Raw genomic sequence first — 55000 nt, 5'->3', positions numbered from 1 at the left:
CGGCCTGCGCGTTTTCAACTCCATTGGTCACTACGGCCTGGCGATCTCCCGTGCGGCGTTCGTTGGCGGGCGCAGTCCTTATCCGTACCTGAAGGCTTTCGGTTGCGACCTGTTTCTCTCCACCCATGCCGAAGACGTACGCGCCGCGCTGGATGCCGGTTTCGCGGCGGCGACCATTCTGTCCGGCGGCGCCAGTCGTGCGGCCAGCGACGAATTGCGCATCGCCTTCGACGGTGATGCGGTGCTGTTTTCCGACGAGTCGGAGCGCGTCTATCAATCCGGTGGCCTCGAAGCCTTCCAGGCCAAGGAGCGTGAATCCGCTCGCGAACCGTTGCGCGGCGGGCCGTTCAAGGGCTTTCTCGCGGCGCTCAATCTGTTGCAGCGCGAGTTCTCCGATGAGGAGTGCCCGATCCGCACCGCACTGGTCACCGCGCGTTCGGCTCCGGCCCATGAGCGGGTGATCCGCACCTTGCGCGAGTGGGACATTCGTCTGGACGAGTCGCTGTTCCTCGGCGGCCTGACCAAATCGGCGTTCCTCGAAGCCTTCGCCGCCGACGTGTTTTTCGACGATCAGGCCGGCCACTGCGAGCTGGCCCGGGAAGTGGTGGCGACCGGTCACGTGCCCCACGGCATCAGCAACGAACCGGCGGTCTAAAGCCCTCGTGGTTCAAGACGTTGCGTCGCACGTCGTACTCGCCAAGGCACTGCTAAGCTGAATCAAATCTCCGCCATGTTGGCACGCGAGGAGGTCATATGATTCGTTCGATGCTGTATGCCACTGACCTCGGTCTGTACGCACCGTTAGTGATGCAGCATGCCCTGGCGATGGCGCGAACGTTCAATGCCGATCTGTACGTGGTGCACGCGGTGGAGCCCATGGGGCTGTTTGCCGAATCGGTGTTGCAGAGCTATCTCGACGAACAGGCATTGAACGAATTTCACAGTCAGGGTCTGAAAACGGTCATTGCCAATATCGAGCAGCGGGTGCTCGACAGTTTTCGCGAAGAACTGGGGGACGAGGGCGAGCAGGACCTGCAGCGGATACGCGCAGTACGGGTGCTGCAGGGCGATCCGTCACAGGTGATTCTCGATCAGGTGCAGAAACTCTCTGTCGATTTGCTGATCGTAGGAAGTCACAGCCACGGGGTCGGGGCGGAAACACCTTTGGGGCGAACGGCGGCCCGGCTGCTGCAATTGTCCAAGGTGCCGGTTTATCTGGTGCCGCTGGTGGAGCGTCGGCGTCGGGAGGATCGCTGAAGCAGGAATAATGGCACTTTGATAAAAAAGTTCTAGATTTATTCTTCAAACCATTAATATAGTTATATACCGTCGCTGATGCCCGTGGCGTCTACCTGCTTTGAGGGATTCATATGAAGCTTCAACAATTGCGCTACATCTGGGAAGTGGCGCACCACGACCTCAACGTTTCCGCTACAGCCCAAAGCCTCTACACCTCGCAACCGGGCATCAGTAAACAAATCCGTCTGCTGGAAGACGAACTGGGCGTCGAAGTGTTCGCCCGCAGCGGCAAGCACCTGACCCGTGTCACGCCAGCCGGCGAGCGCATCATCACCACTGCCGGTGAAATTCTGCGCAAGGTCGAAAGCATCAAGCAGATCGCCCAGGAATTCTCCAACGAGAAGAAGGGCACCCTGTCGATCGCCACCACTCACACCCAGGCACGCTATGCGCTGCCGCCGGTGATCAGCAATTTCATCAAGCAATACCCGGACGTGGCGCTGCACATGCACCAGGGCTCGCCGATGCAGATCGCCGAGATGGCCGCTGACGGCACCGTCGATTTCGCCATTGCCACCGAAGCGCTGGAGCTGTTCGGCGATCTGGTGATGATGCCGTGCTATCGGTGGAACCGTTGCGTGGTCGTGCCTCAGGGCCACCCGCTGACCAAACTGCCGAAGCTGACCCTTGAAGCGCTGGCCGAATACCCGATCGTGACTTACGTGTTCGGTTTCACCGGCCGTTCGAAACTCGACGAAGCCTTCAGCCATCGCGGCCTGACGCCAAAAGTGGTGTTCACTGCTGCCGACGCCGACGTGATCAAAACCTACGTACGTCTGGGCCTGGGTGTTGGCATCGTGGCGAAAATGGCGGTCGACACCAAACTGGATAACGATCTGGTGGTGCTCGATGCCAGCGAACTGTTCGAGTCCAGCGTGACCAAGATCGGTTTCCGCCGCGGCACCTTCCTGCGCGGCTTCATGTGCGACTTCATCGAGAAGTTCGCGCCGCACCTGACCCGCGAAGTCATGGCCAAGGCCATTCAGTGCCACAACAAGCAGGAACTGGAAGAGCTTTTCGATGGTGTCGAACTGCCCGTCCACTAAGTCCCCGTCTACAGCACCTCGGTGACAGCAAACTGTTGCCGGGTGCCCGCCACCAGAATCTCCACCTCGTCACCCTCGAACTTGCCCAGCAGGCTTTTGCCCAGCGGCGAGCGCGGGGTGATGACGGTAATCGGCTGACCCACCACATCGACTTTCAGACCCGCCGCATCCGGCGCCAGAAACAGCCATTGCTCGCGACCCTTTTCGTCTTCCAGACCGAGCAGGGCGCCGATCTCAATCCCGCGTTGATCGTCATACGCGCGCAGCGTCAGGTTCTGGCACAGCGCCAGTGACTGACGAATTTCCTCGACCCGTTTCGCCTGGCCCGCCGCCAGATACGACGCCTCGAGGCCCAGAGTGTCGTACTTGTTTTCGGCGATGTTCTCTTCGTGGGTTGCGGTTTCGTAAGCGGTTTGCGCCGCGCGTTCGGCGATGTCGAGATCGACGCGCAGCTTGTCGAGAATCAGTTGGTGAACCGTCTGTTTATTCATGATCAATCGCAGAATTGCAGGACGTTGGCGCGGCTCTTTTCGCTGGGGGCCGTCTGATCCTGTTGCAGCCAGAACTGGCATTTGGGGTTCGACAGATTACGTGTGCTGCCACGGGCCTGGTCCAGGCGTGCCTGCTGTTCGTTCTTGCGCAGGTTTTCTTCGTACTGTTCGAACAGGCGGTTTTGTGGCTCAGGTTCTGGCTGCGGCTGGGCGGCTACCGGAGGCTTGCTCAGTTGTTGCACCGCTTCCGCCACCGGCTGCAATTGACGGCTGAACAACAGCGAGGCGAGCCAGCAAGTAAGTGCAATGGCCAGGAAACCCAGCCACAGACCCAGGGCAATGCTGCCAGTCAATTGCAGCGCGCTAAGCTGAACAGGTAACGGGCGACGCGGGTTGGGACGATAGGGCATGGCTGCCTCCTGGCGGATGTATGCGGGCGAGCAGCGATTGTCGCACGAAGATTAATTGCCGTCGGCTCTTCTGCGCGAAGACATTTATGCGGACAATCGGCGCTTTTGCCAACGGGAGCCTTGAATGCCGCCACTGAACACCCGCTGGGACATTTTTTGTACGGTCGTCGATAACTACGGCGACATCGGCGTGACCTGGCGTCTGGCCCGGCAACTGGTCAGCGAGCAGGCAATGACGGTGCGATTGTGGGTCGATGACCTGCGCGCTTTCGAACGCATTTGCCCGGAAATCGACATCGGCCTCGATCAGCAATGGCAGCAGGGCGTCGAAGTCCGGCACTGGCCGGCTGAGTGGCAGGAATCAGCAGCGGCCGACGTGGTGATCGCGGCTTTTGCCTGCCAGTTGCCGAGCATTTACATGGACGCCATGGCCGCACGGGAACAGTCGCCGTTGTGGATGAACCTCGACTATCTCAGCGCTGAAGACTGGGTGGTTGGCTGCCACGGTCTGCCGTCGGTGAAGTACAAGTCGGTGCAGAAGTACTTTTTCTTTCCGGGATTTCAGCCGGGGACCGGCGGCTTGCTGCGTGAGAGCGGTTTACTGGAGCGGCGTCAGCAGTTTCAACAGAATCCCGAGGCGCAGCGACAATTCCTGCACGCTCTGGGAATAGCTCCTGCGCCCGGTGCGCAGCTGATTTCGCTGTTTGCCTACGAGAATGCCGGACTCGCCAGTTGGCTGGATGTGCTCGCGGCGGACGCTACGCCTATCCATCTGCTGGTGCCGGAAGGACGGATTCTCGGCGATGTCGCCCGTTGGCTCGGAGTCGAGTCGCTGCCGGTCGGGGCAATGCACGTTCGTCAGTCGCTGACCTTGCAGGTGCTGCCGTTCGTCCGTCAGGATCAATACGATCAATTGCTCTGGTGCTGCGATTTCAATGCGGTGCGCGGCGAGGACTCGTTCGTTCGGGCGCAGTGGGCGGGGCGGCCGATGCTGTGGCACATCTATCAGCAGGACGAAGACATCCACCTCGACAAGCTCGATGCCTTCCTTACGCTTTACACAAAACGCCTTTCGCCCGCTGCCGCCGAGGCGATGAACGGTCTCTGGCGCGCTTGGAGTGCCGGCCAGCCTATCGGCGACCACTGGCTTGAGGCCCGTAAACACTGGCCCGAACTGCAGGAAAATGCCCGCGCGTGGTGTCTGGAACAAGCCTTGCAGGCCGATCTTGCGACGGCGCTGGTACAGTTTTACCGAAATTGGATATGATACGCGGCCTAGATTTTTGTAAATCCCATCCAAATTCGGATATTCGCAATGAAAACTGGTAAAGAACTCAAACCCGGTACCGTGATCCGTATCGACAACGATCCTTGGCTGGTTCAGAAAGCTGAATTCACCAAGTCGGGCCGTAACAGCGCGATCATGAAGACCAAGCTGAAGAACCTGCTGACCGGTTACAAGACCGAAACCGTTTACGGTGCGGACGACAAGCTGGACGACGTGATCCTGGACCGCAAAGAAGCGACCCTGTCCTTCATCAGCGGTGACTCCTACACGTTCATGGACACCACCGACTACACCATGTACGAGCTGAACGCCGAAGACATCGAAAGCGTTCTGCCATTCGTGGAAGAAGGCATGACCGACGTTTGCGAAGCCGTATTCTTCGAAGGCCGTCTGGTTTCCGTAGAGCTGCCGACCACCATCGTGCGTCAGGTTGACTACACCGAAGGTTCCGCTCGCGGCGACACTTCCGGCAAGGTGATGAAGCCTGCCAAACTGAAGAACGGTACCGAGCTGTCGGTTGCTGACTTCATCGAAATCGGCGACATGATCGAGATCGATACCCGCGAAGGCGGTTCCTACAAAGGCCGTGCCAAATAAGCACTGCTTTTTGCGGAAAGAAAAAGCCCGACCATTGAGTCGGGCTTTTTTGTGCCTGATGAAAATTACTTCTTCAGGTGCTGCTTCAGTTCTTCCGAGGCCTGCAGCATCGCCGAGCGCACCGCCGGCACCTGGCTGACCACGTTGAGCAAACCGTAGTCGTGGATCATGCCGTTGTAGCGCACCGAGGTCACCGGTACGCCGGCTTCGTCGAGTTTGCGGGCATAGGCTTCACCTTCGTCACGCAGCACGTCGGCCCCCGCAGTCTGGACCAGCGCAGGCGGCAGACCTTTCAATTGCGCAGTGGTTGCCCGCAAAGGCGAGGCGTAGACCTCGTTCCGCTGGTTGGCGTCGGTGGTGTAGTTGTCCCAGAACCACTTCATCATGTTGCGAGTGAGGAAGTGCCCCTCGGCGTACTGGTTATACGAACCGGTATCGAAATTGGCATCGGTCACCGGCCACAGCAGCACCTGGAATTTGATCGCTGGCGTGCCTTTGTCTTTGGCCATCAGGGCGACGACTGCCGCCATGTTGCCGCCGACGCTGTTGCCCGCCACCGCCAGACGCTTGCCGTCGACGTTGATTTCTTTGCCGTGTTCGGCCACCCACTTGGTGGCGGCGTAAGCCTGGTTGATCGCCACCGGGTAATGCGCTTCCGGCGAAGGGGTGTAATTGACGAACACCGCCGCCGCCCCCGAGCCGACCACCAGATCCCGCACCAGGCGTTCGTGGGTCGGGAAATCTCCCAGCACCCAGCCGCCGCCGTGGAAGAACATGAACACCGGCAGCTCGCCCTTGACCCCGGCCGGCCGGACGATGGTCAGGCTCAACGGTTGGCCATCGACCTGGATGGTTTTCTCGCTGACGTCCGCTTTGGGTAGCGTCAGTTTGACCCCGGACTGCGCGCCCGTCAGCACGGCGCGGGCATCCTTGGGCGTCATCTGTTCCATCGGTTTGCCGGTGCCGGCATTCAGCACATCAAGGAACGCCTGGGTGTTGTGTTCAACCTCCCCGGCGAATGCGCTGTGGATGGACAGGGCGAGAAGAGTACCGGTCAAGACTTTGCTGAAAGTGTTCATGTTCATTTCCTGTACGGGCCTGAGTGTCAGTGATTACACGGTGACGTGCAGACGCACATCGACGTTGCCGCGAGTGGCGTTGGAGTACGGGCAGACCTGGTGAGCCGCGTCGACCAGGCTTTGTGCGTCAGCCTGTTCCAGGCCCGGCAGACTGATGTGCAGGTCGATGTCCAGACCGAAACCGCCAGGGATCTGGCCGATGCCGACGTGAGCGGTGATCGAGGCGTCGTCCGGGATTTTGCGTTTGGTCTGACTGGCGACGAATTTCAGGGCGCCGATAAAGCAGGCCGAGTAGCCGGCGGCGAACAGTTGCTCAGGGTTGGTGGCTGCGCCGCCAGCACCGCCGAGTTCTTTCGGAGTGGCGAGTTTGACGTCGAGGATGTTGTCGCTGGAAATCGCACGACCGTCACGGCCGCCAGTGGAGGTTGCGATTGCGGTGTAGAGAGTTTGCATGGTGTGAGCCTCAGTAAGTGTGGTTTGTTGCGCTAATTATTTGCGCGCTAACTAGGTGCGAAGTAAATGTACTGCGCGAATATTTAGTGCGCAAGATAAATTTTTGAAGAAAGCACGAATTAGCGCTTGGATTGGGAAGTGACGTGATCTCAAGCTTTTGATATTTAAGGATTTTTTGAATGTAAAACGAGATGAAAAATTTTTCGGTGATAAGCGGGGAAGGGGCGATACGCCTGCAGGCGCAAGGCTGCGCCCACAGGAAAGGACGATCTTAAGCGAGGCTGTCCTGCAAATGACCACGCAAGGCCTGCAACTCGGCTTGCAGGTTTTGCAGGCGCTCCAGCGTGAAGCCACTGGCCCCCAGGATGCATTGTGGAACGGTCCGGGCCTTGTCTTTCAAGGCGCGTCCCTGGGCAGTCAGTTCAACGATCACCACACGCTCATCCTCACGACTGCGGGTCCGGCTGAGCAAACCTTCACCTTCCAGCCGCTTGAGCAGTGGGGTCAGCGAGCCCGGATCGGTCAGCAGGCGCGTGCTGATTTCTCCGACGGTCAAACCATCCTTCTCCCACAGCACCATCATCGCCAGGTATTGCGGATACGTCAGGCCAAGCGCTTGCAACAGCGGCTTGTAGACCTTGGTCATCATCAGCGAAGTGGAATGCAGGGCGAAGCAGGCCTGATTGTCGAGCAGCAGGTCTTCGCAGTGATCGGAGGTGTTGCGGTCGGTGGTCATGTCAGTGCCTTGAACGGTGATGCAGATGAATCTAGCGCTCGAATCTTTAATGCGCCAGACAATTGTGCCCGGTGGCGAATCGGTCAGTGCCGGCCCAGCTCACGTTGCAGGGCCAGATCCCACGGCGGCACGGGGCTGAACCGGGTTTTGAGGTATTCCAGCAGCAGGCGGCTGCGGGAGCTGGCCTGTTGCTCCAGTCGCAAAGCATAGATGCCGGTGCTCTCCGGTTTTGGCAGGCCGTTTTCACAGAACAGCGGCAGCAACTCGCCGCGCAACAGGTATTCGCTGGCCAGCCAGGTCGGTAGATGCGCGATCCCGAGTCCCGCCAGCGCGCCGCACACCAGCGCCTCGGCGTTGTTGGCGCTCATGCGCACCCGCGCCGGGCGGTGCAGTTGCATCTGCCCGTTCTGTTCGAAGCGCCAGGCGAAGGGCGGGGCGAGGCCGTCCCAATCGAGGCCGTCATGCTCGCTCAATTGCGCGGGTTCGCTCGGCACACCGCGGCGCTTGAGATAGCCGGGGCTCGCGCAGGCGATGCGCACCATGCTCGCTAACGGTGTAGCGACCAACCGGGTGTCAGCCATTTGCCCGGCGCGCAACACCAGATCGACCTTGCCCAGGTTTGAACCGTCCATGTCGACGAAGCTGTCGATCAGATGCAGTTGCACATCCAGCCCCGGGTACAGCACCAGAAAATCGGCAATCACCGGCGCCAGATGCCGACGCCCGAACGCTGCTGGCGCATCCACCCGAATCAGTCCCTCCGGCGCGCTGCTCAGGGACACCGCTTCAGCCCGGGCAAGTTGCAACTCCGCCACAATCCGCCGCGCCCGTTCGGCAAACGCCAGACCTGCCGGCGTGGCGCGCACCGCGTGAGTGCTGCGGATGAACAACTGGCTGCCGACCGCGCTTTCCAGACTGTCGATACGCCGGGCAACGGCGGAGGGCGTCAGCGGATGCCGGCGCGAAGCCGCAGAAAAGCTGCCGCTCTCGAGTACATCGAGAAACAGCCCCAGTTGTTCGGTCAATTGATTGGGATTCATGAATCAGCTCAGTGCCTATGCGGATTTAGCACAGCCATTGTGCGTTGCTGTGCGTTTCCGTGCCAGCGCCGACTGCGTAGGATGAGTCGACTGACGTTTGAGGAATTCTGCTGTGATCGAGTTTTTGCTGTACCTGTTGTTTGGCGCCGCCCTCGGTACTCTGGGTGGGATCTTCGGTATTGGTGGCGGGCTTATCGCCATTCCGCTGCTGGGCGTGTGGTTTGGGCTCGATCAGCAGATCGCCCAAGGCACGGCGCTGGTGATGGTGGTGCCGAACGTGATGCTGGCGCTGTGGCGTTATCACCAGCGTAACCGCATCGAACTCCGCCATGCGTTGCCGCTGGCGGTGATGGGATTCTGTTTCGCGTGGATCGGCTCGATCTGGGCCGTGGGCATCGACGCGCAGACCATGCGCATCGGGTTTGTCGCGTTCCTTGTGGCGCTGTCGGCTTACAACCTGGTGCGCATGTTTGGCGCGCGCCCGGCGGCGACTTCCGAGATGCGCTATTCATGGCCGTGGCTGGGCGTGCTCGGCGCGGCGTCAGGCGCCATGGGTGGTTTGTTTGGTGTCGGCGGGGCGGTGGTGGCGACGCCGGTACTGACCAGTCTGTTCGGCACCACTCAGGTGGTCGCTCAGGGGCTTTCGCTGGCGCTGGCATTGCCGAGCACCGGCGTCACGCTGGTGACGTACGCGGTGCACCACGAAGTGGACTGGATGATCGGCCTGCCGCTGGCCATCGGCGGTCTGGCCAGCATCAGCTGGGGCGTGAAAGTGGCCCACGCGATGCCGGAAAAACTCCTGCGCGGTCTGTTCTGCGGGTTCCTGGTGCTGTGTGCGGTGATGCTCGCCTTTAAAGTTTGAAGCCTTCGACGATGTGCTCGGCCAGGCATTCGGTGATCGGCGAGGGGTTGTTGAGGTTGCGGATCAGCATGATGCTGGCCTCGGGCAGCAGCGGCAGATTTTCGGCATCTCCAAGAATCCGCATGTCGGGGGTAATCAGGCTTTCCAGCTGCGCGGTGATCGCCAGACCCGCGCTCACCACTGCCATCAGCGCCGACAGGCTGGTGCTGTTGTAGGCGATCCGGTATTCGCGGCCCATCGCGTCCAGCGCATTGCAGGCCCACAGGCGGCAGAAGCAATCACTGTTGAACATCGCCAGTGGTAGCGGCGTCTGCTCGTGGGCGCTGAAATTCTGCGCCTCGGCCCACACGAAGCGCTCCTTGCGCAGCAACTGGCCAATCTCGTTGCCCGGCTCGCGGGTGACGATCGACAGATCCAAGTCGGTGCGCTGCAGCAATTGTTTGGTCGACTCGCAATGCACTTCGATCTGGATCAGCGGATAGAACTGCGCAAAACGCGACAGAATCCCCGGCAGAAAGCGCATCACGTAATCGTCCGGCGTGCCGATCCGCACTGTGCCGACCATGTGTGGCTCGCGCAGGGTGTTGAACACTTCGCTGTGCAGTTTCAGGATGCGCCGCGCATAGCCAAGCAACACCTGGCCTTCAGCGGTCAGGCGCACCTGACGCCCGTCGCGCTCGAACAACTGCCGCTGCAATACGTCCTCTTCCAGACGCTTCATCTGCATGCTCACGGCCGATTGGGTGCGGTTGACCATTTCGCCGGCGCGGGTAAAACCGCCCTGATCGGCAATTGCGACAAAGGTGCGCAGGACATCGGTATCGATACTGGGATATGCCGACAATTGATGAATCTCCGTGATGCATGCCATCAGAAACATTCGTTGGATTGATCGTAGCTCTGGCGGGAGACTTGAGCCATCCCAAAAAGGAGGCAACACGATGAAAGGTCAAAGAGAGTACGCAGGCGAAGAAAAATTTTCCGGCCATATCGTTTCCGATCTGTTGCACAAGTTTAGCCGGTGGTACGAATTGCACCGTGAGCGCGAGCTGCTCGCCAGCCTGAGCGACGAAGCGCTCAAGGACATCGGGGTCAGCCGTGCCGATGTCGAACACGAGTCGGTGCGGCCGTTCTGGGACGATCCGATGCATAAATGATGAGGCCATCGCTACACAAACCACTTTCAGGTGAGGTAGGTTGCGAGCAGACATGGAGGTACACATGCCCGCGACACTGTCCTTTTCCCTTAAACAGGCTCGACGTCTGGCACTGGCTGCCCAAGGGTTTCACGGGCGCCAGCTGCCGGCTGTCAAGGCCATGCACCTCAACCGGCTGATCGAACGCCTCGGTCTGTTGCAGATCGACTCCGTCAACGCCGTGGTGCGCTCGCACTACCTGCCGCTGTTTTCCCGTCTTGGTTCCTACTCTGCTGACTTGCTCGACCAGGCTGCCTGGAGTTCGGGGCGACGTCGTTCGCTGTTCGAATACTGGGGCCATGAAGCGTCGCTGCTGCCGTTGTCGATGTACCCGTTGATGGGCTGGCGCATGCAGCGGGCCAGGCGCGGTGAGGATATTTATCAGCAACTGGCGCGGTTTGGTCGCGAGCAACAGGACACCATTCGCCGGGTACTGGCGTCGGTCGAGGAGCAGGGCGCACTGGGCGCCGGCAGTCTGTCGACCCGCGAGGAAAAGGCCGGGCCGTGGTGGGACTGGAGCGCGGAAAAGCACGCACTGGAATGGCTGTTTGCCGCTGGCGAAGTCACCGTCGCCGGACGCCGTGGTTTCGAGCGATTGTATGACTTGCCGGAACGGGTGATTCCGGCTTCCGTGCTGCAACAGCCATTGCCCGATGAGGCTGAGTCGCAGCGCGGTTTGCTGCTGCATGCAGCGCAGGCGCTCGGTGTCGGCACGGAAAAAGACTTGCGTGATTACTTCCGCCTGAATCCTTCCGATGCCCGCCCGCGTCTGGCCGAACTGGTCGAGGACGGACAACTGCTGACTTGCGAAGTCGCCGGATGGCGGCAGATCGCTTATTGCCTGCCCGAGCCAAAAGTCCCACGCAAGGTCGAGGCCAGTGCATTGCTGTCGCCGTTTGACTCACTGATCTGGGAGCGTAGTCGGACCGAGCGGCTGTTCGATTTTCGCTATCGGCTGGAGATTTATACGCCGCAGGACAAGCGGGTCTACGGCTATTACGTGTTGCCGTTCCTGCACAACGAACGGATTGCCGCGCGAGTTGATCTGCGCGCCGAACGGGCGGCGGGGCGGTTGGCGGTGCATGCGGTGCACGAGGAAGAAACGGGGCTGGACGAGGCGGGGATGCTGGCCCTGGCGCTGAACCTGCGGCGCATGGCGGACTGGTTGGGGCTCGCGCGGGTGCAGCTCAATTGTCAGCGGGAAAGTGCCGGTCGGCTCCGGATGGCTATGGTTCAGATCGGCTGCGACTGAACCGGCCTCATCGCTGGCAAGCCAGCTCCCACAGTGGCCGAGTCGTTAATTAAATGTACGACTTCGATACTGTGGGAGCCGGGCTTGCCCGCGATGAGGCCAACTCAGACGCTAAAGATATCGAACCTTAGCGACGAACCTGCTTCAGGGTTTCGGCGATCAGAAACGCCAGTTCCAGCGACTGATCGGCATTCATCCGCGGATCGCAGTGGGTGTGATAGCGATCCGACAAACCATCTTCAGTGATCGGCCGCGCGCCACCGATGCACTCGGTGACGTTCTGCCCGGTCATCTCGATGTGGATGCCGCCGGCGTAGCTGCCTTCCGCTTCATGAACTTGGAAGAACTGCTTCACCTCACCAAGAATCTGCGCGAAGTCGCGAGTCTTGTAACCGCTGCTGGCCTTGATGGTGTTGCCGTGCATCGGGTCGGAGCTCCACAGCACCTGCTTGCCTTCACGCTGCACCGCACGGATCAGCGCCGGCAGGTGATCGCCGACCTTGTTCGCGCCCATCCGCGCGATCAGGTTCAGACGACCCGGATCGTTGTCCGGGTTGAGCACGTCGATCAGGCGGATCAGGTCGTCGGGGTTCATGCTCGGGCCGACTTTGACCCCGATCGGGTTGTTCACCCCGCGCAGGAATTCGACGTGGGCGCCGTCGAGCTGACGGGTGCGGTCGCCGATCCACAGCATATGCGCCGAGCAATCGTAGTAATCGTTGGTCAGGCTGTCGCGGCGTACGAAGGCTTCTTCGTAGTTCAGCAGCAGCGCTTCGTGGGCGGTGAAGAAACTGGTCTCGCGCAGTTGCGGCGAGCTGTCCATGCCGCAGGCGCGCATGAAGGCCAGGGTTTCATCGATGCGGTCGGCCAGATGGCTGTACTTTTCGGCCAGCGCGGAATTGGCGATGAAGTCCAGGTTCCACTTGTGCACCTGATGCAGGTCGGCAAAACCGCCTTGGGCGAAGGCGCGCAGCAGGTTGAGGGTGGCGGTGGACTGGTGATAGGACTGCAGCAGACGCTCCGGGTCCGGTACGCGGCTGGCGGCGTCGAAACCGATGCCGTTGACGATGTCGCCCCGGTAGGCCGGCAGGGTCACGCCGTCGATGGTCTCGTCGTTGGCCGAGCGCGGCTTGGCGAACTGGCCGGCCATGCGCCCGACCTTGACCACCGGGCAACCGGCGGCGAAGGTCATGACGATTGCCATTTGCAGCAGCACTTTGAAGGTGTCGCGAATCTTCGCGGCGGAGAACTCGGCGAAGCTTTCGGCGCAGTCGCCGCCCTGCAGCAGGAACGCCCGGCCCTGGGTGACTTCGGCAAACTGACGGCGCAGCTCGCGCGCTTCGCCGGCAAACACCAGCGGCGGATAGCTGGCCAGCGTCTGCTCGACCTGGCGCAGATGCGCGGCGTCGGGGTATTGGGGTTGTTGCTGGATCGGCAGGGCGCGCCAGCTGTCAGGGCTCCAGGGTTGGCTCATCACGGTCTCTAAGGTTCTACGCACGGACGGCCATGTTAGCAGCAATTAGTGCGTGACCTGCTCCCGCCGCTTCGCCGACAATCGCCGCTTTGCCACGGCACCGCAGCGGTGCCATCGCGTCACCGCGCCCGGTGACCACCAGGAGACGAAATGACTGAGGAGCGCGTCGAGCTGTTGCTCGCCGAGGTACAGGATGAGTTCGGCGTGATTCGCGTGCTGGAAGTGGCCGACTACCGCTTTCTGGAGTTCGGCGATGCCATCGAGCAAAGCTGCGTGTTCACCGCCGACCCGAGCTGGCTGGAGTACGACTACACCCGGGCGATGCTGATCGGCGCGTTGTGCCATGAGCAGCCGGAGAGCGCGCTGTTCCTCGGCCTGGGCGCGGGCACGCTGACCCAGGCCTGCCTCAAGTTCCTGCCGCTGGAAGACGTCGAAGCCATCGAGCTGCGCCCGGACGTGCCGCGTCTGGCCATCGAATACCTCGGGCTGGATGACGATCCACGGCTGTACATCCGCGTCGGCGATGCCCTCGAACTGCTGCCGACCGCTGAACCGGCGGATCTGATCTTCGTTGATCTGTACACCGATGTCGGCCCCGGCGCCGGGCACCTTGCGTGGAATTTTCTCGGGGACTGTCAGAAACGTCTGAATCCCGGTGGCTGGCTGGTGATCAACCAATGGGCCACCGACGACGGCAAACCGTTGGGCGCGGCGCTGTTGCGCGGGCTCTATCACCGGCATTACTGGGAGCTGCCGGTGAAGGAGGGCAATGTGATTCTGATCGTGCCGGCAGATCTCGATCAGGCGCTGGACATGCAGGCGCTGACGGCACGAGCTGAAGCGCTGGCGCCGAAGCTGGGCTACTCGTTGCAGTCGTTGATCAACTGCATCCGTCCGGCAACCTGATCTTCAAAGGCCTTTGAAAACGCCGGGCCTGCGCTCCACCAGCGAGCGCACACCTTCCTTGGCATCTTCGGTGGCCAGCAACTTCTTCACCAGCGGCGGCAAGCTCTTAGCCGCCGAGGTTTCGCCTTCATAGCGTGCCTGACGCGCCGACATGAGCGTCGCCTGCACGCCCAGCGGCGCCTGCCGGGCAATCCGTTCGGCCAGTTCGATGGCGCGCGGCAGCAGATCCTCGCTGGCCATGACCTCTTGCACCAGACCCAGGCGCAACGCATCGTGGGCATCGAATTCGTCGCCGGTCAGCAGCCAGCGCATCGCGTTGCCCCAACCGGCGATCTGATGAAAGCGTAACGTCGCGCCGCCGAACGGAAAGATCCCGCGCTGCACTTCCATCTGCGCGAAGCGGGTGTTGCTCGCGCACAGGTTGATGTCGGCGGCGAGCATCAGCTCGATGCCGATGGTCAGGCAATAACCCTGCGCGGCAACAATCACCGGTTTGCTGACCCGTGGCCCGACGAACACGCCCCATGGATCGCAGCCGCCGGGCGGCACTTGCCAGCCTTGAGCGAGAGCGGAACTGGCATTCACCAGATCAAGCCCGGCGGTGAAATGCTCGCCATGCCCGAACACCACCGCCACCCGTGCGTCGCTGTCGGCCTCGAATTCGCCGTAGGCCAGGGCCAGGTCGTTGAGCAGGTCGAGGTCGAAGGCATTGCGCTTGGCGACGCGGTCCAGACCGATCAAATGCACGTGGCCGTGACGCGCACGGCTCACGCGGCCGGGGCAGGGCTGATTCATGGGTGTTTCCTCGCAGGGGAAGAAAGGGTGCAGCGACCAGATGCCGCACATCGGTGAATCGTTTAAGCGCCATCGCCCGCAGGGCCGGGGTGTTTGAAAAATAGACCTTTGCCCGATTATCCGCAAAACCCCATTACACAGCGGTGACAACTGTATTTCTCCGATAAAAAAAGCTCCCTTTTTGGGCAAATTCCGGTATAGTGCGCGCCGGCCTTTAACCGGGCCGCGTTTAGGTAGCGCAATTCCCCGAAGTCAGCTTCGGCTGCACGTCCGCACTGCGGGCTCTTCCTTGACGATTCTTTTTCATTCATTCGTTTTCGCAAATCCCCGCCGACAAAGCTGCCAGGGCGACTCTTGAGTCTCAACACGGCATGTGCAGCTTTGGAGCATGGGTCTTTGCGGATGCACTTAGAGGCAGACCCATGACCCAGGAAATCGGCGGCTTCGCCGCTCTTGAACTTCATCCCAATATTGTCGCTGCAGTAGTCGCTACCGGCTATGAAGAGCCTTCGGCCATTCAGCAGCAGTCGATCCCGATCATCCTCGCCGGTCACGATATGATTGGTCAGGCGCAAACCGGTACCGGTAAAACCGCTGCCTTTGCCCTGCCTATCCTGCACCGCATCGATCCGTCCAAGCGCGAGCCGCAAGCTCTGATCCTGGCCCCAACTCGTGAGTTGGCGCTACAAGTTGCAACCGCTTTCGAAACCTACGCCAAGCAAATGCCGGGCGTAACTGTTGTGGCTGTCTACGGCGGCGCGCCGATGGGCCCACAATTGAAAGCAATCCGTAATGGCGCACAGATCGTTGTCGCCACTCCGGGCCGTCTGTGCGACCACCTGCGTCGCGACGAAAAAGTGCTGCAGACCGTGAACCACCTGGTTCTCGACGAAGCAGACGAAATGCTCAAACTGGGCTTCATGGACGACCTCGAAGTGATCTTCAAGGCCATGCCGGAAACTCGTCAGACCGTATTGTTCTCGGCGACCCTGCCGCAATCGATCCGTGCCATCGCCGAGCGTCACCTGCGCGATCCAAAGCACGTGAAGATCCAGAGCAAGACCCAGACCGTTACCGCGATCGAACAGGCTCACCTGTTGGTTCACGCTGACCAGAAGACCTCTGCCGTTCTCAGCTTGCTGGAAGTGGAAGATTTCGACGCTCTGATCATGTTCGTGCGCACCAAGCAAGCGACCCTGGATCTGGCCAGCGCCCTCGACGCCAAAGGCTACAAAGCCGCCGCGTTGAACGGCGACATCGCCCAGAACCAGCGTGAGCGCGTGATCGACTCGCTGAAAGATGGCCGTCTGGACATCGTTGTAGCGACCGACGTTGCCGCCCGTGGTCTGGACGTTCCGCGCATCACCCACGTGTTCAACGTGGACATGCCGTACGATCCGGAATCCTACGTGCACCGTATCGGCCGTACCGGCCGCGCCGGTCGCGAAGGCCGCGCGCTGCTGCTGGTGACGCCACGTGAGCGCCGCATGCTGCAGGTAATCGAGCGTGTAACCGGTCAGAAAGTTGCCGAAGTGCGTCTGCCGGACGCCCAGGCCGTTCTTGATGCCCGCATCAAGAAGCTGACCAACAGCCTGTCGCCGCTGGTGGCTGACGCCGAATCGACTCACGGTGATCTGCTGGATCGCCTGACCGCCGACATCGGTTGCACCCCACGCGCCCTGGCTGCCGCACTGCTGCGCAAGGCCACCAATGGTCAGGCGCTGAACCTGGCAGCGATCGAGAAGGAACGTCCACTGGTGCCGAACAGCGCGCCACGTGGCGACCGTCCTGAGCGTTCCGGTGATCGTCCGGACCGTGGTGACCGCGAGCGTCGTGCTCCGATGCCACTGGGCGAAGGCCGTGCCCGTTGCCGTACCGCGCTGGGCGCGCGTGACGGTATCGCGGCGAAAAACCTGCTGGGCGCCATCCTCAACGAAGGTGGTCTGGCACGTGAAGCCATCGGTCGCATCCAGGTGCGTGACAGCTTCAGCCTCGTCGAGCTGCCGGAAGATGGTCTGGACAAACTCCTGACCAAGCTGAAGGACACTCGCGTTGCCGGTAAGCAGTTGAAGCTGCGTCGCTACCGCGAAGATTGATCCGCCTCTGGGCTGATTGATCGAACATAAAAAATCCCCGACTGGTTCGGGGATTTTTTATGCCTGCGATTTGGGCATCAGCCGAAGCGGTAGATGTCCATGCCCAGTGCGCCCATGGTGAAACCTTGATGGGCAATGCTGAAATCACCGCCGGCACCTCGGGCGAAGTACAGCGGCAACAGGTGCTCGTCGCTTGGATGGTTGCGTACTGCGTTCGGTGCCTGCTGACGGTAATCGTGCAGGGCGGCTTCGTCGTTGGCGGCCAGCTTGTCGACTATCCAGTCACGGAAGTCCCGCGCCCACGGTTCGACGCTCTCCGGGCCGGCGTGCCAGTCCAGTTCTCGCAGGTTGTGGGTGATGCTGCCGGAGCCGATCAACAGAATGCCCTGTTCGCGCAGCCTGGCCAGCGCCTGGCCGACGCGGTTCTGTAGCGCCGGACCGCCACGACTCGGTAGGGAAACCTGCACCACCGGGATGTCAGCCTGCGGGTACATCAGCGACAGCGGCACCCACACACCGTGATCGAACGGTCGTTGTGGATCGAGGCGTGCCGGCAGGTCGTTGGCGGTCAGCAGATCGGCAACCCTACGGGCGAGTTGCGGATCGCCCGGGGCCGGATACTGCACTTCAAACAGCGCGCGGGGGAAACCGCCGAAGTCGTGCCAGGTTTCCGGTTGCGGATGGCCGCTGACCAGCAGCTCATGGCTTTCCCAGTGGGCGGATACGATGACGATGGCTTTCGGGCGTGGCAGTTCGGCCGCCAACCGCGCCAGGGCCGGGCCGCTGGCGCCGGGCTCAAGTGCCAGCATGGGCGAGCCATGGGAGATAAACAGGCTGGGAAACATGGAAAGGTTCCTGAGCGTTAAGATGGTTCATCTTCAGTCAGTTCATTGATCTAATTCCAATATAAGTTTTAACGCCTTTTGATCGAATTCTTTGGAGGATGCATGCAGCCGGAGTTTTGGCACAAGAAGTGGGAATCGAACCAGATCGGCTTTCACCAGCCGGAGGTGAACCCTTATTTGCAGCGGCACTGGCCCGATCTGGCCATCCCGGCGCAGGCGCGTGTGCTGGTGCCGTTGTGTGGGAAAAGCCTGGATCTGCTGTGGCTTGCCGGGCGTGGGCATCGGGTGCTCGGCGTCGAGCTGTCGGAGAAGGCCGTGGAAGACTTCTTCCGTGAGCAGCAATTGCAGCCGCAGATCAGTGAAGAGGGCAGCTTCAAGGTTTATCGGGCCGGCGCGATCGAGTTGTGGTGCGGGGATTTCTTCGCCTTGTCTGCGAACGATGTGGCCGATTGCACGGCGTTGTATGACCGTGCGGCGCTGATCGCCTTTCCGGCGCCAATGCGTGAGCGCTATGCGGCGCATTTGTTGAGCATCCTGCCGACGGGGCTGCGTGGTTTGCTGATCACGCTGGATTACGATCAGGCTCGGATGTCCGGGCCGCCGTTTGCGGTGACAGATGCCGAGGTGCAGCAGCTGCTCGGTGGCGACTGGGCGGTGCAGGCGCTGGAAGAACAGGACGTACTGAGCGAAAGCGGGAAGTTCCTGCAGGCGGGTGTGACACGGCTGGAAGAGCGGGTGTACCGCCTGACTCCTCAGTAACAGAACAACAAAAAAGGCCCGCATCGCTGCGGGCCTTTCTGTTGGAGCGGGGCTGATCAGCCGCGACGACGCAGGGCGTCGATACGATCTTCCAGCGGCGGGTGGCTCATGAACATGCGAGCAAACCCCTGTTTGATACCGCCGTTGATGCCGAAGGCATTCAGGGTGTCAGGCATGTGCACCGGCAGGCCCTGTTCGGCGCGCAAGCGTTGCAAGGCGTTGATCATCGCCCCCGTACCGGCCAGGCGGGCGCCGGCATCATCGGCACGGAACTCGCGTTTGCGCGAGAACCACATCACGATTGCGCTGGCCAGAATGCCCAATACCAGTTCGGCGAAAATGGTCGCGATGTAATAGGCCATGCCCTGGCCTTCTTCGTTCTTGAAAATCACCTTGTCGACGAAGTTGCCGATGATCCGCGCGAAGAACATCACGAAGGTGTTCACCACGCCCTGTATCAGCGCCAGGGTGACCATGTCGCCGTTGGCCACGTGGCCGATCTCGTGGGCCAGCACGGCCCGCACTTCATCTTCCTTGAAACGCTCGAGCAAGCCCTGGCTGACCGCGACCAGTGCGTCGTTCTTGTTCCAGCCGGTGGCGAAGGCGTTCGCTTCATAGGCCGGGAAAATACCGACTTCGGGCATCTTGATCCCGGCTTCCCGGGACAGTTGCTCGACGGTTTGCAGCAGCCACTGCTCGTGACGAGTACGTGGCTGGGTGATGATCTGGGTGCTGGTGCTCATTTTCGCCATCCACTTGGAGATGAACAGCGAGAACAGGGAACCGGCAAAACCAAAGACTGCACAGAAAACCAGCAGCTGACTGAGGTTGAGATCAACCCCGTTGGCCGCCATGAACCCGTTGAAGCCGAAAAGGCTCAGGGTGATGCTGGCTATCAGCACGACCGCCAGGTTAGTGGCCAAAAACAGCAGGATGCGCATCATGGTTGTAGAAGTCTCCTCAAGCTAAAGATGTAGCGTACTGCGGGGTATATAAGGTGCGGCACCTGGCGATTCAACCGAGTGACTATTTCAAACTGTGTCCTACACCGGATTCGTCGGACATGGGATATTTCCCACTGCCGAATCCGCTATGGATGACAGGCACGCGGCACCCGGTCTCATTGCGTCAGGCACGCATGATTCGTATGACTCGCAAGTGTAGAAGGTGCTGGAGGAGGGGAGCAGCAGAAGTGTTGCTGAATCAGACAGTGCGCAACGTTCGGGCCGTTGCGCACTGAGCGCCGGTTACTGGCGGTACGACTTGAGGAAGTTGCCAATGCGACCGATGGCCATGTCCAGGTCATCGACCCGCGGCAGCGTGACCACGCGGAAGTGGTCAGGCCACGGCCAGTTGAACGCCGTGCCTTGCACCACCAGCAGCTTCTCGGAGAGCAGCAGGTCGAGCACGAATTTCTCGTCGTTGTGGATCGGACAGACTTTCGGGTCGATCTTCGGGAACGCGTACAGCGCACCCATCGGCTTCACGCAGCTCACGCCGGGAATGTCGTTGAGCAGTTCCCAGGTACGGTTGCGTTGTTCCAGCAACCGGCCTTGCGGCAGAACCAGATCGTTGATGCTCTGATAGCCACCCAGGGCGGTCTGGATCGCATGCTGGCTCGGCACGTTGGCGCACAGGCGCATGTTGGCCAGCATGTCGATGCCTTCGATGTAGCTGTGGGCGTTGTGTTTCGGCCCGGAAATGGCGATCCAGCCGGAGCGGAAACCGGCCACGCGATACGACTTGGACAGACCGTTGAAGGTCAGGCACAGCAGGTCCGGGGCCAGCGAAGCGGTGCAGATGTGCACGGCGTCGTCGTAGAGGATCTTGTCGTAGATTTCGTCGGAGAACACCACCAGGTTGTGCTGACGGGCCAGTTCCAGCATGCCCAGCAGTACTTCCTTCGAATACACCGCGCCGGTCGGGTTGTTCGGGTTGATGATCACCATCGCCTTGGTGTTCGGGGTGATCTTGGCCTTGATGTCGGCCAGGTCCGGGAACCAGTCGGCACCCTCGTCGCACAGGTAATGCACCGCGTTACCGCCGGCCAGGCTCACGGCAGCGGTCCACAGCGGGTAGTCCGGCGCCGGCACCAGCACTTCGTCGCCGTTGTTGAGCAGCGCCTGCAGCGACATCACGATCAGCTCGGACACGCCGTTGCCCAGGTAGATGTCTTCGATGCCGACACCTTCGACCTGCTTCTGCTGGTAGTACTGCATCACCGCCTTGCGCGCGCTGAACAGGCCTTTGGAATCGCTGTAGCCCTGGGCGGTCGGCAGGTTGCGGATCACATCCTGGAGAATTTCGTCCGGCGCTTCGAAACCAAAGGGTGCCGGGTTGCCGATGTTCAGCTTGAGGATGCGATGGCCTTCCTCTTCCAGTCGTTTGGCGTGCTTGAGCACCGGGCCGCGAATGTCGTAGCAGACGTTGGCGAGCTTGTTCGATTTGCTGAACTGCATGGCGATGTGATCCCGAAAATGAACGATCCAGGCGGCGGGTGGACAACCGTGCTGGGAATCCTGCGTCTTCACACAGGCAAGTGTCTCGAGCGGCGGTTTCCAACAATCCGTTTGAATGCGCAGGAACCCGCTGCCAGACTGGCGTGTGACGAGGCGCAATCATACGTGCCGCCCGATCCGTGGAAAAGGTACAGATCGGGCTTTTTCAGCCGCTGAGGTGTGATGATGGAAAAGATTGAAAAGACCCTGGAAGAATGGCGGGCGATGCTCGACCCTGAGCAATACAACGTGTGTCGTCTCAGTGCCACCGAGCGACCGTTCTCCGGTAAATACAACGCCACCAAGACTGACGGTGTCTATCACTGCGTCTGCTGCAACGAGCCGTTGTTTGATTCCAGGACCAAATTCGATTCCGGTTGCGGCTGGCCAAGTTTCTACGCGCCGATCGGCGACAGCGCCATGACCGAAATCCGTGACACCAGCCACGGCATGATCCGCACCGAAGTGAAATGCGCCAAATGCGATGCGCACCTGGGCCACGTCTTCCCTGACGGCCCGCCGCCGACCGGCTTGCGTTATTGCATCAACTCGGTGTGCCTGGACCTGGTGCCGCGCGAGTAACCGATATGGGCGATCCACGGGTCGCCTTTCGAACAATTAAATTGCACACAATTCAATTGCTCGCTATTTTTGCCGTCTATCCATTTCTCAAGAGTGCGCACCATGAGCGATAACCTGCTGAATATTCCGTGCACCACCATCAAGGGCGAGCAAAAGACCCTCGCCGATTTCGCCGGCAAGGCGGTGCTGGTGGTCAATACCGCCAGCAAATGCGGTTTCACGCCGCAGTACAAAGGCCTTGAGGAGCTGTGGCAGACCTACAAGGATCAGGGCCTGGTGGTGCTGGGCTTCCCGTGCAACCAGTTCGGCAAGCAGGAACCGGGCAACGAGGGCGCCATCAGCGAGTTCTGCGAGCTGAATTACGGTGTCAGCTTCCCGCTGTTCAAGAAGATCGAAGTCAATGGGACCGGTGCGCACCCGCTGTTTGTGCAATTGAAGAAACGCGCGCCGGGCGTGCTGGGCTCCCAGGGCATCAAGTGGAATTTCACCAAGTTCCTGATCGGCAAGGACGGCCAGTTGGTCAAGCGCTTCGCCCCGGCCACCAAGCCGCAGGATCTGAGCCGCGAGATCGAAGCGCTGCTCAAATGAACAGCCTGTCCGCCGATTCGCTGAAGCTCGACAGTCAGCTGTGCTTCAAGTTGTATGCCGCGTCGCGGGCGGTGATCCGTGGCTACAAGCCGATGCTCGATCAGCTCGGCCTGACTTACCCGCAATATCTGGCGATGCTGGTGCTGTGGGAATGGCAGCAAGTCGCACCGGAGCAACCAACGGTCAAGGCGCTGGGTGAGCGGCTGGCGCTGGACTCCGGGACGCTGACGCCGCTGCTCAAGCGTCTGGAGCAACTTGAGCTGGTCCAGCGTCAGCGCTCGGCCCGGGACGAGCGTGAGGTCCATCTGAGCCTCACGCTGCAAGGGCAGGCGCTGCGTGAACAGGTCGGGCCTTTGAAGGAGCGGCTGTTGTGCGACAGCGGGGTGGACCTTGACCGGCTCAACGAGCTGCGTGAGGGACTCGATCACCTGCTGGGCCAGATCAAAGCGTTGTCGTAGTCGGTATCCACTGATCCAGCAGCGCCGCCAGTTCTTCACGGCGAAACGGCTTGGCCAGATAATCGCTCATGCCCGCCGCCCGGCAACGCTCGCGCTCTTCGGCCATCGCGTTTGCGGTCAGGGCGACAATCGGCAAGTGCGGCCAGCGACCGCTCTGACGAATCTGGCGGCTGGCTTCATAGCCGTCCATCACCGGCATGTTGCAGTCCATCAGCACCAGATCGAACTCGTCGTGTTCCAGCTGATCCAGCGCTTCTACACCATGGGCTGCGACCACGACATCACAGCCGAGCTTGCCCAGCATGCCTTTGGCCACCAGTTGATTGACCGGGTTGTCCTCCACCAGCAGCACCCGACCGCGCCGCTGAGACGAGACGCTCTCAAGGCGAGCGCGGTCGTTGGTGGTGAGGTCCGGCAACAGCGTTCGGCGCAGATTCTGATACAGCGCGTTGCGGGCCAGCGGTCGCGCCTGCTGCTGCAGCGGGGCGAGGGCGGCGGCTTCTTCACCCGGCAGGAAGCTGCCATAAGCGGTCACCAGCAGAATCGGTGCCGTCATCGCCGGGCGCAGGCCGAACAGGCATTCGGGGCAATCGGTGATGATGACGTCGGGGGAGAGGCCGAGCAGCGGGTCGTCCAGGGTTCGCTGCTCATAGGTCAGCCCCCAGACCGGCAGCAGGCTTTCCAGCAGTTCCGCCAGGCCGCTGACCGCGTTGGTGATCGCGAGCACTTTGCCGTGCAACGCTGGTGGAATCACCGCGCGGGTGTGGCAGGGCAGCGGCAGTTCGGCGCAGAACTGACTGCCGAAACCCACTTCGGAGCTTATGGTCAGGCGCCCCTGCATGGCTTCGCACAGGTTGTAGGTCAGCGCCAGCCCGAGCCCGGTGCCGCCGTATTGGCGGGTGATGCCGGCGCCCGCCTGGGTAAACGGCTGGAAAATCTTCACCTGCGCTTCCTGAGCGATGCCGATACCGGTGTCGCAGACTTCGATGCGTACCCCTTCCTTCCAGGTGGACAATCGCACATCGACGCGGCCGAAGCGGGTGAATTTCAGCGCATTGGACAGAAGATTGCTGACGATCTGCCTGACCCGGGTAGGATCGCCGAGCACCAGCGCCGGGAAGTAAGGATCGATCAGGCAGGTCAGCTCGACACTCGGTGCGGCGTTCTGTGACAGCAGGTTGGCGGTGTCTTCGATCAGTGAGCCGAGATCGAAGGGAATGTGTTCCAGCTCAAGTTGCCCTGCATCGAATTTGGACAGGTCGAGAATGTCGTTGAGCAATTCCACCAAAACCTTGCCCGAGTCGTGGGCGATGGACAGTTGCTGCTGCTGTTCGGCGTTGAGCGGGCCATCGAGCGAGAGAGCGATCATCCCCAGCAGGCCGTTGAGCGGAGTACGGATCTCGTGGCTCATGTTGGCGAGAAATGCCGAGCGTGCCTCGGCCATGTCCAGCGCCGTGCTGCGAGCCACTTCCAGCTCCTGGTTGGACTGGCTGAGTCGTGCATTGATCGCCTTGAGCTCTGCGGTACGCGCCGACACGATGTCTTCGAGTTGCGCGAGGTAGTCAGTGAGGCGGTTTTCCGCATTGCGTCGCTGCTGGATTTCCGTGGCGATGTTCTCGAACTGCTGGTTGGCGACCTTGACCAGCACGCCGATCTCGTCATTGGCATGCCCGGCTGGACATTCCAGGGTGGTCGGCTCGGCACTGCGCGGGTCGCGACCGCTGAGTTCGCGGATTACCCGTACCAGCGGTTTGGTCAGCATCACGTAGAACAGCGCGAGCAGAATTCCGGTGAGAATCAGGCTGCGGGCGAAGCCGTTGAGCAACGTGACCTCGGCACGGCGCAGGAAGCGGCTGCCGAACGCGTAGGTGTCGACTTCCAGTTTCAGGGTGCCGAGGGATTCGTTGGGCAAGTGATCGAGATAGAGGCGGTCTTCAAACTGACGTTTGGCGCCGAACAGGAAGTCGCTGATCATCCGGTAGCCGCTTTGCAGCTCCGGCCGTTTGACGTTGGCCAGCACCGTCTGATTGTTGTCGGTCAGTTGCGCCGAGATGATCGCTGGCGAGCGCAGCAGGCCCAGGGTCAGTTCTTGCGCCAGTTCGGCGTCGATGTTGTAGGCGATGCGCGAGGCCGGGTTATGGCTGATTTCCAGCAACGACAGGATTTCACGGTTGATGGACGCGTCTTCACTGGCATAATCGATGCCGATTTGCAGCAGGCTGAGCAGCGTGCCCAGAATGAACCCGACCAGCACGGTAAGCCGGGCCTGTTTGTACGACAGCCGGTGGGTGAATTTGATATCCATGGGGTGTTGAACCACTTCCGTTTCCCTTCGCTGCTCAAGCATAGTCGATCATGCACGGATTCCGGGGTTCCCGAAGCGCCTTGTAACAAGGCCCGGGACAGGTTTCGAACGCTGTCTGTCGTCGCTGCACCGCCATCATTACTGTGAACGAGCCCGAGGAGAAGACGTGGATTCCCGATTGAATGCTTTTCTTGAGCGCGCCGAGTCGGTTCTGGCGCGGATCGAACCACTGCTGCCGGCTCCACGCCCGGTCATCGACTGGGGCACCTGCCTCGCCGCGCGCTGGCAACGTGACGGTCGCAGCGGTTATCTGCTGCCGCTGGAAGTCAGCCTCGACATGCGCCTGTCGGACCTGATCGGCGTCGACCGGCAGCTGGAGCAACTGGGCCGCAACACTCAGCAATTTCTCGACGGCATGCCGGCCAACCATGCGCTGCTGTGGGGGTCGCGCGGTACCGGTAAATCGTCGCTGGTGCGCGCGTTGCTGGCTGAACACGCCAAGGCCGGTTTGCGTCTGATCGAAATCGAGCGTGATCACCTGGCGGACCTGCCACGGGTGGTGGAGCAGATCGCCAAGCTGCCGCAACGTTTTGTGCTGTTCTGCGATGACCTGTCGTTCGAGTCCGGCGAAGGCGACTACCGCGTGCTGAAAAGTGTGCTGGACGGCTCGCTCGAACAGGCGCCGGACAACGTGTTGTTGTACGCCACCTCCAACCGCCGCCATCTGGTGCCGGAGAAGGAAAGCGACAACGAAAACTGGAAGCGCGTCGATGGCGAACTGCATCCGAGCGAAGCGGTGGAAGACAAGATCGCGCTGTCGGATCGCTTCGGCCTGTGGCTGTCGTTCTATCCGTTTACCCAGGAACATTTCCTCAACGTCGTCGAGCACTGGATCGGCCAGTTGGCCGCCAAGGCCGGCCTGAGCTGGGAACGCGACGAACAACTGGACATCCTCGCCGTGCGCTGGGCAACCGGCCGCGGCAACCGCAACGGACGTTGCGCGTACCAATTCGCCCGTTATTGGGTGGGACTGAAATTGTTGGAGCACAAGGCATGATCGATTTGCAGCAGAGCGGCCAGGGTCTCGAAGGCTATGGCATGTTGGCCGCGCAACTGGAGTCGCTGCTGGCGGACGAGCGCGATTTCATCGCCAACGCCGCGCAGTTTTCGGCGTTCCTGTTCAACCAGCTCGATGACCTGAACTGGGCCGGTTTCTACCTCAATCGCAACGAAGAGCTGGTGCTCGGCCCGTTCCAGGGCCAGATCGCCTGCGTGCGTATTCCGTTCGGTCGGGGCGTTTGCGGCGCGGCGGCTGCCAGCCTGCAGACGCAGCGGGTCGAAGACGTTCATGCGTTCCCCGGCCATATCGCCTGCGACAGCGCGTCGAACAGCGAACTGGTGGTTCCGTTGGTCAAGGACGGTCGCCTGATCGGTGTGCTCGACCTCGACAGCCCGAAGCTCGCGCGTTTTGGTACCGACGATCAGGCCGGGATCGAACAGCTGGCGGCGATCTTCCTGCGTCTGACCGATTGCTGATCACGTCGTCAGGCCTGCCTTGAGCAGCACGGCCGCCGGGTCCACGGCATCGATCTGCCGTGGATCGAGAAAACGCGTGGCGTATTGCAGATACACGCCATCGCGAATGAACAGCTCGAACAGCTCGGCATCGATGTGTGCGTCGCGGCACATGGTGGCCATGATCCCCAGTGCTTCGCTCAGGGACTTGGCCTTTTTGTACGGGCGATCGGCGGCGGTCAGCGCTTCGAAGATGTCGGCAATCGCCATCATGCGCGCCGGCAGGCTCATGTCTTCGCGCTTCAGGCGCTTGGGATAACCGGTGCCGTCCATTTTTTCGTGATGCCCGCCGGCGATTTCCGCGACGCTGTTCAGATGCCCGGGGAAGGGCAGGTGACTGAGCATCAGGATCGTCTGCACCATGTGGTGGTTGATGATGTAGCGTTCTTCGCGGGTCAGCGTGCCCCGGGGGATGCAGAGGTTGTACAGCTCGCCGCGATTGTATTTGTAGGGCGGCACATCGAGTTTGAAACCCCACGGATTGTCTTCCGGGATCAGCTCGCTCTCGGCGCGCTCCAGCAGATGTTCGGGCTTGTCCGCCAGCAGCGGTTCGGTGACCGGCAGGGTCGGTGCCGGGGTGCGTGCCTGACGCCGGTTCTCCTCCCATGACAGGCCCAATCGATCATCCAGCGTGCGCGTCCAGGTGCGTTGCGCGATGTCTTGCAGACGTTGCAGGTCACCCTCGAGCATGGTTTCACTGCCCAGATTGCAGCGGGCGACGAACGCAAAATCATCATCCAGTGCCGTCAGGGTGGCCTCGCGCAGACCGGCCAGTTGCTGTTCTTCACCACCCAACGCCAGGGCTTGCCAATAGTTGATCCAGGCATCGCGCTTGAGGACTTCGAAGCGGGTGCGGATTTCGTGAAGGCGATCGTTCAGGGTCTCCAGCTTGGTGGCTTTGTCGACCACGTATTCCGGGGTCGTGACCTTGCCGCAGTCGTGCAGCCATGCAGCGATGTGCAAGGCCTCCCATTCGTCTTCGCTCGGCTGGTAATCGCTGAAGGCCGGGGCCTGACTGGCTGCAGCGGCACGGGCGAGCATCAGGGTCAGTTCCGGCACGCGCTGGCAATGCCCGCCGGTATAAGGACTCTTGGCATCAATGGCGCCGGCCAGCAGTTGAATGAACGCATCCAGCAGTTGTTTCTGTCTGGCTTGCAGGCGTTGACTCTCGATACTCACCGCGGCCGCCCCGGACACCGCTTGCAGAAAGGCGATGCGATCTGGCCGGAGTTTTTCCAGGTCACTCGGCGTGCCGCCATCGTCGATCAGCAGCACCAGCAGGCCGACGGTTTCGTTGTGCCGGTTATGCAGACGGATTCCAACCAAATGCACCCTCGGTGAACCCATGGCCAGCAGCACTTTCTGCAGGTCGGTGGCCTGTTCGAAACCCAGGTTGCTCACGACCGTGTCGGCGTTGGCCAGTTGCCGGAACCATTCGGGGCTTTGCGAGGCATCAAGACTGCGGCTTTGCAGATCGAATGCCGCCAACGGTTGAGACGAGTCTGCGACCACCAGGCCGTAGGGCTCCATGCGATTGCCATCGTTCTCACGCAGATAAATCAGCCCCGCCTGGGCCTGGGCGATCTGCACTGTCTCGAACAGTACCCGTTCCAGCAGCGGGTCGAAGCGGGTTTCGGCGGTCAGGCTGTCAGTGATGCGAAAGAAGCTGGCCAGGGTGTCTTTCATGCGAGCCATCGACAGGCTCAACTGGTCAATCTCCAGCACCAGCGATCGGCGGGTCACCGGGAAGTTGAAGTCGAAGCTGCGAATTGCATCGGCTTCCTTGACCAAGGCATGCAAGGGCGTCACCAGAACCCGCGAGATCAGCCAGCCCAACGGCAGACATAGCAGCAAGGTAGCCAGCGTGATGAGCGCTCCTTGCCAGCGCAGGCGATAGGCGTCGACCAGCAGTTCGTCTTCGGGCACCAGTAAAGCCATCTGCAAACCTTTCGGCCCGCCTTCCTGCAGCTGGCTGCGGGCGACGATCCATTGTCGGCCATCCACTTCGAGCCGATTGCCCTGGTGCCCGGACAACAAGGTGTGCAAGGCGGGGCTCAAATCGGCGGCCTTGGCCAGGCGCGCCGTGCGGTCATCGACGATCAGCCGGCGGCTGTCGGGGTAAGCCACGGCGTTGCCGTCGGCGTCGAACAGGACGATTTCCGTGGCCGGTGTCACCACGTGTTTGATCAGGGTCGCGGAGAGTGCATCAAGGGTCAGGTCGGCGCCGATCACGGCGTCTTCACCGCTGCGTCGGGCCAGCGTCGTGCCAACGTTGTGGGTGGAGAAAAAGACGTAGGGTTCGGTGGTGATCTGTTCGGCCTGCTGCCGTGCGTTGATGTACCACGCCCGGCTGCGAGGATCATAAGGTTCGTCGGGGTGGTCCTGTCGGCCGACCGGGGACAGTGCCTGGTCGAAGAACAGTGATTGTGAATGTGTCTGACCGCTGGCGTCATGTTCGATGCTCCAGACTTGAAACGCTGCTGCGTCCGGTGCCTTTAGCAGGGTTTTCAGCGCTGGCGTGCGCAAGGGGCGGACCATGAAAAAGTCGCCGTTTTCATAACCCAGGTAGAGCGAGGCCAGATCCGGATTGTCCATCAGGGACTGACTGAACGGCTTGAGCAGCGGCATGCGCGATTCAAGGCTGGGAGATCCGGCGGCGGGGGTCTCTGCCAGCAGGCTCAGCAGGTGCCGGATCGGTGCATAAGTGGCCTGCAGGTCGAGACGTACATCCTGTTCGATCCGGCTGAACAGCTTTTCACTACTCGACAGAATGATGTGTGTGGTCTGGTGGTAGTTGAACAAACCCAGCACCACTCCGGTGAGCAACAGCAGAAAGGTGAACATGACGCTGATGTGCACATGCAGCGGAAACCGGCGTTGTTCCGGGCGCAGTGGGCTGGGCATTGCAGACTCTCCGTGTAGGTTAAGCACACTGCTCAGCCTCCAAGCATAGTTAAGCCCCGGCCATTTTGCTTTTGGCGATCCGAGCCAGTTGCTGTTCCAGTGCCTGCTCCAATTCCAGGATGGCGAGGTGGCTGGCCTGGCAATGACGCTCGATTTCTTCCCACGGCAGTGCTTGCAGGCAGGCCTGCTCAAGCGCATCACAGCAGTTGATCAGGCGCGAGGCCTGGGCAATGCGTGCGGCGCCTTTGATCTTGTGTGCGATGACGGCCAGCGCGGAGGGATCCCGGGTGAGGCACAGGGCCTGCAACTCCTCCCGATCAAGGCGACTGCTGTTGAGCAGTTCTGCCAGCAATCGGTGGGTTTGAGAGGGGTTGTCACCGGTCAGCAGCGTCAGCCCCTGCAGGTTGAAAGCCGGAGCGGCGAACACCGGCTGAATGCTCTTGATCCATTGGCTCAGGCTGTTGAGGCTCAGGGGTTTGAACAGACATTCGTTCATGCCTGCCTGCTTGCAGCGCAGGATCTCTTCGGGCTGGGCATTGGCGGTGAACCCCAGCACCGTGCAAGCCGGGCGGCGGGTCAGCTTTTCGTGCTGACGAATCGCGCGGGTCAGCTCGTAGCCGTTCATGACGGGCATGTTGCAATCGGCAATGACCAGATCGAACTCCCCGCTCTTCCATTCATCCAGCCCGCGCAGGCCATCTTCCGCGATACAGAATCGATGGCCGAGGTATTCCAGTTGCTGGCACATCAGCAGTCGATTGGCCGGATGGTCATCGACCACCAGAACCGTTAACGGGATGAGGGATGGCTGAATCTGTGATTCATCTTCAGCTCTCGCCACTTGTGCAGGCAGAATGGTCACCGGTAGCGATACCCGAACCTGGGTGCCAATTCCGGGCAGGCTGCTCAATCGCAGTTTTCCACCCATCATTTCGCACAGGTTGCGGCTGATGACCAGCCCGAGCCCTGCGCCGCTGACGGCCCGTTGCCCATCGTTGCCGGCCTGGGCAAAAGGTTCGAACAACCGCAACTGATCCTGCGTCGTGATCCCGATGCCGCTGTCCTGTACGGTCAGCTGCACCATCGAACCTTCGGGGTCATCCGTGGGAAGAACATCCAGCGTGATTCTGACCTGCCCCGCGTCGGTGAACTTGATGGCATTGCTGATCAGATTCGACAGCACCTGTTTGAAGCGCAGAGGGTCGAGTTGCACATCGACATTCAGCTCAGGGGGAGAGACGGACACAGTCAGTGAAAGCTGTTTTTGTCGGGCGAGCCCTTCGAAGATTCTGACCACCGAACCCACTGTGTCGATCAGGTTGATTCGCTCGGGTTTCAGACTCAGTCGCCCGGATTCAATGCGCGCAATGTCCAGTATGTCGCCGATCAGGCCCAGCAAGTCCCTGGCCGAATGGTAGGCTGTTTCGATGCCGGAGCGATCCGGGTGTGCCTGATCCATGCGCTTGAGTGTCAACTCGAGCATGCCGATCACTGCGTTCATCGGCGTGCGGATCTCATGACTCATCGTTGCCAGAAACGTACTCTTGGCCCGGTTGGCATCGTCTGCCCGTTCCTTGGCTGCGCGAAGTTCATCGAGCAGTTCGCGGCGCTCACTGATGTCGATCCAGCCGCCGATGATTCCCCGGACGTCGCCACTGGAGTCTCGGTAGGGCAGAATCCAGTGATAGATCGTCAGTCGTCGGTTGCCGATGTGCAGCGGCCGGTCAAGCACAAGCGGTTTGCCTTCGGCCACTACCCGCTGATAGTCGGCCTGATACGCCTGTGCCTCGAAAGCGTTGTTCAGCGCACCCTGCATGACATCTTTGCCGATGACGTCTTCGCGCCGGGCATTGAACGCCTGGAGATAACTGTCATTGCAGCTTTGCAGCAGGCCCTGTCGGTCACGCACGTAGATTGGGTGGGGCGTCCCGTTGACCAGTGAACTCATGAATTCCAGTTGGTCGTTCAAGGCCCGTTCCGCCGATTTACGCTGTTTGATCTGGCGGCGCATGTAGGCATTCCAGAGCAGCGACAGCAGCAACAGCAGGCAGGCGCCGCCGATCAGCTGATAAAAGAAACGCCGGTACTGATGCCAGGTGCCTTGCGAAATGTTTGAGTAGCCCCGCCAGCGACCATTGATAATGCCCAGTTCTTCGGGTGTGATGCTCATCAGCGTCTTGTTGATGATCGAGTTCAGTTCTGTGTTGTCCCGGGCTGTCGCCAGAGAAAAAGCCGCCTGACGTGTGCCGATGGTGGTGGTGATCTGCAGGGGATGTTCGAAGGTTCGTGATGCAATGAAGTAGTTTGCGATGACCAGCGAGTTCACTGCGCCTTCGACCTGACCTTCATCGAGCAGCGCCACAGCACTGTAAGTATCCGGCGTCTCGATCAGCTGAATGCGGGGAAACTCGGTGCGCAGGTACTCGATCATCGGATTGCCTTGAGCGATCGCCAGACGTTTGCGTTTCAGTTGCCCCAGGTGCGTAGGGCTGTCGGCGGCCTTTCGGGTTAGCAACACGTATGAATTTTCCAGATAGGGACGGCTGAATTGCAGGGTTTCCTCACGCTGGGCGGTCGGCAGCAAAGCTGCGATCAGGTCAGCCTGGTGGTGTTCGACCTGCTTGATCATTTCGGCATCGCTGCGGCTGCGGCGGATTTCGAAGCGCAGTCCGGTGCGCAAGCGAATGAGTTCAAGCAAGTCGGCGCTGATGCCGCGAAAATTGCCGTCACTGTCAAAGAATGTCAGGGGCGCGAAAGCCTCGTTGACCAGTACGCTCACCACCGGATGATTTTTCAGCCACTGCTCTTCGCGTCTGGTCAATTGCAGCTTCTGGTCGGTCAAAAGTGTGTCGCTGCCCACGCTCCAGCGTTTGGCGATATTTTCGCGCTCGCTGCCCGGTACGGCCTTGAGCGCCGTATTGATGATAGCGAGCAGCTGTGGATTGTTGCGATGTACGGCGAAGCTGAAGCCGTGGGCCTCATGCTTGCCGAAACTGGCCATGCGAATATTGTTCAGGTAACCCTTGTTGATCATGTAATGGGTGGAAATGGTGTCGCCGAGAAACACGTCCGCCTGATCGAACGCTACGGCGTTGATTGCGTTCTGGTAGGACGGATAAGAGGTGATGAGGGCTTTGGGATACATCGCCTTGACATCATCCAGCGGGAGGTAGTGATACAGCATGCTCAGCCGCAGTCCTGCCAGGCCTTCGGTCAACGTGCGGGTTTCGCCCTCGCGTGTGACGAGGACCGGTTGATCGATGGCGTAAGGCCTGGACAGTACTATATTGGCGTTTTCTGCTTCGAATCCGTTGGCAGTACCGAGCATGTCGATGTGGCCGTCCATCAATGCCTTGATGGCGGCCTCCCGCGAGGCGAAACGTTTGACCCTGATCGGCAGACCGGTTGCCTGACCAATCAGTGAAGCGTAATCCGCCGTGAAGCCTTCGTAGTCTTGTCCGCTGGGCGTCATGTCGAACGGAGGGTAATCCGGAGCTGAAGTCCCCAGAACCAACTCATTGCGAGCGTGCAGCCACGCCACTTGCGATGGATCGAACAAGGCCTGCACCGTTGGTTCGACCGAACGACCGAGCAGGGTGAGGTCTTTCGAGGTGGGTGATGCGGCTGTTGCAGAGATGCAGAAACCCAGACATGCACTCAATGCAATCAGGAGACTCACTAAACGGCTGGACATGTTGGCTCTCACACGAGTGCGTTACGTTTGGCCATTTCGATAAGTTCTACGAGAGACTTGGCCTTCAGTTTTTGCATCAGTCGTTTCTTGTAAGTGCTGACTGTCTTGTTGCTGAGAAACATGCCTTTGGCAATTTCCTTGTTTGTACGGCCTTGGGCGAAAAGTTGCAAAACCATGAGTTCCCGATCATTGACTGATTTGAAAAGTTCCAGTTCTGCATAGCGCACGTCGTCATGACGAACAGGGTTCAAGGCCTGGCTGGGGAAGTAGTTGTAACCGGAAAGAACAGCTTTGATCGCACTGACCAGTTCACTCAGGTCTTCCTGCTTGCACACGTAACCCGATGCACCTGACTGCATACAGCGAATGCCGAACAGAGTCGGGCATTGCGCAGTCAGTACCAGCGTCTTGAATGGCGAGCTCATGGCATTGAAGCGGGCCAGGACTTCCAGGCCATCGAGCTTGGGAATGCTGATGTCGAGAATGATCAGGTCGGGCATGCATTCGCGAATCATCTGCATGGCATCGACACCGTTATCGGTTTCTCCGACGACTTTATAACCTTCATGCTCGAGCAGCATTCGAACGGCGAGGCGGATGACCGGGTGATCGTCGACAATAAAAACGGAGTTCATAATCAAATCCCATACGAGCGCAAATAAAGGGCGAACCTTAGCTCAATCGAATGAACAGCCGCATGAACCCTCAGGGCGTTAGCGGCAATCTAGGATAAGTCCTACAAATAAAGAGGAATCAGACTACGGGTTAACTAGGTTTGGCGTAGGTAAGCGCGTGAGATGTTCAATGGCGGGAATTTATAAAGTTTATGGCGGCCAGAGAAAGTTTACCGGCTAAAGGCTTTCAATGAGTGTCATTAGTTGACTTCTGGTTATCTTTGTCCCTTGCAACTGAATACACCTGCAGAGGGAAAATGATCGGCATATGCGTCTGCGTTGCCCGACCGCCCTATTGCGGATCGGCCGGGCAGCAGGCGTCAATGGCTGGAGCGTCCGGTCATTTCCAACGCCATGTCACTGGCGTAGCTGTCGGTCATGCCGGCGATGAAGTCGATCATGCGCAGGAACGACGCGTGCAAGGGGCCGTGCGGATCCGGTGCGTTGTTGCCCAGCAGATCGAGAATCCGGCGGCTCTTGAACGACGGCGTGCGGCCGTTGTGCTGTTCCAGGGCCGCACCACAGAAGGCGTTGAGCAGAATCTCCAGGGTCGTGTAGGCGCCGATCTCGTGCAGGGTCTTGCGCTTGTCCTGGAAGATTTTCTTGCGGGCGATGTCCTTGGCGTTCAACACGCAACGCTTGGCCGGGCCGTGCATGTGTTCCACCAGATCCCCCGACAGCGTACCGGCCAGCAGTGCGTCCTGTTGTTCGACGAAGGCCCGGGCGGCGGCGTTGGTCAGGTGTTCGATGGCCTTGCCGCGCAGGATCGCCAGTTTGCGCCGGCGCGAATCCTGCGGGCCGAGCTGGCGATAGGTTTCCGGCAGGTCATCACCGACCAGACCGAGCAGCAGCGACTCGACTTCGGCGTAATCGAGCAGCTCCATTTCCAGGCCATCCTCCAGATCGATCAAGGCGTAGCAGATGTCGTCCGCCGCCTCCATCAGATACACCAGAGGATGGCGCGCCCAACGTTGCTCTTCCAGTTGCGGCAGACCCAGCTTGTGGGCGATCTGCTCCAGCAACGGCAGCTCGCTCTGGTAGCAGCCGAACTTATGCTTCTTGTAACCGAGGGAGTCGGCGTGACGAGCGGTCCACGGGTACTTCAGATAAGTCCCAAGGGTGGCGTAAGTCAGTCGGGTCCCGCCGTCGAACTGGTGATACTCCAGTTGCGTGAGTACCCGGAAGCCTTGGGCGTTGCCTTCGAAATTCAGGAAATCCCCTCGTTCGGCATCGCTCATCGCATCCAGCCAGCCGCGGCCCGCAGCCTGCTGAAACCAGTGACGGATCGCATCTTCGCCGGAGTGGCCGAACGGCGGGTTGCCGATGTCGTGTGCCAGACAGGCCGATTGAACCACCATGCCCAGATCGCTCGGATCGCACCATTCAGGCAAGGCGCGACGCAGGGTTTCGCCGACGCGCATGCCCAGCGAGCGGCCGACGCAACTGACTTCCAGCGAGTGGGTCAGGCGCGTGTGAATGTGGTCGTTGCTCGACACCGGATGCACTTGGGTCTTGCGCCCCAGACGGCGGAAGGCGCCGGAGAAGATGATGCGGTCATGGTCTTTATGGAACGGGCTGCGGCCAAGTTCCTGCGAGCTGTGCAACGGTTTGCCGAGACGTTCGCGGTTGAGCAGGGTATGCCAATCCAAGGCTGATTCTCTCCGTCTGGTGACTGATTCCCTAGCTTCCCGGTTCAGGCTGGCATCTGCAAGCGCAACTACAGCCCCGCCGCATCGATGTCGATCAGCAGCAGGCGCTCGCCGTTATCAAAAAACTGTCCGGCGGTCAGGCAATACTGGTTGCTGGTGGCGTCGCGATAGGTGTTGGAAAGGGTCAGGCGCCGTTCCTCCCAGCCTTCGGCCAGCAGGTGATAGAAGTAGGGGCGCCACGACCAGTTGTGACCCAGATAGCGATTGTCGGCGACCCAGCCGCTGGGGCGCCACTCCAGGTTTGGCGTCAGTTGGGTGCCGTGGCGGTCACATTGATAAAAACGCAGCAGCCAGGGAAAGGCGTCGAGCTGTGGCAGTGCACTGAGTGGGGCGCGGGCCTGGGCCCAGGTTTGGAGGATGGTCATGAGTTCACTGAGCTGCTGGCGCATGAACATCAGCTTGCTGCGCTCGGCCAGCTTCTGACGCACGTAAGACTGGCGCAGCTCGGCAAAGCGCTCCACGAAGTCATTCGTACCAAAAAGCGCCTCCTGCGCCCGGGCAAACAAAAATCCCTGCACGTAACGCGATCCGCACTCCAGCGCGAAATTCAGTTGTGCCGCAGTTTCCACGCCTTCGGCAATGATCCAGCAGCCGGTTTTTTCGGCCATTTGCGCGAGGGCCTTGACCACGTCACTGCTCGGCCCGCCCAGTGCGGCGGCCTGGAACAGACGCATGTCGAGTTTGAGAATGTCCGGTTGCAGCGCCAGCACGCGATCAAGCTGCGAATAACCGGCGCCGAAATCGTCGATGGCGATCCGGGCGCCGGCATCGCGGTAGCGCGCCACGACTTCGGTCAGGCGCTGGCTGTTACCGCCCAGTTCAGTGATCTCGAAAACAATCCGTTGCGGGTCGATACCGTGCCGCGCGAGTTGTTTCAGGCTCGGCAGTGCCTGGTCGGTACGCAAGCGACTGATCCAGCGCGGTGACATGTTCAGGCTGAGAAACCAGTCCGGTGGTGCTTCGTGCAGTCGGCTCAGCGCGTTGTCGCGGATCTGCCGGTCCATTCTGCGCAGCGCGATGGCCGGAGTGCGCGGATCGGCGAACAGCGGTCCGACCGACGCCAGTTGGCCATCGGCCTGGCGCAGACGACCCAGTGCCTCGACGCCTGCAATGCGTCCGGTGGCGGTATCGATGAAAGGTTGAAAGCAGGCGAGCGGTTGCCCGTCGATCACGGGGCCTCCTTGTCGTTCTTGTTCTGGTCGAATTCTGCCGGCCGGACAGGCAAGCGGGATTGAACCTCCGGATAAGAGATTCAATCCCGCCGGTATTGCAAGAATGCAGCCAGATGCGAAGGTTCAGCGCTTGCTCGAGCTCTGCATGACCAGTTTGATCAGCGGAGCGAGGCTGGTGCCCAGGCGGATCAGTCGGGTCAAACCGCCTACGCCACCGCTTTTGGCCCCTTTACCGGTGATGAAGCCCAGCAGTGTCACGGCCGCCACGCCCCACAACGGCGCGTGCTTGATGCCGAAACCACCCTGAAGGTTTTGCGTCATGCCACGCATGCGTTGCAGTGGTTGCAGGACCTGGCCGGTTTCATGGCGGATTTCCTGACGGTGCATTTCCATGCGCAGGCGGATCAGTGCCTTGCGCATTTCCCGGCGTGAGCTGTTGTGCGGAAGTTCAGGCAGGTTCATGGCAACAGGCGCTCCCGATCATTGGCCAGTTCTTCCAGCGTGCCGTGGAAAGGCGAGGATTCATCGAAGATCGCGGCTTTGAGACGCAGCGCGCAAAAGATTGCCGCCAAGGTGTAGAACACGCACAGACCAATAATTGCGGCCAGGCGATACGTGTCCCAGAACACGATCAGGACAAGCGTCGACAGGCCGACCAGCAACAGCAGCGCAAACACCAGTGCCAGGCCGGCGAACAGCAACAGGCTGACGGTGCGTGCTTTCTGTTCCTGCAGTTCGATGCCGAACAATTCGACGTGGCTGTGCAGCAGGCCGAGAACGGCAGCACCCAGGCGACGCGTGGAAGAGGCGGTGCCCGCATTCGGGCCGGATTCACCGATCGACATGATCAGCGCCGAGTGGCCAGCAGGCCGATCAGAAAGCCGACGCCGGCGGCGATGCCCACCGATTGCCACGGGTTGGCCGATACATATTCCTCGGTGGCAGTGACCGCCGCCTGACCGCGCTCGCGCAGGGTGTCTTCGGTCAGCTTCAGGGTTTCCCGCGCGCGCAGCAGGCTTTCGTGGATCTGTTCGCGCAACTCATCGGCCTGATCACCGGCCAGCGTGGCGGTGTGCTCCAGCAAGCGTTCAGTGTCGCTGACCAGGGTCTGGAAGTCGTTCATCAGGATTTCTTGAGCAGTCTTTGCCTTGATGCTGGCCATGGGGGATCTCCGTAAGTGGCGTTCTGAAGCGGTGTTCTGAAGCGTTCGAGTATGAGCCAAGTGTGAAGGTTCAGTACAAGTGCTTGGTACAGCTTTTGCTGTGTCGTGGTGCGTCGATCGGTGGCAGTGCGCTGTTGCCGGGCGTAAAACCGGGCAAACCTTGGCCCGGATGATGAAGGTTCATGTCAGCCCATCGACCTTGTGCGCCAAAGCGGTTCACCGACCTGCCGGATCAGTGACTGCGTGGTCGCAATTTGGTGCATGAAATGTGCGCATGAACCGCTTTGGTGCCTTTTTCAGCCTCGGGTCTGCCTCCTCATGGAAAATCTGCAAAGCGCTGTGGACACGCTGGTTCACAGTTCCAACACGTTGTTCATTCTGATAGGTGCGGTCATGGTGTTGGCCATGCACGCCGGTTTCGCGTTTCTGGAGGTCGGAACGGTTCGCCAGAAAAACCAGGTTAATGCACTGTCGAAGATTCTCAGCGACTTCGCGGTGTCGACCCTGGCCTATTTCTTTATAGGCTACTGGCTTTCGTACGGGGTGACCTTCCTGCAACCGGCGGCGGTGCTCAGTGCCGATCATGGTTATGGACTGGTGAAGTTTTTCTTCCTGCTGACCTTTGCGGCAGCGATCCCGGCGATCATTTCCGGCGGCATCGCCGAGCGAGCGCGGTTTGTGCCGCAACTGTGCGCCACGGCGCTGATCGTTGCGTTCATCTACCCGTTTTTCGAAGGCATGATCTGGAACGGCAACTACGGTGTGCAAGCCTGGCTGACCGCACAGTTCGGCGCTGGTTTCCATGATTTTGCGGGTTCGGTGGTGGTGCATGCCATGGGCGGCTGGTTGGCGTTGGCGGCAGTGCTGCTGCTCGGGCCGCGCAACGGACGCTATCGCGATGGCAAGCTGGTGGCGTTCGCGCCGTCGAGCATTCCGTTTCTGGCATTGGGGTCGTGGATTCTGATCGTCGGCTGGTTTGGCTTCAACGTGATGAGCGCGCAAACCCTGCAGGGGGTCAGCGGGCTGGTGGCGGTCAACTCGCTGATGGCCATGGTGGGCGGAACGGTGGCGGCGCTGATCGTCGGGCGCAACGACCCTGGCTTCCTGCACAACGGCCCGTTGGCGGGGTTGGTGGCGGTGTGCGCCGGTTCCGACCTGATGCATCCGGTCGGTGCGCTGGTGACCGGCGCGATTGCCGGCGCCCTGTTTGTCTGGTGCTTCACGGCGGCGCAGGTCAAATGGCGCATCGATGACGTGCTGGGTGTCTGGCCGTTGCACGGTCTGTGTGGCGTGTGGGGCGGCATTGCCTGCGGGATCTTCGGCTCGACCGCGTTGGGCGGGCTCGGTGGCGTCAGCCTGATCAGCCAGTTGATCGGCACCGCCCTCGGTGTGGCAGTGGCGTTGATCGGCGGTTTCGCCGTCTATGGCTCGATCAAGGCGCTGCATGGTCTGCGCCTGAGCCAGGAACAGGAGTACTACGGCGCCGACCTGTCGTTGCACAAGATCGGCGCGGTAAGCCAGGACTAGGTCTCCTCATCGTCGGCTCCGGGGTAAAAGCCGTGAAGCAGGCGATAACGATCGATGCGCACCTGATCGACTTTCTCCTGCACCCGGTGTGCAGGAAATCCGAGCAGGATCAAGGCATGGGAACCGAGCATCAGGCTCGACTCCAGCAGTTCCGGCACCACTTCGCTGGCGCCGGCCGCCTTCAGCTCGGCCGACTGGCTGTCGTCCCGGGTGCGCACCAGAATCGGCACTGTCGGGTTGAGGCGTCTTGCCTCCTTGAGAACCCGCAGAGCCACGTCGGCTTGATCCACAGCAATCACCAGCAACCTGGCGCGCAGCAAACCGACGGCGGTCAACAGATCGCCGCGGGTTGAATCGCCGTAGTGGACGTCGCGCTCGGCGGTGGCGGCTTCCTGGATCCGCACCGGATCGTTGTCCAGCGCGACGTAGGTTTGCCCGGCATTGCGCATGAAACGCCCGATCGACTGACCGACACGGCCGTAGCCACAAATCACCACATGCCCGTTGAACCCCGCATTGAGGGCGCTGATTTCCTCGATCTGCGCTTCCTGGTTGGGTTTGCGGTGCAGGGCGGCGGCGATGCGCGGTGCGGCGCGTAACAGCAGGGGCGTCAGCAGCATCGAGCAGAAGGTGGCGGCGAGCAGCAGCGCACCGAGTTCGGCGGGGAGCAACCGGGTTTGCTGCATCTGTGCCATCAGGGCGAAGCAGAATTCACCGCCCTGGGCGAGGGCGAGGCCGCTGCGCCAGGCCGTTTCACTGTCGCTGCCGCGCCATTTCACCAGCAGCGCCACCACCAGGCCTTTGATCACCAGTAAACCCAGGGTCATCCCGATAATCAGCAGGCTGTGGCTGGCGAACAGTTGCAGGTCGATCAGCATGCCGATGCTGACGAAAAACAATCCCAGCAGAATGTCGCGAAACGGCCGGATATCGGCCTCGATCTGATGTCGATAATGGCTCTCGCCCAGCAGCATGCCCGCGAGGAACGCGCCGAGGGCCGGGGACAGGCCCAGCAGGTGGGTCAGCCAGGCCGTCAGCAGCACAATTACCAGTGCCAGCAGTACGAACAGCTCCGCCGAGCGGGACGCTGCGACTTCCTGAAACAGGCGGGGAAGCAGCCAGCGGCTGGCCAGCAACAAACCGAAAAACAGCAACACGGTCTTCAGCAAAGTCAGGGGCAGCGCCCAGTACCAGGCCTGATCACTGCTGCCGGCGAACACCGGCACCAGCGTCAGCAGCAATACGGCCACCACGTCCTGGAACAACAGGACTCCTACCGCGTTCTGGCCATGGCTGCTGAAGATTTCGCCGAGGCTGCTCAGTTCCTTGGTCACAATCGCCGTGGATGACAACGACAGGCCAGCGCCCAGCAGCAAGGCCGGTGTGGCGGGCATGCCCAGGAGCATCAGCACGCTTCCCAGCAGCAGTGTGGTGATCAGCACCTGCTGGCTGCCCAGGCGGAAAACCACCTTGCGCAGGGCAATCATTTTCGACAGGGAGAATTCCAGCCCCAGGGAAAACAGCAGAAACACCACCCCCAGTTCGGCAAGGTCAGGCAAGTGTTCGCTTTCATTGATCCAGTCGAACGCCTTCGGCCCGACCATCAATCCCACGCACAGGTAACCCAGCACAGGTGGCAGGCGCAGGCGACGGAACAGGGCAATCATCACCAGGGACGACGCCAGAATGATCAGCAGATTGGCAAACACACGACACTCCGGAACAGGTCAGGCTCTTCAAGCGTAGAGGTAAAAAACACCGGAGCATCGCGTAAACGGCAATTTTGTGGGCTGATTTACATCAGGGTTTTGCGAAGAGCGGATTTGAGCCCGGTGGGCAGGTCGACGGGCCTTGCGGGCAGGCCTAGAATGATCACTCGATTTTTGGGGTTGAGCGCACATGCTTCCTGAATGCCAGTTGTTCGGCACCCTGGGGTGCCATTTGTGTGAAGTCGCCGAGGCTGAACTGATGCCTTTTGTCGAGCATGGTCTGCTGGTGGAGCTGGTGGATATTGCTGACGATGAGTCGTGGTTCGAGGCCTACAGCCTGCGAATCCCGGTCTTGCGCAGGGTCGATACCGGCGCGGAACTGGGATGGCCGTTCAGCGCCGATCAGGTGGTGGCATTCCTGCGTTAATGACTTTTTCTCGTTTGCGTTGATGGCGTTCGTCACCTTCGCTAATCACGGCTTGGCACTTTTCGGGTTATTCGGTTACTGTATGCGCATACAGTAATTGAGTTGGCCTGCCATGCCGTTTTCGGGCATTCGCCAGGGCAAGCCGGATGTCAGAGGGAGTCACCGTGGTCAATGTCGAACAGTTGAAAAGCAGCGTGAACGGGATGTCGGTTGACGTGGTGCGCGAGGCCGTCCACGAATTGCGCCTGGACGGTCTGGTCACGGGAGGCAAGACTCCCTTCAACAAGCTGCATTTCAATACGTGCTTTGCCGAGATCGAGGCCTTGTTTCAGCGCGCCGGTTATCACAAGCAACTGGATGTGGTCGGTTATCAGGGATTGTTGTACGCCTTGTACGACCCAGGCCGCTGGGAGGCCGTCGATGTTCTGCGCTGGCTCAAGGAATTCACCGAGGCGGCGGCGCTCAAATCGATCCCCGCCTGATTCCGCGCTAGGTCTGCTGCGCCGGGTGTTGGATAATGCCGCTCTGCTTTGAAGGTTCGAGTTTTCCGTATGTCCAGCACACCCACATTTTCCGCCGCACAGAATCAGGCCAGCACGCTGTATCTACCCCCCGGTAGCTGGCGGACAGTGTTCGACTGCCTGTGTGAGCATTTCAGTGCCATTGGGCGCGATCAATGGCTCGACCGAATCGCCCGGGGCCGGGTGCTCGATGGCGAGGGTCAGCCGATTGCGCTGGACTTGCCCTACAAGGAAGGGCTGCGCATTCACTACTTTCGTGAAGTACCGGATGAAAAGCCGATCCCGGTGGTCGAGTCGATCCTGTATGCGGACGACCATCTGGTGGTGGCGGACAAGCCGCATTTCCTTCCTGTGACCCCGGCAGGCGAGTACGTCGAGCAGACGTTGCTTCGCCGATTGATCCGGCGCCTGAACAATCCCCATCTGGTGCCGCTGCATCGGATTGACCGGCACACGGCCGGGCTTGTGATTTTCTCGGCCAACCCACAGACGCGGTCGGCGTATCAGTCGCTGTTCCCGACGCGGCAAATCGAAAAACGCTATGAAGCCATTGCGGCTGCGTTACCTGGGCTGGACTTTCCGTTGGTACATAAAAGTCGTCTCGTCGATGGCGAACCTTTCTTCCGCATGAAGGAGGGGGCGGGTGCAAGTAACACCGAAACGGCGGTGGAGGTGCGTGAAAGGAATGGTGATCTCTGGCGCTACGGCCTGTATCCGGTGACCGGCAAGAAGCATCAACTGCGGGTACACATGACGGCGCTGGGGGCGAGCATCTGCAATGATCCGTTTTATCCCGACGTGCTAAAAGACGTTGAGGATGACTACGCCAATCCGCTGAAACTTCTGGCGCAAGGCCTGCGATTCATCGATCCGGTTACGGGGCAGCCCCGCGAGTTCGAGAGCCGCATCACGCTGGACTGGTGACCCCGCTATCGATTGTTTTCGGTCAGACACGAAAAAGCCCGCATATTGCGGGCTTTCTGTATCGGGTGTCGAACTGAAGAATTAAAGCTCTTTGACAGTACGAACCTGATCCTTGTTGATGCGAGTGTGCTTGCCGTCCAGTTGTTCGAACTCGTAGAAGCCCGAATCTTCATCATATTTAGGGGCGTCGACAGCCTGGATTTCGCGACCGTCATTCAAGGTGATCACTGTTGGCGAAGCGCAACCGGCGAGGGTGGCGAGGCCCAGTGCGAGCATGAAAGTGGCGAGGGTCCGTTGAGTCATGAGTGTGTCTCCGAAGGGAAATTCTTTTGGTTACTGAGCTTGAGACGTATACAAGGCGTGCAAGTTCCTTGAATGCTGTCAGTCTGACACAGTGTTGTGCGAACTCAACAGTTCAGGGGTGTTGAGATTGGCCAGGCGTGGGTCGTTGTCAGGGCAAACCAGGGCTTGGGCATCAAGCGTGCGCATTAGCCGGCCAGGGCTGCGTTCTCCGGCGCTCCAGGCGTTTTCGAAGGCGGGCAGGAGTGCCACGGGGATTACACAAAGCAGCGGTTCCCAGTGATCGTCATGTCGCAACATTAAAGGTTTTTCAGAATTCAGACTGGCCGCCTCGCGCATGCTCTGCAGCAACGCAAGATCGATGCGCGGGACATCGCAGGGCAGTACCAGCAGGTGGGTGTGGCGCGCGGCTTTCAAGCCGGCGCGAATGCCGGCCAACGGACCGGGGAAATCTCCCTCGTCATCGCATACCAACTGGTCGGCAAATGGCGCATAGCTTTCACGATTGCGGTTGCAGGAGATGATCAGATCATCGGTCAACGACCGAACTTTACGATGAAGATGCGCGATCAACGGTTCACCGTGCCATTCCACGAGCCCCTTGTCCTTGCCGCCCATGCGCTGTCCGCGCCCACCTGCCAGTAACAGAATGGAGCAAGGTGGTAATGGCGTGTTCGAGGTCATGGCAACTCTCCGCAGGGGCGGCGAAAAAAGGGGGCGCTGTGATATAACACCGGGCTGTTTCTCCTACAACTGGACGAGCCTATGAAAGCCAAGGCTGATGTACCTTTCGCACCGCTCAATATCGCAGTGTTGACGGTCAGCGACACCCGAACCCTGGAAACCGATACCTCCGGCCAGGTCTTCGTCGACCGTCTGACGGCCGCCGGCCACCATCTGGCGCAGCGCGTGCTGCTCAAAGATGACCTGTACAAGATCCGTGCGCAAGTTGCCTACTGGATTGCCGAAGACGTCGTGCAAGTGGTGCTGATTACCGGCGGTACCGGTTTTACCGGCCGCGACAGCACCCCGGAAGCGGTTGCTTGCCTGCTGGACAAGCAGGTCGATGGTTTTGGTGAGCTTTTTCGTCAGATATCGGTTGCCGACATCGGCACTTCCACCGTGCAATCTCGGGCTTTGGCGGGACTGGCCAACGGCACGTTGGTCTGCTGCCTGCCTGGTTCGACCAATGCTGTGCGCACCGGTTGGGATGGCATCCTCGCCGAGCAACTGGACTCACGTCACCGCCCATGCAATTTCGTCACTCATTTGAAAAAGGCAGCGCCTTGTGAATCCCGTGGGTAAGCCGGGCAAGACCGGCAGTCTGATGCCGGTCGAAGAGGCATTGACGCGATTGCTGGAAATGGCCGAGAGCTCGCGGATTGTCGAGTACGAGTTTTTGCCACTGGCGCAGGTTCAGGGGCGAGTGCTGGCGCAGGATCTGATTTCGACGCTGGATCTGCCACCTTGGCCGAACAGCGCCATGGACGGTTATGCCTTGAGTCTGGCCGACTGGACCGGTGAGCCGTTGCCAGTCAGTCAGAAGATCTTCGCTGGACAGGCACCGGAACCTTTGAAACCAGGCACCTGTGCCCGGATCTTTACCGGCGCGCCGGTGCCTGCGGGGGCCGACTGTGTCGAAATGCAGGAAAACGTCGAGATTCATGCCGATGAGCGCGTGAGTTTCATCGAGACGATGGTGGCCGGGCAGAACATTCGCCCGCAAGGCCAGGAAACGACCGTCGGTGAACTGGTCTTGTCTGCAGGAACTCGGCTCGGTCCGATCGAGCTGGGGCTGGCTGCCTCGCTGGGTTGTGCAGGGCTTGAGGTCGTTCGCCAGGTTCGTGTGGCGGTTTTGTCCACCGGAGACGAGTTGGTCGAGCCGGGCACGACGTTGGGGCCGGGACAGATCTACAACAGCAACCGGGTGCTTTTGTGCAGCTGGTTGCAGCGCCTGGGATATGAAGTGGTTGATGCCGGCATTCTGCCTGATGATCTGGCCACTACCCGCGCGCGACTTGGGGAACTGCAGGATGTAGACCTGATTCTGTCGACCGGTGGCGTATCGGTCGGAGAGGCGGATTTCCTCGGAATCGCATTGAGGGAGGAGGGCGAACTGACACTCTGGAAGCTGGCAATCAAACCCGGCAAGCCATTGACGGTCGGGCATTTTCGCGGTGTTCCGGTGATTGGGTTGCCGGGCAATCCTGCCTCGACACTGGTGACTTTCGCCTTGTTGGCCCGACCTTATCTGTTACGTCGCCAGGGCGTGCAGGATGTCGAGCCGCTGAAAGTTTCGGTGCCCGCCGGATTTGTCTGGCCTCATGCCGGTAACCGCCGTGAATTTCTGCGAGGGCGCCTGGAGCAGGGGCAAGCGATTATCTACCGTAACCAGAGTTCGGGCGTTCTGCGCAGCGCTGCCTGGGCCGAGGGGCTGGTGGAGGTACGGGAGGGCCGAGTCCTGGCCGTAGGAGACCAGGTGCCATTCATTCCACTCAGCGAGCTTCTCGGTTGATCGCAGGTATTTAAAAGGCAGGCACAGTGGTTACACGATGCCTGCCTTTCTGCCAGTCAACGACTGATCAGTGCAACGAGCTGGTCGAACCGGCTATTGGCGATCCAGCCCACCAGTCCGAGCACCATCGCTGTCGCACCTGCCGAGTAGGCAAGGCGGTGCTTGATGGCTTTGACGTCTCCTCTGACTTCGTCCATGTCGCGTCGAATGTACTTGAGGTGAGTTTCCAGCTCGGTGACACGAGGTTCCATATTGTTTTCTCCGGTATTTCTGGCGCTGCATTTGAATTCGTCTTTGAGGCTGGCGCGACTTTCGGAGAGAGAGGCAACCGGACTCACGGCTAGTCCTGCTTCACGGCTTTGCATGGAAACGTCCACCTGCTGCCGTGGGGCTCTCTTGGCGAATGCCGAAATGCAAAATATCGAAAGTCCTGAAACTGTTTCCACTCATTACATGCACATCCTTGTGTAATTGAATTGAAGATCGCTAACGCCGACACACGTTGTACCAATGGCCGGGCTGGGTCAATTGAGCCGATTCCTTACGTTCTGTACGAAAAAGTACCGGTATGTAGGACGAGGAGGGCGAGCTTCAGGAATTAATCAGAAGAAGTACGACTTTTTTATCGATCTAGAGGGTCAAGATGTCGCGTACCAATTTGATTCCGGGAGTGACCGCAATGAGTGAACGCAAGGCATTGTTGATTCTGCATGGCAAGCAGGCACTCAACGAGGCGGTTCGTGCCGCTGTCGAGAACAAGCGAGAGCAAGGCTGGGAGCTGGCTGTGCGTCTGACCTGGGAGGCCGGCGATGCGCAGCGGTTGGTGGAAGAGGCGCTGGCGGCGGGATACCGCCAGATCATCGCCGGCGGTGGGGATGGCACCCTGCGTGATATCGCCGAAGCGCTGGCGGCGCAGCCAGGCAAAGCCGGTCTGGTGCTTTTACCGCTGGGAACTGCCAACGACTTTTCCCACGCGGCAGGTATTCCGATGGAGCCGACCGAGGCGCTTGAGTTGCTTGAAGCGCCCGCCCACGACATCGATCTGGGTGAAGTCGGTGGGCAGATCTTCCTGAACATGGCGACCGGAGGATTCGGCAGCCAGGTAACGGCCAACACGTCGGAAGATCTGAAAAAGGTATTGGGTGGCGCAGCTTATTTGTTCACCGGTTTGACGCGGTTCAGTGAACTGCATGCCGCGTACGGTGAGTTGCAGGGGCCGGATTTCCATTGGCAAGGCGAGTTGCTGGCCCTCGGGATCGGCAATGGCCGTCAGGCCGGCGGCGGACACGTGTTGTGCCCCGAAGCGCTGGTGGACGATGGTCTTTTGGATATCAGCATCCTGCCGGCGCCGCAGGAGTTGGTTGGCACACTGAAAAATCTGCTCAGCGACGGCTTCGGCATTGACAACATGTTTGTGCGCGCCCGTTTGCCATGGGTTGAAATCAAGGTCGCCGAAGGGCTTTACATCAATCTCGACGGCGAGCCCCTGGAGGGCGAAAGTTTACGGTTTGCGGCGCGCCCCGGGGCGTTGCGTGTGCATCTGCCGAAGGACTCACCGCTGCTGAGCGTCACTCCCAGGCTCAATCGTCCAGACTAATGATCTGTTCTCGCACGGCAAACAGCACCAGGCCCGCCACATCGTAGATCTGCAGGCGTTTCATGATCTGCGAGCGGTGGGTTTCGACCGTCTTGATGCTCAAGCCCAGGCCGTTGGCGATTTCTCGCGTGGATTTGCCACGCACGATCAGGCGCAGGATTTCCAGCTGGCGTGCGGTCAGGTTGTGCGACTCGGCGACTTCCGGCTGTTGTTTCAGGTTGCGGGTCAGTGCCTGATTGATCACGGTATGGGCGATGGCAGGGCTCAAGTAGCGCTCGTTGTTGCGCAGGGCTTCGAGTGCATGTTCGAGCTCGGTGGCCGTGGTGTCCTTGAGCAGGTAACCGTGAGCACCGGACTCCAGCGCCTGCATGATCAGCGCGGGGTCGGTGTGCATCGACAGAATCAGCACTTTGCTCTGTGGGCGTACTCTTCTGAGTCGCTGCAGGGCTTCCAGCCCGCCGGTTTCTTTCATGGAAATGTCCAGCAATACGATATCGGGGGACAGCAGCTCGACCATCTCGAGCAGCTGCGAGCCATCATTGGCCTCGCCGATGACTGCATAGCCGGGAATATCCAGCACCAGGGCACGCACGCCGGCCCTGATCAGCGAGTGGTCATCCACCAGAAGTAAGTTACAAGTCAACGCATAACCTTATTCGTACTGGCCCGCTCGAGTGCCCGGGGCGCCCAGGGGAATAGTGCTTCGATTTGAGTACCTTTGCCGGGCTCGCTGGTCACACTGAGTGTACCGCCCAGTTGCTCGATGCGTTCTGCCATCCCGGCCATGCCGCGCTGTCCTTCGCGACCAGGGTTCGCCGCCGGGGAAAAACCCAGGCCATCATCGCTGATCAGCAGGGTCAGGCCCTGTGGCAGACGTTGCACGCGGATCAACAGGTTTTTGGCCTGCGCATGGCGAAGAATGTTGGTCACCGCTTCCTGAGTGATGCGAAACGCTGCGACGGCCATCTCTTCGGGGATTCCATTCAGGCGCTGCTGGCAGTCCAGGCTCCAGTGCACCGAAGTATTGGCCAATACCTTGAGCAGGTGTGCACGCAGGCTCGCTTCCAGACCAAGGCTGGTCAATTGCCGCGGGTTGAGAATGGCCGAAACGTCGCGCACCTTGTTGAGGGTTTCTTCCAGCGTCTCGCAAAGTACCGAACAGTGTTCCTGCATATCCGCGGGCAAGCGGCGCTTGAGCCATTCGCTTTGCAGTTTGGCGGCGGTCAACAACTGGCCGATATCGTCATGCAGTTCGCGACTCAGGCGATGGCGCTCGTTTTCCTGGACTTCCAGCAAACGGTCGGCCAGTTCCTGAGGCTGGAACTTGATGGATTTGCGCGACAGGCGATGTTGTGTCCAGACGCAGCCTGCAGCCGCCACGTTGATCAACAACAGGCCGAGCGACAGCTGCGCGGACAATCCATAGGTCAACACACTGCCCAGAGCCGAGCCTGTACACAGCAGGAGGGTAATCCTGCGGGCATTTTCTCGGGAGGGAGGCCATGTGGTGATTGACTTGAGACTGGCGTACATAGCGGATGGAGCCAATGGATGTTCGCTGCGGGCAGACCGGTCAGAAGGACTGGCGGTCTCTGTCTGGAAAACGTTCATTCAGGTTGTTGATTTCAAAACGGTTCAGTGATCAATAATTGAGCGCCAACTTCGGTGGAGACCGATCATTGAAGTCACAATGCCATTAATTGAAACAACTAACGGCCGGCATAATACCACTTAACATACCGTTGGTCGCGTTTGCCCTATATGTCCAAAGAGTCAGGAAACAGGCCATGTTGGACGAAGGTTCCATAATGGAAAGTTGAAATACCTGACCCGATAATTATCGATGCGGTCGCAAGTTTTCTTTTACACAGGAAAACCCTGATATCAGCAGAGGGTAGTCTGCATTCAGCGAGAGTAATTATTTATCGGGAGGGTCGCAGGCAGGCATGAACTATTCATTTGCGACATTCGACTGCGAAAGCTGACCGGCTCAAGCGGCCCAAGGTGTGCCCGATTACGCTTGCCGTTCCGACCAGGCTACGAGGGTCAGGGACTTGCCGTTGTGCGGCAATTGAAAGTGTGTCTGGCCGACCTGGCAGGCAAAGGCTTCGATGAGCGACACCTGCTCGCTTTCATCCAGACCCAATTGCCCGGTACTTGGATCAACCAGCTCCAGTTGCCAGGCCATCAGGGTGAAGCAATCCTTCAGTGCTTCCAGGGCCTGTGCATGCAAATCCACGTGACCCTGCACCTGGGTGAGCAAGCCATGCAGGTGCAGGGAGAATTCGGATACCGCCTCCAGCCCCAGGGCATCGGCCTTGTTCGCCAGTTTGAGGAGGGTGCTGAGCATGCAGTCGATGGCGTCCTTGTCATTGCTGATCAGCTGCAGATGGCTGAGGCATTCTTCAGACTTGGCCAGGAGCGTTTCAGCCTCGACGAGAAATTCGGGGAACCGCTGCGCCCATTCACTACGGTCGTTCGGCATGCTTATCTCCACCACGTCATGTCTGATGAGGGAATGCCGTGTGTGTCGACGATCATGAACCGTCGCGAGACCGCGCCCCGGTGTGCATTGGCACAAAACTGGGGATTCAAGAGGATGTGTTTCCACTGAACTGCGATCGCACACAATAGCCTGACTCCGTTCATGCAATGAGAATGGCGTCACATTAATGGCTATTGGATATCGCGAATATCAGGTTAGGCCTGATTGTTCCTAGGGGATTCCCTTAGGCACGGGAACCTGTGGCGCAAATCAGGGTCGCGCCGAAGAGAATGTAGCAGATGATTTCTGCGGAGCCAGTAAAGCATGATGTTAATGTGACATCAATGCCTGTTCATGGCATTTTGTTGGCGATTTTTGACGGGATCAAGATCCGCCAGATTCAGCCGATAACCCCCAATAGTGAATTCATCAGAACAAGCCCAGGAGTCATTGATGGCCGGCATTCTCGACACGGTAGACCAACGCACGCAACTGGTGGGTGAGAATCGCCTGGAAATTCTCATGTTTCGACTGGCGGGACGCCAATTGTTCGCGATCAACGTGTTCAAGGTGCAGGAAGTGCTGCAGCTGCCAAAACTGACCCTGATGCCCCAGCGTCACCCGTTTGTCTGCGGTGTGGTCAACCTGCGCGGCCAGACGCTGCCGGTGATCGACCTGTCCCAGGCGATCGGCATGCGTCCGTTGGTGCCGGGCCCGAACAGCACAATCATCGTCACTGAATACAACCGTTCGGTGCAGGCGTTCCTCGTCGGTGGCGTGGACCGCATCGTCAACATGAACTGGGAAGCCATCCTGCCGCCGCCGACCAGCGCCGGTCGTCAGCATTATCTGACGGCCATCAGCAAGGTCGACGATCAACTGGTGGAGATCATCGACGTCGAGAAAGTCCTCGCCGAAATCGTGCCGTACAACGCCAAGGTTTCGCGCGACAAACTGGACGATCCGGTGCTGGAACGCGCCCGTGGCCGCGAAGTATTGCTGGTGGACGACTCCAACGTGGCGCTCTCGCAATTGCGCGACACCCTCGGCCAGTTGGGCGTGAAGATGCACATCGCCAGCGACGGCCTGAAAGCCCTGAACATGCTCAAGGCCTGGGCGGACACCGGGGTGAACATGACCGACAAACTGCTGATGGTGTTCACCGACGCGGAAATGCCGGAAATGGACGGCTATCGCCTGACCACCGAAATCCGTAACGACCCGCGCCTGCGTGGCCTTTATGTGGTGTTGCACACTTCGCTGTCCGGCAGTTTCAACGACTCGATGGTGAAGAAGGTCGGGTGCGACAACTTCCTCTCCAAGTTCCAGCCGGACAAGCTGGTCGATGTGGTGCGCCAGCGTCTGATGCTCGACGAAGTGCCGGCCTGATCAACCTGTCGAGGCTGACCCTGCGTCAGCCTTTGATTCGCTGACAAAGCTCGTATAGGGTGGCGTTTTTGACCCACCAGGGAGCTGGCCATGCTGCGTCTGAGCGCGCTTTATCGTTACCCGTTGAAATCCGCCAAGGGCGAGGTCCTGCAAGGGATCGGCCTGGACAAACTGGGGCTTGAGGGTGACCGACGCTGGATGCTGGTGGACGAGGCCAGCGGGCGGTTCCTGACCCAGCGTGCCGAAGCGAAAATGAGCCAGCTCTCGGCGCTGTGGAACGCCAGCGGTGGCCTGACGCTCAGCGCGCCGGGGCATTCGGCAATCGATGTTGCCTTGCCCGGCAGCGACGACAACCTGCGTGGCGTGACCATTTGGCGTGACACCCTGCGTGTGCCGGATGCCGGTGAAGAGGCGGCCCGCTGGGTCAGCGATTTCATTGGCAAACCGACGCGCCTGGTGCAAGTGCCGCTGGATCGCGCCCGGACGACTCAGGCCGGGTACGGCAATGACGACGATCAAGTGGCATTCGCCGACGGCTTTCCACTGCTGCTCATTGGTGAGGCATCGCTGCAACACCTGTCGCAGGCGGTCGGGCGTCCGCTAGAAATGCTGCGGTTCCGGCCGAATCTGGTGATCGAAGGCAGTGATGCTTACGCCGAGGATGGCTGGAAGCGGATTCGGATCGGCGATGTCGAGTTCCGCGTGGTCAAGTCGTGTTCACGCTGCATTCTCACCACGATCGATCCGCAGACTGGAGAGCGCAGCGCTGACCGCGAACCCCTGGCGACCTTGCAGAAGACCCGTGCCCAGGCCGACGGCGCGATGTTCGGCCAGAACCTGGTCAACGACAGCAACGGCCGGCTTGAAGTCGGCATGCCGGTGGAAATCCTCGAATAACCGGCCCTGAAACGAAAAATGCCCGTGTCCCTGGACACGGGCATTTTTTATGACCGCCGAAAACCGTGGTTTCAGCCGCGGTATTCGCACAGGTAAGCGGTGTCGACGGCGACTTTCAGCTGGAACTTGCTGTTGGCGGGCACGTTGAACTGGCTGCCCGCGGCGAAAGTTTCCCAGTCGCTGCTGTCCGGCAGTTTGACGGTCAAGGCGCCCGAAACCACGTGCATGATTTCACGCTGGCTGGTGCCGAATTCGTATTCGCCCGGGGCCATGACGCCGATGGTCGCAGGGCCTTCAGCGGTGCCAAAAGCGATCGACTTGACGGTGCCGTCGAAGTACTCGTTGACTTTAAACATGGGCGATTCCTCTCGAAAGGGCTTAAAAGGGTCAAAAAGGGGCGGCCAGTATGCACAAGGCTCCGGGCGTCGTCATCTGTCTAGAGTGGCAATACCAGTGGCAACAGGCGTGCGGTATTGCGCGCATCCTCCAGTGCCCGGTGTTGTTGACCGCTGAATTGCATCCCCGCCAGTTGTAACGCGCCATTGAGGCCCAGAGGCCGTTCGAGGCGCCGGGCCTTGGCAAAGCGCTGTTTGAGGTTCATGTGCGGCACCCGGCTCAGGGCGCTGTCGAGTTGCAGGCGCTGCCATTCCTGAAGCAACTGCTTGCGGTCGTAATCGCCCCAGCTGGCCCAGCCTTCAAGGCGCGTCTGGTGCTGACCGAGCCAGCGCTCGAACGCAGGCCACACTTCGCTCAACGGCTGCGCCGCGTCGATGTTGGCCTGGGTGATGTGCGTGAGTTCGCGGCAAAAGGGCGTCAACAAGGGGCGCCGCGTCGGTTTGACGAAGCGCTGAAAGTGATCCTGCTCGCGACCCGCGCGATCCACCAGGGTCGCGCCGATCTCGATGATCTCCATTTCCGTAACCGGCCAGCCACCCTCATCGGTGGTGGCTTCCAGATCTATGACCAGCCAATGGGGCATCGCAGGGTTCCTGATTTCCGCGTCCTGATTATTCAGAGCGTAGTCAAACCTTGCGGATGCGCGCGGCGACTACTCGACCTGCAACAGAACCTGACGATTTTTTACCTGATCGCCGACCTTGACCTGCACCCGCTTGAGCACGCCGTCGATGCCGGCCTTGAGCGGGTGCTCCATTTTCATCGCTTCCAGCACCACCAGCAGTTGGCCCTTGCTGACCGGGCTGCCTTCGCTGACGAGCACATCGATGATGGCGCCATCCATCGGCGCTTTCAATGTGCCGGAACTGACGCTGGTCTGACTGTCGATCACCGCTTGAGTTCGGTCCACCAGATGCAGGCTGCCGGGGTGGGTGAACAGCCAGAGCTGGTCGTCGCGCAGGCGACAGGCATGGCGCTGACGCAGGCCATCGATTTCCAGTGTCACGGCCACGGCGGTGTGCTCGACCAGCGTGAGTTTGATGACACGTTCGGCGACCTGCACTTCAAACGTGTTGTCCGGTCTGGCGCGCAGTTGCACGTTCCATTCGCGGGCGTCGAGGCCGATGCGATAGAGCAACGGCGCGCCGGCGTTGTTGCGCCATCCGGACAACAGGGCGCGATGTTGTTGCGCGGCGGATTGGTAAAAAATCACCGCCGCGATGGCCAGCTCTTCGGCACTGGGCGAATAGGCGTGCAGGCAATCGTGATCGGCGAAATGTTGAGGGATGAAGCCAGTGCCGAACTCACCGCTGATGAATTGCGGATGCTGCAAAAGGCTGGCGAGCAAGCGCTGATTGCTCTGCACGCCAAGCAACACGCTGTCCTGCACGGCGCGCAGCAGTTTGCGCCGTGCCTCTTCACGGGTCGCGCCGTGGGCGATCAGTTTGCCGAGCATCGGGTCGTAGAACGGTGAAATCCACTGTCCTTCGATCAGGCCGTGATCGACCCGCGCGCCGCGATCCAGTGCCGGCGCCCAGGCTTCGACACGCCCGGTCTGCGGCAGAAAACCCTGGGCCGGGTCTTCGGCGTAGAGGCGCACTTCCATCGCGTGGCCATCGAGTTTCACCTGCGCCTGGGTCAGTGGCAAAGGCTGCCCCTCGGCGACTGCCAGTTGCCACGCGACCAGATCCAGCCCGGTAATCAACTCCGTCACCGGGTGCTCGACCTGCAACCGGGTGTTCATCTCCAGAAAGTAGAACCGGCCATCGGTATCAAGCAAAAACTCCACGGTGCCGGCACCTACGTAGTTCACCGCACGCCCGGCCTTGAGTGCCGCTTCTCCCATCGCCTGGCGCAGTTCTTCGGTCATCACCGGGCACGGCGCTTCTTCGATGACTTTCTGGTGGCGACGCTGTATCGAACAGTCGCGCTCGCCGAGGTAGATCAGGTTGCCGTGATGGTCGCCGAGCAGCTGCACCTCGACATGTCGCGGCTCGATCAACGCCTGTTCGAGGATCAGTTCATCACTGCCGAAACCGTTCAATGCTTCCGAACGGGAGGTGCGCAATTGCGCTGGCAATTCCTCGACGCTGTGCACCAGACGCATGCCGCGCCCGCCACCGCCGGCGCTGGCCTTGATCATCAACGGGTAACCGATGCGTTCGGCTTCGCGGGTCAGCGTCACGTCGTCCTGCTCGGCGCCTTGATAGCCGGCGATGCACGGGACGCCGGCGGCGAGCATGGCGATTTTCGACTGTCGTTTGCTGCCCATCAGTTCGATGGCTTCGACGCTGGGGCCGATGAAGGTCAGGCCGGCCTGTTCGCAGGCGCGGGCGAATTCGGCATTTTCCGAGAGAAAACCGTAGCC

At 60.2% G+C, this 55000-nt stretch carries 55 protein-coding genes and 2 pseudogenes (2 of these 57 only partly in view); 25 read left to right on the top strand and 32 right to left on the bottom strand.

Annotation, left to right across the window (positions count from 1 at the left end; all coding sequences use genetic code 11):
* The 3 genes from CAF80_RS26195 to cysB all read left to right on the top strand — a co-directional run.
* Window positions 1-655: the 3' portion of a 5'-nucleotidase gene (locus CAF80_RS26195; RefSeq protein WP_039770472.1), read on the top strand. The gene continues 251 nt to the left of window position 1, outside the view; 655 of the gene's 906 nt are visible here — the last part of the coding sequence; the start codon falls outside the window, past its left edge; it ends in the stop codon at window positions 653-655.
* Between the two features lie 98 nt (window positions 656-753).
* A complete protein-coding gene (locus CAF80_RS26190) occupies window positions 754-1257 on the top strand; it encodes a universal stress protein (RefSeq protein WP_007955683.1) in 504 nt (167 codons plus the stop codon).
* 113 nt (window positions 1258-1370) lie between these two features.
* Window positions 1371-2345 carry an HTH-type transcriptional regulator CysB gene (cysB, locus tag CAF80_RS26185; protein WP_003183769.1) on the top strand — a complete coding sequence of 325 codons (975 nt, stop codon included), beginning with the start codon at window positions 1371-1373 and terminating at the stop codon, window positions 2343-2345.
* An 8-nt stretch (window positions 2346-2353) separates the two neighbouring features.
* Here the strand turns inward: cysB and CAF80_RS26180 are convergent, their stop codons facing one another.
* On the bottom strand, window positions 2354-2836 hold the full coding sequence (locus CAF80_RS26180) for a GreA/GreB family elongation factor (RefSeq protein WP_074687988.1): 483 nt from the start codon (window positions 2834-2836) through the stop codon (window positions 2354-2356).
* Window positions 2837-2838: 2 nt separating this feature from the next.
* Window positions 2839-3246 (bottom strand): hypothetical protein, encoded by a 408-nt coding sequence (locus tag CAF80_RS26175; RefSeq protein WP_039770468.1) that lies wholly within the window; start codon window positions 3244-3246, stop codon window positions 2839-2841.
* A gap of 124 nt (window positions 3247-3370) precedes the next feature.
* Between CAF80_RS26175 and earP the strand changes: the two genes are divergently transcribed.
* Together earP and CAF80_RS26165 are read left to right on the top strand one after the other, a co-directional pair.
* Window positions 3371-4513, top strand: a complete 1143-nt coding sequence (earP, locus tag CAF80_RS26170) for an elongation factor P maturation arginine rhamnosyltransferase EarP (protein ID WP_039770466.1) — start codon at window positions 3371-3373, stop codon at window positions 4511-4513.
* A 48-nt stretch (window positions 4514-4561) separates the two neighbouring features.
* Window positions 4562-5131, top strand: a complete 570-nt coding sequence (locus CAF80_RS26165) for an elongation factor P (protein ID WP_007955690.1) — start codon at window positions 4562-4564, stop codon at window positions 5129-5131.
* 65 nt (window positions 5132-5196) lie between these two features.
* Here the strand turns inward: CAF80_RS26165 and CAF80_RS26160 are convergent, their stop codons facing one another.
* From CAF80_RS26160 to CAF80_RS26145, 4 genes are all read right to left on the bottom strand, one after another.
* Window positions 5197-6210: an alpha/beta hydrolase gene (locus CAF80_RS26160; protein ID WP_039770463.1), complete on the bottom strand. Its 1014-nt coding sequence runs from the start codon at window positions 6208-6210 to the stop codon at window positions 5197-5199.
* Window positions 6211-6243: 33 nt separating this feature from the next.
* A complete protein-coding gene (locus CAF80_RS26155) occupies window positions 6244-6663 on the bottom strand; it encodes an organic hydroperoxide resistance protein (protein WP_034155242.1) in 420 nt (139 codons plus the stop codon).
* Between the two features lie 271 nt (window positions 6664-6934).
* Window positions 6935-7399 carry a MarR family winged helix-turn-helix transcriptional regulator gene (locus CAF80_RS26150; protein ID WP_085668139.1) on the bottom strand — a complete coding sequence of 155 codons (465 nt, stop codon included), beginning with the start codon at window positions 7397-7399 and terminating at the stop codon, window positions 6935-6937.
* 83 nt (window positions 7400-7482) lie between these two features.
* Window positions 7483-8439, bottom strand: coding sequence for a LysR family transcriptional regulator (locus CAF80_RS26145; RefSeq protein ID WP_085668140.1), 957 nt, complete (start codon window positions 8437-8439; stop codon window positions 7483-7485).
* Window positions 8440-8551: 112 nt separating this feature from the next.
* On the opposite strand from CAF80_RS26145, the gene CAF80_RS26140 reads away from it, so the two are divergent.
* Complete coding sequence (locus CAF80_RS26140) at window positions 8552-9301, top strand: sulfite exporter TauE/SafE family protein (protein WP_011335299.1); 750 nt, start codon at window positions 8552-8554, stop codon at window positions 9299-9301.
* Here CAF80_RS26140 and CAF80_RS26135 read toward each other — a convergent pair.
* Window positions 9291-10145, bottom strand: a complete 855-nt coding sequence (locus CAF80_RS26135) for a LysR substrate-binding domain-containing protein (protein WP_170844876.1) — start codon at window positions 10143-10145, stop codon at window positions 9291-9293. The two genes, CAF80_RS26140 and CAF80_RS26135, sit on opposite strands and share 11 nt — an antisense overlap.
* A gap of 97 nt (window positions 10146-10242) precedes the next feature.
* Here CAF80_RS26135 and CAF80_RS26130 point away from each other — a divergent pair, with 97 nt between their 5' ends.
* A complete protein-coding gene (locus tag CAF80_RS26130; RefSeq protein ID WP_039770454.1) occupies window positions 10243-10458 on the top strand; it encodes a DUF1127 domain-containing protein in 216 nt (71 codons plus the stop codon).
* Window positions 10459-10522: 64 nt separating this feature from the next.
* Window positions 10523-11749, top strand: coding sequence for a winged helix-turn-helix domain-containing protein (locus CAF80_RS26125; protein ID WP_074687982.1), 1227 nt, complete (start codon window positions 10523-10525; stop codon window positions 11747-11749).
* Window positions 11750-11876: 127 nt separating this feature from the next.
* Here the strand turns inward: CAF80_RS26125 and CAF80_RS26120 are convergent, their stop codons facing one another.
* The gene (locus tag CAF80_RS26120) at window positions 11877-13223 is read right to left on the bottom strand and encodes a class II 3-deoxy-7-phosphoheptulonate synthase (protein ID WP_039770450.1); all 1347 of its coding nucleotides are present in this window, start codon (window positions 13221-13223) and stop codon (window positions 11877-11879) included.
* A gap of 150 nt (window positions 13224-13373) precedes the next feature.
* On the opposite strand from CAF80_RS26120, the gene CAF80_RS26115 reads away from it, so the two are divergent.
* The gene (locus CAF80_RS26115) at window positions 13374-14129 is read left to right on the top strand and encodes a spermidine synthase (RefSeq protein WP_039770449.1); all 756 of its coding nucleotides are present in this window, start codon (window positions 13374-13376) and stop codon (window positions 14127-14129) included.
* A gap of 3 nt (window positions 14130-14132) precedes the next feature.
* On the opposite strand, the gene CAF80_RS26110 is transcribed toward CAF80_RS26115, so the two are convergent.
* Complete coding sequence (locus tag CAF80_RS26110; protein ID WP_085668141.1) at window positions 14133-14924, bottom strand: crotonase/enoyl-CoA hydratase family protein; 792 nt, start codon at window positions 14922-14924, stop codon at window positions 14133-14135.
* A gap of 422 nt (window positions 14925-15346) precedes the next feature.
* Here CAF80_RS26110 and CAF80_RS26100 point away from each other — a divergent pair, with 422 nt between their 5' ends.
* Entirely contained in the window at window positions 15347-17020 is a 1674-nt protein-coding gene (locus tag CAF80_RS26100) for a DEAD/DEAH box helicase (protein WP_007955707.1), read from the top strand.
* A gap of 77 nt (window positions 17021-17097) precedes the next feature.
* Here the strand turns inward: CAF80_RS26100 and CAF80_RS26095 are convergent, their stop codons facing one another.
* Window positions 17098-17865: a class III extradiol ring-cleavage dioxygenase gene (locus CAF80_RS26095; RefSeq protein WP_074687976.1), complete on the bottom strand. Its 768-nt coding sequence runs from the start codon at window positions 17863-17865 to the stop codon at window positions 17098-17100.
* 102 nt (window positions 17866-17967) lie between these two features.
* Here CAF80_RS26095 and CAF80_RS26090 point away from each other — a divergent pair, with 102 nt between their 5' ends.
* The gene (locus CAF80_RS26090; protein WP_074687974.1) at window positions 17968-18624 is read left to right on the top strand and encodes a thiopurine S-methyltransferase; all 657 of its coding nucleotides are present in this window, start codon (window positions 17968-17970) and stop codon (window positions 18622-18624) included.
* 56 nt (window positions 18625-18680) lie between these two features.
* Here CAF80_RS26090 and htpX read toward each other — a convergent pair whose 3' ends face one another.
* Entirely contained in the window at window positions 18681-19568 is an 888-nt protein-coding gene (gene htpX, locus CAF80_RS26085; RefSeq protein WP_074687972.1) for a protease HtpX, read from the bottom strand.
* A 303-nt stretch (window positions 19569-19871) separates the two neighbouring features.
* Window positions 19872-21083 (bottom strand): pyridoxal phosphate-dependent aminotransferase, encoded by a 1212-nt coding sequence (locus CAF80_RS26080; protein WP_007955711.1) that lies wholly within the window; start codon window positions 21081-21083, stop codon window positions 19872-19874.
* A gap of 225 nt (window positions 21084-21308) precedes the next feature.
* On the opposite strand from CAF80_RS26080, the gene msrB reads away from it, so the two are divergent.
* The 3 genes from msrB (at window position 21309) to CAF80_RS26065 (ending at window position 22750) form a co-directional block, all read left to right on the top strand.
* On the top strand, window positions 21309-21704 hold the full coding sequence (gene msrB, locus CAF80_RS26075; protein WP_039770441.1) for a peptide-methionine (R)-S-oxide reductase MsrB: 396 nt from the start codon (window positions 21309-21311) through the stop codon (window positions 21702-21704).
* Between the two features lie 102 nt (window positions 21705-21806).
* The gene (locus tag CAF80_RS26070) at window positions 21807-22292 is read left to right on the top strand and encodes a glutathione peroxidase (protein ID WP_011335290.1); all 486 of its coding nucleotides are present in this window, start codon (window positions 21807-21809) and stop codon (window positions 22290-22292) included.
* Complete coding sequence (locus CAF80_RS26065) at window positions 22289-22750, top strand: MarR family winged helix-turn-helix transcriptional regulator (protein WP_039770440.1); 462 nt, start codon at window positions 22289-22291, stop codon at window positions 22748-22750. The genes CAF80_RS26070 and CAF80_RS26065 overlap by 4 nt, the downstream gene beginning before the upstream one ends.
* Here CAF80_RS26065 and CAF80_RS26060 read toward each other — a convergent pair.
* Window positions 22734-25055, bottom strand: coding sequence for a response regulator (locus CAF80_RS26060; protein WP_039770438.1), 2322 nt, complete (start codon window positions 25053-25055; stop codon window positions 22734-22736). The genes CAF80_RS26065 and CAF80_RS26060 overlap by 17 nt on opposite strands.
* Before the next feature lie 166 nt (window positions 25056-25221).
* Between CAF80_RS26060 and CAF80_RS26055 the strand changes: the two genes are divergently transcribed.
* Window positions 25222-26112, top strand: coding sequence for an ATP-binding protein (locus CAF80_RS26055; protein ID WP_007955716.1), 891 nt, complete (start codon window positions 25222-25224; stop codon window positions 26110-26112).
* Window positions 26109-26591 carry a GAF domain-containing protein gene (locus tag CAF80_RS26050; protein ID WP_039770434.1) on the top strand — a complete coding sequence of 161 codons (483 nt, stop codon included), beginning with the start codon at window positions 26109-26111 and terminating at the stop codon, window positions 26589-26591. Before CAF80_RS26055 ends, CAF80_RS26050 begins: the two co-directional genes overlap by 4 nt.
* Here CAF80_RS26050 and CAF80_RS26045 read toward each other — a convergent pair whose 3' ends face one another.
* The 8 genes from CAF80_RS26045 to CAF80_RS26010 all read right to left on the bottom strand — a co-directional run bounded on the left by CAF80_RS26045 (window position 26592) and on the right by CAF80_RS26010 (window position 37945).
* Entirely contained in the window at window positions 26592-29534 is a 2943-nt protein-coding gene (locus tag CAF80_RS26045) for an HD domain-containing phosphohydrolase (protein ID WP_039770432.1), read from the bottom strand.
* A gap of 49 nt (window positions 29535-29583) precedes the next feature.
* Entirely contained in the window at window positions 29584-33228 is a 3645-nt protein-coding gene (locus CAF80_RS26040; protein WP_085668142.1) for a transporter substrate-binding domain-containing protein, read from the bottom strand.
* 8 nt (window positions 33229-33236) lie between these two features.
* A complete protein-coding gene (locus CAF80_RS26035) occupies window positions 33237-33863 on the bottom strand; it encodes a response regulator transcription factor (RefSeq protein WP_039770429.1) in 627 nt (208 codons plus the stop codon).
* A 359-nt stretch (window positions 33864-34222) separates the two neighbouring features.
* Entirely contained in the window at window positions 34223-35551 is a 1329-nt protein-coding gene (locus CAF80_RS26030; RefSeq protein ID WP_039770427.1) for a deoxyguanosinetriphosphate triphosphohydrolase, read from the bottom strand.
* A gap of 68 nt (window positions 35552-35619) precedes the next feature.
* Window positions 35620-36783 (bottom strand): EAL domain-containing protein, encoded by a 1164-nt coding sequence (locus tag CAF80_RS26025; protein ID WP_074687965.1) that lies wholly within the window; start codon window positions 36781-36783, stop codon window positions 35620-35622.
* A 123-nt stretch (window positions 36784-36906) separates the two neighbouring features.
* Entirely contained in the window at window positions 36907-37245 is a 339-nt protein-coding gene (locus CAF80_RS26020) for a hypothetical protein (RefSeq protein WP_039770424.1), read from the bottom strand.
* A complete protein-coding gene (locus CAF80_RS26015; protein WP_074687963.1) occupies window positions 37242-37628 on the bottom strand; it encodes a phage holin family protein in 387 nt (128 codons plus the stop codon). The genes CAF80_RS26020 and CAF80_RS26015 overlap by 4 nt, the downstream gene beginning before the upstream one ends.
* A gap of 2 nt (window positions 37629-37630) precedes the next feature.
* Complete coding sequence (locus CAF80_RS26010; protein WP_007955729.1) at window positions 37631-37945, bottom strand: YqjD family protein; 315 nt, start codon at window positions 37943-37945, stop codon at window positions 37631-37633.
* 318 nt (window positions 37946-38263) lie between these two features.
* Here CAF80_RS26010 and CAF80_RS26005 point away from each other — a divergent pair, with 318 nt between their 5' ends.
* Window positions 38264-39472 carry an ammonium transporter gene (locus tag CAF80_RS26005; RefSeq protein ID WP_039770423.1) on the top strand — a complete coding sequence of 403 codons (1209 nt, stop codon included), beginning with the start codon at window positions 38264-38266 and terminating at the stop codon, window positions 39470-39472.
* Here CAF80_RS26005 and CAF80_RS26000 read toward each other — a convergent pair.
* Window positions 39469-41181, bottom strand: coding sequence for a monovalent cation:proton antiporter-2 (CPA2) family protein (locus tag CAF80_RS26000; RefSeq protein ID WP_039770422.1), 1713 nt, complete (start codon window positions 41179-41181; stop codon window positions 39469-39471). The genes CAF80_RS26005 and CAF80_RS26000 overlap by 4 nt on opposite strands.
* 190 nt (window positions 41182-41371) lie before the next feature.
* Between CAF80_RS26000 and CAF80_RS25995 the strand changes: the two genes are divergently transcribed.
* The 3 genes from CAF80_RS25995 to CAF80_RS25985 all read left to right on the top strand — a co-directional run bounded on the left by CAF80_RS25995 (window position 41372) and on the right by CAF80_RS25985 (window position 43053).
* On the top strand, window positions 41372-41608 hold the full coding sequence (locus CAF80_RS25995; RefSeq protein ID WP_007955734.1) for a glutaredoxin family protein: 237 nt from the start codon (window positions 41372-41374) through the stop codon (window positions 41606-41608).
* 164 nt (window positions 41609-41772) lie between these two features.
* Window positions 41773-42090, top strand: coding sequence for a transcriptional regulator (locus tag CAF80_RS25990; RefSeq protein ID WP_039770421.1), 318 nt, complete (start codon window positions 41773-41775; stop codon window positions 42088-42090).
* Between the two features lie 69 nt (window positions 42091-42159).
* On the top strand, window positions 42160-43053 hold the full coding sequence (locus tag CAF80_RS25985) for a pseudouridine synthase (protein WP_074687961.1): 894 nt from the start codon (window positions 42160-42162) through the stop codon (window positions 43051-43053).
* An 81-nt stretch (window positions 43054-43134) separates the two neighbouring features.
* Here CAF80_RS25985 and CAF80_RS25980 read toward each other — a convergent pair whose 3' ends face one another.
* Complete coding sequence (locus tag CAF80_RS25980) at window positions 43135-43356, bottom strand: YgdI/YgdR family lipoprotein (RefSeq protein ID WP_039770418.1); 222 nt, start codon at window positions 43354-43356, stop codon at window positions 43135-43137.
* Window positions 43357-43434: 78 nt separating this feature from the next.
* The gene (gene mobA / locus CAF80_RS25975) at window positions 43435-44037 is read right to left on the bottom strand and encodes a molybdenum cofactor guanylyltransferase MobA (RefSeq protein ID WP_074687959.1); all 603 of its coding nucleotides are present in this window, start codon (window positions 44035-44037) and stop codon (window positions 43435-43437) included.
* An 81-nt stretch (window positions 44038-44118) separates the two neighbouring features.
* Here mobA and moaB point away from each other — a divergent pair, with 81 nt between their 5' ends.
* On the top strand, window positions 44119-44658 hold the full coding sequence (gene moaB / locus CAF80_RS25970) for a molybdenum cofactor biosynthesis protein B (protein ID WP_039770415.1): 540 nt from the start codon (window positions 44119-44121) through the stop codon (window positions 44656-44658).
* A complete protein-coding gene (glp, locus tag CAF80_RS25965) occupies window positions 44642-45868 on the top strand; it encodes a gephyrin-like molybdotransferase Glp (RefSeq protein ID WP_074687957.1) in 1227 nt (408 codons plus the stop codon). Before moaB ends, glp begins: the two co-directional genes overlap by 17 nt.
* 56 nt (window positions 45869-45924) lie before the next feature.
* Here glp and CAF80_RS28935 read toward each other — a convergent pair whose 3' ends face one another.
* Entirely contained in the window at window positions 45925-46233 is a 309-nt protein-coding gene (locus CAF80_RS28935; RefSeq protein ID WP_170844867.1) for a hypothetical protein, read from the bottom strand.
* Between the two features lie 314 nt (window positions 46234-46547).
* On the opposite strand from CAF80_RS28935, the gene yegS reads away from it, so the two are divergent.
* The gene (yegS, locus tag CAF80_RS25955; RefSeq protein WP_039770721.1) at window positions 46548-47465 is read left to right on the top strand and encodes a lipid kinase YegS; all 918 of its coding nucleotides are present in this window, start codon (window positions 46548-46550) and stop codon (window positions 47463-47465) included.
* On the opposite strand, the gene CAF80_RS25950 is transcribed toward yegS, so the two are convergent.
* From CAF80_RS25950 to CAF80_RS25940, 3 genes are all read right to left on the bottom strand, one after another.
* Window positions 47449-48108: a response regulator transcription factor gene (locus CAF80_RS25950; protein WP_039770409.1), complete on the bottom strand. Its 660-nt coding sequence runs from the start codon at window positions 48106-48108 to the stop codon at window positions 47449-47451. The genes yegS and CAF80_RS25950 overlap by 17 nt on opposite strands.
* Window positions 48105-48998, bottom strand: a complete 894-nt coding sequence (locus CAF80_RS25945; RefSeq protein WP_039770407.1) for a sensor histidine kinase — start codon at window positions 48996-48998, stop codon at window positions 48105-48107. Before CAF80_RS25945 ends, CAF80_RS25950 begins: the two co-directional genes overlap by 4 nt.
* A 481-nt stretch (window positions 48999-49479) precedes the next feature.
* Window positions 49480-49950: a hypothetical protein gene (locus tag CAF80_RS25940; RefSeq protein WP_039770405.1), complete on the bottom strand. Its 471-nt coding sequence runs from the start codon at window positions 49948-49950 to the stop codon at window positions 49480-49482.
* Between the two features lie 453 nt (window positions 49951-50403).
* On the opposite strand from CAF80_RS25940, the gene CAF80_RS25935 reads away from it, so the two are divergent.
* Window positions 50404-51339 carry a chemotaxis protein CheV gene (locus tag CAF80_RS25935; protein WP_003226705.1) on the top strand — a complete coding sequence of 312 codons (936 nt, stop codon included), beginning with the start codon at window positions 50404-50406 and terminating at the stop codon, window positions 51337-51339.
* 90 nt (window positions 51340-51429) lie between these two features.
* On the top strand, window positions 51430-52236 hold the full coding sequence (locus CAF80_RS25930; RefSeq protein ID WP_074687955.1) for an MOSC domain-containing protein: 807 nt from the start codon (window positions 51430-51432) through the stop codon (window positions 52234-52236).
* Window positions 52237-52307: 71 nt separating this feature from the next.
* On the opposite strand, the gene CAF80_RS25925 is transcribed toward CAF80_RS25930, so the two are convergent.
* From CAF80_RS25925 to CAF80_RS25915, 4 genes and pseudogenes are all read right to left on the bottom strand, one after another.
* The gene (locus CAF80_RS25925) at window positions 52308-52592 is read right to left on the bottom strand and encodes a pyrimidine/purine nucleoside phosphorylase (RefSeq protein ID WP_007940055.1); all 285 of its coding nucleotides are present in this window, start codon (window positions 52590-52592) and stop codon (window positions 52308-52310) included.
* A gap of 80 nt (window positions 52593-52672) precedes the next feature.
* On the bottom strand, window positions 52673-53215 hold the full coding sequence (locus tag CAF80_RS25920) for an exonuclease domain-containing protein (protein ID WP_039770400.1): 543 nt from the start codon (window positions 53213-53215) through the stop codon (window positions 52673-52675).
* A gap of 69 nt (window positions 53216-53284) precedes the next feature.
* A pseudogene (locus CAF80_RS29335) lies at window positions 53285-53635 on the bottom strand (acetyl-CoA carboxylase biotin carboxyl carrier protein subunit); the annotation flags it as partial.
* Window positions 53636-53763: 128 nt separating this feature from the next.
* Window positions 53764-55000 (bottom strand): annotated as a pseudogene (locus CAF80_RS25915) (acetyl/propionyl/methylcrotonyl-CoA carboxylase subunit alpha) (its annotated part continues 246 nt past the right edge of the window); the annotation flags it as partial.

This window comes from Pseudomonas sp. B34(2017) (assembly GCF_002112915.1).
Taxonomy (GTDB): domain Bacteria; phylum Pseudomonadota; class Gammaproteobacteria; order Pseudomonadales; family Pseudomonadaceae; genus Aquipseudomonas; species Aquipseudomonas pharyngis.
The sequence above is the reverse complement of the archived record's forward strand: the minus strand, read 5'-3'. Positions and strand labels throughout refer to the sequence as shown.

What these genes read in the sequence shown, in the direction of transcription:
- CAF80_RS26010 (WP_007955729.1), bottom strand. Translation starts at nt 37,945, where the DNA reads ATGGCCAGCATCAAGGCAAAGACTGCTCAAGAAATCCTGATGAACGAC.
- CAF80_RS26165 (WP_007955690.1), top strand. Translation starts at nt 4,562, where the DNA reads ATGAAAACTGGTAAAGAACTCAAACCCGGTACCGTGATCCGTATCGAC.
- CAF80_RS25995 (WP_007955734.1), top strand. Translation starts at nt 41,372, where the DNA reads ATGCTTCCTGAATGCCAGTTGTTCGGCACCCTGGGGTGCCATTTGTGT.
- yegS (WP_039770721.1), top strand. Translation starts at nt 46,548, where the DNA reads ATGAGTGAACGCAAGGCATTGTTGATTCTGCATGGCAAGCAGGCACTC.
- CAF80_RS26130 (WP_039770454.1), top strand. Translation starts at nt 10,243, where the DNA reads ATGAAAGGTCAAAGAGAGTACGCAGGCGAAGAAAAATTTTCCGGCCAT.
- CAF80_RS26050 (WP_039770434.1), top strand. Translation starts at nt 26,109, where the DNA reads ATGATCGATTTGCAGCAGAGCGGCCAGGGTCTCGAAGGCTATGGCATG.
- CAF80_RS26180 (WP_074687988.1), bottom strand. Translation starts at nt 2,836, where the DNA reads ATGAATAAACAGACGGTTCACCAACTGATTCTCGACAAGCTGCGCGTC.
- CAF80_RS26175 (WP_039770468.1), bottom strand. Translation starts at nt 3,246, where the DNA reads ATGCCCTATCGTCCCAACCCGCGTCGCCCGTTACCTGTTCAGCTTAGC.
- CAF80_RS26070 (WP_011335290.1), top strand. Translation starts at nt 21,807, where the DNA reads ATGAGCGATAACCTGCTGAATATTCCGTGCACCACCATCAAGGGCGAG.
- CAF80_RS25925 (WP_007940055.1), bottom strand. Translation starts at nt 52,592, where the DNA reads ATGTTTAAAGTCAACGAGTACTTCGACGGCACCGTCAAGTCGATCGCT.
- CAF80_RS28935 (WP_170844867.1), bottom strand. Translation starts at nt 46,233, where the DNA reads ATGCAAAGCCGTGAAGCAGGACTAGCCGTGAGTCCGGTTGCCTCTCTC.
- CAF80_RS25985 (WP_074687961.1), top strand. Translation starts at nt 42,160, where the DNA reads ATGTCCAGCACACCCACATTTTCCGCCGCACAGAATCAGGCCAGCACG.
- CAF80_RS26035 (WP_039770429.1), bottom strand. Translation starts at nt 33,863, where the DNA reads ATGAACTCCGTTTTTATTGTCGACGATCACCCGGTCATCCGCCTCGCC.
- CAF80_RS26110 (WP_085668141.1), bottom strand. Translation starts at nt 14,924, where the DNA reads ATGAATCAGCCCTGCCCCGGCCGCGTGAGCCGTGCGCGTCACGGCCAC.
- CAF80_RS26115 (WP_039770449.1), top strand. Translation starts at nt 13,374, where the DNA reads ATGACTGAGGAGCGCGTCGAGCTGTTGCTCGCCGAGGTACAGGATGAG.
- CAF80_RS26160 (WP_039770463.1), bottom strand. Translation starts at nt 6,210, where the DNA reads ATGAACACTTTCAGCAAAGTCTTGACCGGTACTCTTCTCGCCCTGTCC.
- CAF80_RS26060 (WP_039770438.1), bottom strand. Translation starts at nt 25,055, where the DNA reads ATGGATATCAAATTCACCCACCGGCTGTCGTACAAACAGGCCCGGCTT.
- CAF80_RS26125 (WP_074687982.1), top strand. Translation starts at nt 10,523, where the DNA reads ATGCCCGCGACACTGTCCTTTTCCCTTAAACAGGCTCGACGTCTGGCA.
- CAF80_RS26065 (WP_039770440.1), top strand. Translation starts at nt 22,289, where the DNA reads ATGAACAGCCTGTCCGCCGATTCGCTGAAGCTCGACAGTCAGCTGTGC.
- CAF80_RS26020 (WP_039770424.1), bottom strand. Translation starts at nt 37,245, where the DNA reads ATGAACCTGCCTGAACTTCCGCACAACAGCTCACGCCGGGAAATGCGC.
- CAF80_RS26145 (WP_085668140.1), bottom strand. Translation starts at nt 8,439, where the DNA reads ATGAATCCCAATCAATTGACCGAACAACTGGGGCTGTTTCTCGATGTA.
- CAF80_RS26040 (WP_085668142.1), bottom strand. Translation starts at nt 33,228, where the DNA reads ATGTCCAGCCGTTTAGTGAGTCTCCTGATTGCATTGAGTGCATGTCTG.
- CAF80_RS25945 (WP_039770407.1), bottom strand. Translation starts at nt 48,998, where the DNA reads ATGTACGCCAGTCTCAAGTCAATCACCACATGGCCTCCCTCCCGAGAA.
- CAF80_RS26005 (WP_039770423.1), top strand. Translation starts at nt 38,264, where the DNA reads ATGGAAAATCTGCAAAGCGCTGTGGACACGCTGGTTCACAGTTCCAAC.
- CAF80_RS26150 (WP_085668139.1), bottom strand. Translation starts at nt 7,399, where the DNA reads ATGACCACCGACCGCAACACCTCCGATCACTGCGAAGACCTGCTGCTC.
- earP (WP_039770466.1), top strand. Translation starts at nt 3,371, where the DNA reads ATGCCGCCACTGAACACCCGCTGGGACATTTTTTGTACGGTCGTCGAT.
- CAF80_RS26095 (WP_074687976.1), bottom strand. Translation starts at nt 17,865, where the DNA reads ATGTTTCCCAGCCTGTTTATCTCCCATGGCTCGCCCATGCTGGCACTT.
- CAF80_RS26100 (WP_007955707.1), top strand. Translation starts at nt 15,347, where the DNA reads ATGACCCAGGAAATCGGCGGCTTCGCCGCTCTTGAACTTCATCCCAAT.
- cysB (WP_003183769.1), top strand. Translation starts at nt 1,371, where the DNA reads ATGAAGCTTCAACAATTGCGCTACATCTGGGAAGTGGCGCACCACGAC.
- moaB (WP_039770415.1), top strand. Translation starts at nt 44,119, where the DNA reads ATGAAAGCCAAGGCTGATGTACCTTTCGCACCGCTCAATATCGCAGTG.
- msrB (WP_039770441.1), top strand. Translation starts at nt 21,309, where the DNA reads ATGGAAAAGATTGAAAAGACCCTGGAAGAATGGCGGGCGATGCTCGAC.
- CAF80_RS26015 (WP_074687963.1), bottom strand. Translation starts at nt 37,628, where the DNA reads ATGTCGATCGGTGAATCCGGCCCGAATGCGGGCACCGCCTCTTCCACG.
- CAF80_RS26090 (WP_074687974.1), top strand. Translation starts at nt 17,968, where the DNA reads ATGCAGCCGGAGTTTTGGCACAAGAAGTGGGAATCGAACCAGATCGGC.
- CAF80_RS25920 (WP_039770400.1), bottom strand. Translation starts at nt 53,215, where the DNA reads ATGCCCCATTGGCTGGTCATAGATCTGGAAGCCACCACCGATGAGGGT.
- CAF80_RS25940 (WP_039770405.1), bottom strand. Translation starts at nt 49,950, where the DNA reads ATGCCGAACGACCGTAGTGAATGGGCGCAGCGGTTCCCCGAATTTCTC.
- htpX (WP_074687972.1), bottom strand. Translation starts at nt 19,568, where the DNA reads ATGATGCGCATCCTGCTGTTTTTGGCCACTAACCTGGCGGTCGTGCTG.
- CAF80_RS26045 (WP_039770432.1), bottom strand. Translation starts at nt 29,534, where the DNA reads ATGCCCAGCCCACTGCGCCCGGAACAACGCCGGTTTCCGCTGCATGTG.
- CAF80_RS26155 (WP_034155242.1), bottom strand. Translation starts at nt 6,663, where the DNA reads ATGCAAACTCTCTACACCGCAATCGCAACCTCCACTGGCGGCCGTGAC.
- CAF80_RS25935 (WP_003226705.1), top strand. Translation starts at nt 50,404, where the DNA reads ATGGCCGGCATTCTCGACACGGTAGACCAACGCACGCAACTGGTGGGT.
- mobA (WP_074687959.1), bottom strand. Translation starts at nt 44,037, where the DNA reads ATGACCTCGAACACGCCATTACCACCTTGCTCCATTCTGTTACTGGCA.
- CAF80_RS25930 (WP_074687955.1), top strand. Translation starts at nt 51,430, where the DNA reads ATGCTGCGTCTGAGCGCGCTTTATCGTTACCCGTTGAAATCCGCCAAG.
- CAF80_RS26080 (WP_007955711.1), bottom strand. Translation starts at nt 21,083, where the DNA reads ATGCAGTTCAGCAAATCGAACAAGCTCGCCAACGTCTGCTACGACATT.
- CAF80_RS26120 (WP_039770450.1), bottom strand. Translation starts at nt 13,223, where the DNA reads ATGAGCCAACCCTGGAGCCCTGACAGCTGGCGCGCCCTGCCGATCCAG.
- CAF80_RS26190 (WP_007955683.1), top strand. Translation starts at nt 754, where the DNA reads ATGATTCGTTCGATGCTGTATGCCACTGACCTCGGTCTGTACGCACCG.
- CAF80_RS25980 (WP_039770418.1), bottom strand. Translation starts at nt 43,356, where the DNA reads ATGACTCAACGGACCCTCGCCACTTTCATGCTCGCACTGGGCCTCGCC.